General features: G+C 74.1%; 41 protein-coding genes. 15 read left to right on the forward strand and 26 right to left on the reverse strand.

The window, feature by feature from the left end:
• Positions 1-100 precede the first annotated feature (100 nt).
• The 3 genes from ACFV6I_RS08595 (at position 101) to ACFV6I_RS08605 (ending at position 1957) form a co-directional block, all read left to right on the forward strand.
• Positions 101-820, forward strand: coding sequence for a response regulator transcription factor (locus ACFV6I_RS08595; RefSeq protein ID WP_063346183.1), 720 nt, complete (start codon positions 101-103; stop codon positions 818-820).
• A 79-nt stretch (positions 821-899) separates the two neighbouring features.
• The gene (locus ACFV6I_RS08600) at positions 900-1280 is read left to right on the forward strand and encodes a pyridoxamine 5'-phosphate oxidase family protein (protein WP_063346182.1); all 381 of its coding nucleotides are present in this window, start codon (positions 900-902) and stop codon (positions 1278-1280) included.
• A gap of 224 nt (positions 1281-1504) precedes the next feature.
• Complete coding sequence (locus tag ACFV6I_RS08605; protein ID WP_208869037.1) at positions 1505-1957, forward strand: GNAT family N-acetyltransferase; 453 nt, start codon at positions 1505-1507, stop codon at positions 1955-1957.
• 4 nt (positions 1958-1961) lie between these two features.
• Here ACFV6I_RS08605 and ACFV6I_RS08610 read toward each other — a convergent pair whose 3' ends face one another.
• Entirely contained in the window at positions 1962-3059 is a 1098-nt protein-coding gene (locus ACFV6I_RS08610) for an IS630 family transposase (RefSeq protein WP_380423988.1), read from the reverse strand.
• Positions 3060-3152: 93 nt separating this feature from the next.
• A complete protein-coding gene (locus ACFV6I_RS08615; protein WP_380423989.1) occupies positions 3153-4424 on the reverse strand; it encodes a hypothetical protein in 1272 nt (423 codons plus the stop codon).
• A 192-nt stretch (positions 4425-4616) separates the two neighbouring features.
• On the opposite strand from ACFV6I_RS08615, the gene paaI reads away from it, so the two are divergent.
• Positions 4617-5027: a hydroxyphenylacetyl-CoA thioesterase PaaI gene (paaI, locus tag ACFV6I_RS08620; protein ID WP_371515760.1), complete on the forward strand. Its 411-nt coding sequence runs from the start codon at positions 4617-4619 to the stop codon at positions 5025-5027.
• Between the two features lie 48 nt (positions 5028-5075).
• Here the strand turns inward: paaI and ACFV6I_RS08625 are convergent, their stop codons facing one another.
• The 11 genes from ACFV6I_RS08625 to ACFV6I_RS08675 all read right to left on the reverse strand — a co-directional run bounded on the left by ACFV6I_RS08625 (position 5076) and on the right by ACFV6I_RS08675 (position 19531).
• The gene (locus ACFV6I_RS08625) at positions 5076-6335 is read right to left on the reverse strand and encodes a phenylacetate--CoA ligase family protein (protein WP_380423990.1); all 1260 of its coding nucleotides are present in this window, start codon (positions 6333-6335) and stop codon (positions 5076-5078) included.
• A gap of 18 nt (positions 6336-6353) precedes the next feature.
• The gene (locus ACFV6I_RS08630) at positions 6354-7337 is read right to left on the reverse strand and encodes an SDR family NAD(P)-dependent oxidoreductase (protein WP_380423991.1); all 984 of its coding nucleotides are present in this window, start codon (positions 7335-7337) and stop codon (positions 6354-6356) included.
• Positions 7334-8668, reverse strand: coding sequence for an MFS transporter (locus ACFV6I_RS08635; RefSeq protein WP_380423992.1), 1335 nt, complete (start codon positions 8666-8668; stop codon positions 7334-7336). Before ACFV6I_RS08635 ends, ACFV6I_RS08630 begins: the two co-directional genes overlap by 4 nt.
• Entirely contained in the window at positions 8665-9894 is a 1230-nt protein-coding gene (locus ACFV6I_RS08640) for a phenylacetate--CoA ligase family protein (protein WP_380344812.1), read from the reverse strand. Before ACFV6I_RS08640 ends, ACFV6I_RS08635 begins: the two co-directional genes overlap by 4 nt.
• Positions 9891-11072, reverse strand: a complete 1182-nt coding sequence (locus ACFV6I_RS08645; protein WP_380423993.1) for a RimK family alpha-L-glutamate ligase — start codon at positions 11070-11072, stop codon at positions 9891-9893. Before ACFV6I_RS08645 ends, ACFV6I_RS08640 begins: the two co-directional genes overlap by 4 nt.
• On the reverse strand, positions 11069-12457 hold the full coding sequence (locus ACFV6I_RS08650) for a KamA family radical SAM protein (protein WP_380423994.1): 1389 nt from the start codon (positions 12455-12457) through the stop codon (positions 11069-11071). The genes ACFV6I_RS08645 and ACFV6I_RS08650 overlap by 4 nt, the downstream gene beginning before the upstream one ends.
• Positions 12458-12463: 6 nt before the next feature.
• Positions 12464-14278, reverse strand: coding sequence for a class I adenylate-forming enzyme family protein (locus ACFV6I_RS08655; protein ID WP_380423995.1), 1815 nt, complete (start codon positions 14276-14278; stop codon positions 12464-12466).
• Between the two features lie 104 nt (positions 14279-14382).
• Positions 14383-15825: a flavin monoamine oxidase family protein gene (locus ACFV6I_RS08660; RefSeq protein ID WP_380423996.1), complete on the reverse strand. Its 1443-nt coding sequence runs from the start codon at positions 15823-15825 to the stop codon at positions 14383-14385.
• A complete protein-coding gene (locus ACFV6I_RS08665) occupies positions 15822-16064 on the reverse strand; it encodes a phosphopantetheine-binding protein (RefSeq protein ID WP_063346173.1) in 243 nt (80 codons plus the stop codon). The genes ACFV6I_RS08660 and ACFV6I_RS08665 overlap by 4 nt, the downstream gene beginning before the upstream one ends.
• Entirely contained in the window at positions 16054-17610 is a 1557-nt protein-coding gene (locus ACFV6I_RS08670; protein WP_380423997.1) for an amino acid adenylation domain-containing protein, read from the reverse strand. The genes ACFV6I_RS08665 and ACFV6I_RS08670 overlap by 11 nt, the downstream gene beginning before the upstream one ends.
• A gap of 223 nt (positions 17611-17833) precedes the next feature.
• A complete protein-coding gene (locus ACFV6I_RS08675) occupies positions 17834-19531 on the reverse strand; it encodes a GAF domain-containing sensor histidine kinase (protein ID WP_063350871.1) in 1698 nt (565 codons plus the stop codon).
• Positions 19532-19870: 339 nt separating this feature from the next.
• Between ACFV6I_RS08675 and ACFV6I_RS08680 the strand changes: the two genes are divergently transcribed.
• The gene (locus ACFV6I_RS08680; protein ID WP_380423998.1) at positions 19871-20737 is read left to right on the forward strand and encodes a universal stress protein; all 867 of its coding nucleotides are present in this window, start codon (positions 19871-19873) and stop codon (positions 20735-20737) included.
• 153 nt (positions 20738-20890) lie between these two features.
• Here ACFV6I_RS08680 and ACFV6I_RS08685 read toward each other — a convergent pair whose 3' ends face one another.
• Together ACFV6I_RS08685 and ACFV6I_RS08690 are read right to left on the reverse strand one after the other, a co-directional pair.
• Complete coding sequence (locus ACFV6I_RS08685; protein ID WP_380371577.1) at positions 20891-21397, reverse strand: copper chaperone PCu(A)C; 507 nt, start codon at positions 21395-21397, stop codon at positions 20891-20893.
• 8 nt (positions 21398-21405) lie between these two features.
• Positions 21406-23733, reverse strand: coding sequence for a heavy metal translocating P-type ATPase (locus ACFV6I_RS08690; protein WP_380423999.1), 2328 nt, complete (start codon positions 23731-23733; stop codon positions 21406-21408).
• A 609-nt stretch (positions 23734-24342) separates the two neighbouring features.
• Between ACFV6I_RS08690 and ACFV6I_RS08695 the strand changes: the two genes are divergently transcribed.
• Complete coding sequence (locus ACFV6I_RS08695; RefSeq protein WP_380424000.1) at positions 24343-24780, forward strand: hypothetical protein; 438 nt, start codon at positions 24343-24345, stop codon at positions 24778-24780.
• A 100-nt stretch (positions 24781-24880) separates the two neighbouring features.
• On the opposite strand, the gene ACFV6I_RS08700 is transcribed toward ACFV6I_RS08695, so the two are convergent.
• The 3 genes from ACFV6I_RS08700 to ACFV6I_RS08710 all read right to left on the reverse strand — a co-directional run bounded on the left by ACFV6I_RS08700 (position 24881) and on the right by ACFV6I_RS08710 (position 27139).
• The gene (locus ACFV6I_RS08700) at positions 24881-25294 is read right to left on the reverse strand and encodes a hypothetical protein (protein ID WP_063346166.1); all 414 of its coding nucleotides are present in this window, start codon (positions 25292-25294) and stop codon (positions 24881-24883) included.
• A 113-nt stretch (positions 25295-25407) separates the two neighbouring features.
• Positions 25408-25818: a PPOX class F420-dependent oxidoreductase gene (locus tag ACFV6I_RS08705; RefSeq protein ID WP_380424001.1), complete on the reverse strand. Its 411-nt coding sequence runs from the start codon at positions 25816-25818 to the stop codon at positions 25408-25410.
• A gap of 25 nt (positions 25819-25843) precedes the next feature.
• Entirely contained in the window at positions 25844-27139 is a 1296-nt protein-coding gene (locus ACFV6I_RS08710) for a D-alanyl-D-alanine carboxypeptidase family protein (protein ID WP_380424011.1), read from the reverse strand.
• 220 nt (positions 27140-27359) lie between these two features.
• Here ACFV6I_RS08710 and ACFV6I_RS08715 point away from each other — a divergent pair, with 220 nt between their 5' ends.
• Complete coding sequence (locus tag ACFV6I_RS08715; RefSeq protein ID WP_363373336.1) at positions 27360-27557, forward strand: hypothetical protein; 198 nt, start codon at positions 27360-27362, stop codon at positions 27555-27557.
• Between the two features lie 8 nt (positions 27558-27565).
• Here the strand turns inward: ACFV6I_RS08715 and ACFV6I_RS08720 are convergent, their stop codons facing one another.
• Entirely contained in the window at positions 27566-28381 is an 816-nt protein-coding gene (locus ACFV6I_RS08720; protein WP_380424002.1) for a TetR/AcrR family transcriptional regulator, read from the reverse strand.
• A gap of 82 nt (positions 28382-28463) precedes the next feature.
• Here ACFV6I_RS08720 and ACFV6I_RS08725 point away from each other — a divergent pair, with 82 nt between their 5' ends.
• The 3 genes from ACFV6I_RS08725 to ACFV6I_RS08735 all read left to right on the forward strand — a co-directional run bounded on the left by ACFV6I_RS08725 (position 28464) and on the right by ACFV6I_RS08735 (position 34383).
• Positions 28464-29315, forward strand: coding sequence for a siderophore-interacting protein (locus tag ACFV6I_RS08725; protein WP_380424003.1), 852 nt, complete (start codon positions 28464-28466; stop codon positions 29313-29315).
• Between the two features lie 590 nt (positions 29316-29905).
• On the forward strand, positions 29906-33256 hold the full coding sequence (locus ACFV6I_RS08730; RefSeq protein ID WP_380424004.1) for a S8 family serine peptidase: 3351 nt from the start codon (positions 29906-29908) through the stop codon (positions 33254-33256).
• A 158-nt stretch (positions 33257-33414) separates the two neighbouring features.
• Entirely contained in the window at positions 33415-34383 is a 969-nt protein-coding gene (locus ACFV6I_RS08735; RefSeq protein ID WP_380424005.1) for an alpha/beta fold hydrolase, read from the forward strand.
• 63 nt (positions 34384-34446) lie between these two features.
• Here ACFV6I_RS08735 and ACFV6I_RS08740 read toward each other — a convergent pair whose 3' ends face one another.
• From ACFV6I_RS08740 to ACFV6I_RS08755, 4 genes are all read right to left on the reverse strand, one after another.
• A complete protein-coding gene (locus tag ACFV6I_RS08740; protein ID WP_063346158.1) occupies positions 34447-34647 on the reverse strand; it encodes a hypothetical protein in 201 nt (66 codons plus the stop codon).
• A 137-nt stretch (positions 34648-34784) separates the two neighbouring features.
• Entirely contained in the window at positions 34785-35366 is a 582-nt protein-coding gene (locus tag ACFV6I_RS08745) for a TetR/AcrR family transcriptional regulator (RefSeq protein ID WP_380344857.1), read from the reverse strand.
• A gap of 139 nt (positions 35367-35505) precedes the next feature.
• The gene (locus ACFV6I_RS08750; RefSeq protein WP_380424006.1) at positions 35506-36897 is read right to left on the reverse strand and encodes an amidase; all 1392 of its coding nucleotides are present in this window, start codon (positions 36895-36897) and stop codon (positions 35506-35508) included.
• Complete coding sequence (locus ACFV6I_RS08755) at positions 36884-37162, reverse strand: hypothetical protein (RefSeq protein WP_380424007.1); 279 nt, start codon at positions 37160-37162, stop codon at positions 36884-36886. Before ACFV6I_RS08755 ends, ACFV6I_RS08750 begins: the two co-directional genes overlap by 14 nt.
• A gap of 129 nt (positions 37163-37291) precedes the next feature.
• On the opposite strand from ACFV6I_RS08755, the gene ACFV6I_RS08760 reads away from it, so the two are divergent.
• Positions 37292-38194 (forward strand): MBL fold metallo-hydrolase, encoded by a 903-nt coding sequence (locus ACFV6I_RS08760; protein ID WP_380424008.1) that lies wholly within the window; start codon positions 37292-37294, stop codon positions 38192-38194.
• A 425-nt stretch (positions 38195-38619) separates the two neighbouring features.
• Positions 38620-39345 carry a DUF4328 domain-containing protein gene (locus ACFV6I_RS08765; protein WP_380424009.1) on the forward strand — a complete coding sequence of 242 codons (726 nt, stop codon included), beginning with the start codon at positions 38620-38622 and terminating at the stop codon, positions 39343-39345.
• 41 nt (positions 39346-39386) lie between these two features.
• On the opposite strand, the gene ACFV6I_RS08770 is transcribed toward ACFV6I_RS08765, so the two are convergent.
• From ACFV6I_RS08770 to ACFV6I_RS08780, 3 genes are all read right to left on the reverse strand, one after another.
• Positions 39387-40817, reverse strand: a complete 1431-nt coding sequence (locus ACFV6I_RS08770; protein ID WP_380424010.1) for a VWA domain-containing protein — start codon at positions 40815-40817, stop codon at positions 39387-39389.
• Positions 40814-41686 (reverse strand): AAA family ATPase, encoded by an 873-nt coding sequence (locus ACFV6I_RS08775; protein WP_380371543.1) that lies wholly within the window; start codon positions 41684-41686, stop codon positions 40814-40816. Before ACFV6I_RS08775 ends, ACFV6I_RS08770 begins: the two co-directional genes overlap by 4 nt.
• A gap of 263 nt (positions 41687-41949) precedes the next feature.
• Positions 41950-42621, reverse strand: coding sequence for a hypothetical protein (locus tag ACFV6I_RS08780; protein ID WP_063346150.1), 672 nt, complete (start codon positions 42619-42621; stop codon positions 41950-41952).
• Positions 42622-43008: 387 nt separating this feature from the next.
• On the opposite strand from ACFV6I_RS08780, the gene ACFV6I_RS08785 reads away from it, so the two are divergent.
• From ACFV6I_RS08785 to ACFV6I_RS08795, 3 genes are all read left to right on the forward strand, one after another.
• A complete protein-coding gene (locus ACFV6I_RS08785) occupies positions 43009-43761 on the forward strand; it encodes a TetR/AcrR family transcriptional regulator (RefSeq protein WP_063346149.1) in 753 nt (250 codons plus the stop codon).
• 142 nt (positions 43762-43903) lie between these two features.
• Positions 43904-44560, forward strand: coding sequence for a DUF6230 family protein (locus ACFV6I_RS08790; RefSeq protein ID WP_063346148.1), 657 nt, complete (start codon positions 43904-43906; stop codon positions 44558-44560).
• 2 nt (positions 44561-44562) lie between these two features.
• Positions 44563-45093 carry a DUF6114 domain-containing protein gene (locus ACFV6I_RS08795; RefSeq protein ID WP_244293257.1) on the forward strand — a complete coding sequence of 177 codons (531 nt, stop codon included), beginning with the start codon at positions 44563-44565 and terminating at the stop codon, positions 45091-45093.
• The last annotated feature ends 66 nt before the right edge of the window (positions 45094-45159 follow it).

Here is a 45159-nt window from a genome sequence, read left to right on the forward strand (position 1 = left end):
GAATGGGGTCGTTGGGCCCTGGGCCCTGCGGCGGCCGGTGGGCGATGATGCCCTGGGCCCTGCCGGGAGTGTGCGGGGGTGACGAAGGTGGAGCCGCGTGATGGCGACCAAGACGGCGGGCGCCGGGGCACCGGCGCCGGTGCGGGTGTTCCTGCTGGACGACCACGAGGTGGTGCGCCGCGGGGTGCACGACCTGCTGGACGGCGAGCCCGATCTGGAGGTGGTCGGCGAGGCCGCCACCGCCGAGCAGGCGCTCGTCCGGGTGCCCGCGCTGCGGCCCGACGTCGCGGTGCTGGACGTCCGGTTGGGCGACGGCGACGGGGTGTCGGTCTGCCGCGAACTGCGCTCCCGGATGCCCGGCCTGGCCTGCCTGATGCTGACCTCCTTCGACGACGAGGAGGCGCTGCTGGACGCCGTCATGGCGGGCGCCGCCGGGTACGTGCTCAAGCAGATCAGCGGCACCGACCTGGTGGCCGCCGTGCGGACCGTCGCCTCCGGCCGCTCGATGCTGGACCCGGGCGCCGCCACCCGGCTGCTCAACCGCCTGCGCAGCGACGCCGAGCCCGCGCAGCCCGTCACCACCGGGCCCGCGCTGACCGTGCGCGAGCAGGAGGTGCTGGCGCTGATCGGGGAGGGCCTGACCAACCGGCAGATCGGCGAACGGCTCTACCTCGCCGAGAAGACGGTGAAGAACCACGTCTCGCGGCTGCTCGCCAAGCTGGGCGTGGAGCGGCGGGTGCAGGCCGCGCTGATCTCCACCGAGCTGCGCCAGGCGGCCGCCGCCGCGCAGCCGGGGCACCTGCGCTCCCTCCGGGGCTGACGCGACGTCCGGGCCCGGGACCCCCGGCGGGACCATCGGCCCTCGCGGCGCCGCCACCGCCGGGGCGAGCATCGAGGGCATGAACGGTGATCACGACCTGCTCGAACTGGACCGGGAGCGGGCGCTGGAACTGCTGGCCAGGGCCGCGGTCGGCCGGGTGGTCTACACCATCCGCGCTCTCCCGGCGGTGCTGCCGGTGTCCTTCCGGCTCGACCTGTCGGACGGCGGCGGAGTGCTGCTCTCGGCCCCGGCCGGCTCCGAACTCGCGCGGGCCGTGGACGACGCCGTGATCGCCTTCGAGGCCGACGAGGTGGACGGCGTGGACGGCTCCGGCTGGTACGTCACCGTCCTCGGCCGCGCCCAGGTCGGCCCCGCCGTCGGCCGCGCCCCCGGCGCCGTCCGGATCCGCATCCGCCCCGAACTCGTCGTCGGCCGGCGGCTGCCCCCGCGCACAAACTAGTGGCGCGTCTCGATTGGTCGACCGGGTAATTGATCTCTGCGGGGCGCCAACCTGGAGACCGGCATGCGTTGTGCATCCGGCAAGATCAATAGAGGATGCATGCTGGACGGCAGATGGAGGGAACCGCCTTGCTTGCCGCCCGGGTGGGGAAGTCGCAGGCAGCGCAGTCCTGAGTCCCTGGCCGTGCCGGCGCGAGGCGGCTGACTGGAGTTGGAGAGTCCGGCGTGGTGATTGCGGAGGAAACAGAGTTCGACCCGGAGGAGATGTTCGGGCTCTACGTCTCGGTCGGGTGGGAGGGGTACACCTGCGACGTCGACAAGCTCTGTCGCGGTCTGGCCAACTCGCACCTGGTCATCACTGCCCGCGATGAGTCAGGCGTGCTCCTTGGCCTAGCCAGGACGGTCTCCGACGATGAAAGCATCTGCTACGTCCAGGACCTGCTGGTCAACCCGAGGTTCCACCGGCAGGGGATCGGCCGGGCGTTGCTTGAACACCTGATGGAGCGGTACGCGCACTGTCGCTTCTTCCTGTTGTCCACCGACCATGAGTCGACACCGGAGGGGAAGAGGAACCACGCTTTCTATCGGCAGATGGGCTTCCTCTCCTACGAGGAGAAGCAGATGACGGGCTTCGGCCTGCCGAGGATCCGGGCGCCCCGAGGCCAAACCGAGACGTGACGCGCTACGCGGCCCTGGCTGGATACTCGGTCCAACTGCGGATCGGCGAGCCCAGGGCGAAGCTGGACTTGGGCTCGGCGCATGCGTTGTGCCAGCGGATGTAGACGTTGATGGCGGCGTTCTGCTCGGCGTGGCTGCGGTGGTCGGTGCCGTTGAGCGCGAAGTAACGAAGTGCCGCGAACTCGGACTCGATCCAGTTCAGCCACGAGCCGTAGGTGGGCAGGAAGACCAGCTCGACCTCGTTGTCCGCTGCCCAGGCCCGCACGTTCGGGTGCTTGTGCGGGGAGAAGTTGTCCAGCACGACGTAAGGCTTCTCCCCGGGCCAGCGGGAGCGCAGGGCCTTGAGCAGGCCGAGGAACTCACGCCATCGCTTTCGCTTACGGATCCGGTAGTAGATCTTGCCGGTGGTCAGGTCGAGGGCGGCGAGCATGTGCATCACGCCGTCGTAGCGGTTGTAGGTGGCCTGCAGCCGGCGCGGCGAACGCGTGGGGCGCCAGGCCTTGCCCTTGCGCGGCTGAAGGTTGAGCGGGCCGAACTCGTCCACGCAGACCACCCGCCCGTCGGCGGGCGGCGCGTCGTAGAGCTCCAGGACCCGGTGCATCTTGGCGATGAAGGCCGGGTCCGTGGATGCCCTCCATGTGGTCGTCGTCTGCCAGGAGACTTTGCCCTCGCGCAGGATCCGGCGCAGGGTCTCGCGGCTGAGGACGGTGACGACCCTGCGCGCGATCAGGTGCTCGGCGAGCTTGGTCAGGCTCCAGGTGGAGAACGCGGCGATACCCCAGTCCGCGGGGGACGTCCGGGCGATCAGGCAGATGCGCTCGCGCACCTGTTCACCGATCGTCTTCGGGCGTCCCCCGCTCCATTTTGGGTCCAGTGCGTCGAACCCCCGCTCGTCAAAGGCGTGGATGACATCGCGCACGTAGTCCTCACCGACCCGCAGCAGCGAGGTGATGTCCCGCACGGACTGCCCCTGCGTGGACATCAGCACCACGATCGCCCGCCGCAGCCTCACCGGATCCTTCGACGTCCGGCCGATCCGCTGCAGCCGCCGGCCCTCCTCCATGCTCACCGGCCGGACGAACACTCCCGGACGACGCCCCACGACCACCTCCAAGATCAGAACTCGGAGACAGCCTGACGGACTACCAGCAGCCGATCAATTTCCCGGTCGACCAATCGAGCCGAGCCACTGGTGCTAGTGCGGATCGCCCTCGATGCGGCCCGCCAAGGCGCGGACGGTCGGCGGGAGTTGGCGCAGGCGCACGGCGAGGAGCGGGACGGCCAGGGCGAGGTAGACCCAGCTCAGCGCGACCCGGGCGGACTCGCCGGGGAGGGCGAACTGGACGGCGAACAAGGCGAACAGCAGCCCGGCCTTCCAGGGCAGGAACCGCAGGTCGAGCAGGAGCACCACGGCCAGGACGGTCTGCGCGGCGGTCAGCAGCACCTCGTCCACCTGGCGCTCGACCAGCGGGAGGGAGGCTGCGCCGCCGCCGGCCAGGTAGGCGAACGGAAGGCAGCCGATCAGCAGGGTCCACTGGTTGACTTTGCTGGAGAGCAGCGCGCCGAGGCCGTCGTCCCCGCGCAGCCGCCAGGCGAAGACGACCGCGACGATCAACTCGGGCGCCTCGGAGGCGAGCGGGGCCAGCCACTGCACCAGCAGGAAGCGGTCGATGCCGAGCGAGGCGCCGGCGTCGACCAGCGAGGTGGCGAAGGGCTCGGCGCAGGCGAAGATCACCCCGGCCGCGACCGCGAAGACCAGGACGGTGGTCGCCCGGCGGCGCTGCCGCGGAAGGGCGGCCAACCGGGCCGGGACGCCGATGAGTTCCTCCTCGTCGTCCTCGCCGCAGCGGCTGACCCGGAAGAGGTAGTAGCCGTACCAGGCGATCAGGACGACCGCGAGCACCCAGGAGATCTGCCGGGTCAGCGGCATCACGAAGGCCACCAGGGCGGCGGTGCCGAGGAAGCCGGTGTCGATCCGCCGGTGCTCCCGCAGGGTGATCCCGGGGGTGGCGCCGCGGCGCCGGGCGGCGAAGTAGGAGGCGAGGGCGACCAGCGGCCAGCCGACGCCGACCAGCAGCCGGTTGGCGCCGGTCATGTTGGCGGCCGCGTAGGCGGCGTACTCGGGCCGGGTGCCGGCCGCGTACGCGAAGTAGAGGTCGACGGCGTACTCGGGCAGGACGGCGATGAACGCCAGCAGGGCCAGGGCGAGCGGGCCGGAGATGTCGGCCCGGGCGGTCTCCGCGGCCCACATCAGCAGGAGCGCCGCCGCCAGCACGCCGAGGCCGAAGACCACCATGCCCGGTACGGGCGCCAGGTGCACCCCGGCCAGCCGCAGCACCACGGAGGGCAGCGCGCCGGCCACGGCGGCCCCGATCCGCAGGGCCGTCACGGATCCGCTGGGCGGCTGCGCCGACGGGATCCCGCCGGGGCCCGGTGGGGTGGCGGTCGCGGGTGACTTCTGGGCCATCAGCCGTCCTTGCGCTCGGGGAACCTGAGCAGGCCAGGGCCTGTCCGGCGGATCTTGCCGGACAGACCTTAGGGTCGGCGGGCGGCGGGGCGGGCCGAACGGCGGGGCGGCGCGGCCGAGTTCCCCCGGACGGCGGCCGGGCGCCGTGCTCTACGCTGACCCGGACGCCGTCGACGGAGGGAACAGGACGCCATGCTCGACCCCGGGACCGCCGCCCTCTACGCGCGGGACGAGACCTGTCGGCTGCTGGGCATCGCGCTGGACGAGGTGTCCGCCGGCCGCGCGGTGACGCGGATGACGGTGGCCGCGACGATGGTGAACGGCCACGGGACGGCGCACGGCGGCTTCCTGTTCCTGCTCGCCGACGCCGCGTTCGCGTTCGCGTGCAACAGCCACGGCCCGGTGACGGTCGCGCAGGCGGCGCAGGTCGTCTTCCTGGCCCCGGCGGCGGTCGGGGACGAACTGGTGGCGGAGGCGGTGGAGCGGTCGCGGGCCGGGCGCAGCGGGGTCTACGACGTGACGGTCCGGCGGGCGGACGGGAAGGTCATCGCCGAGTTCCGCGGGCAGAGCGTGGTGATCGGGGGCCGGCCGCAGACCGACTGACCGCCCGGCCCTCACCCCCGCTGCCCGGCCCCTGCCATCACCGTCCGGTCAGGACTGCGGACGCTCGTCCAGTACCTGCTGGAGCTTGCCGGTGCGCGGGTTGGTGACCAGTTCGGAGCGCGGCACCCACTCGACCGCGAGGTCGTGGATGCTGCCCAGCGCGACCTCGTCGGGGTAGAGCGGCCGGGCCGTGTACACGGCCTCGACGAGCCGGTCGGCGAGCTCGGGGGCCGGCCGCTGCCCGGTGTAGCCGAGGCGCAGGATCAGGCCGTCGCGCCCGGCCCAGCGGCGCTGCACGAGCTGCATGCCGGTGATGTGCCGCTCCGGGTCGGCGGCGAGCAGGACGGCCCGGATCTCCTCGGTGGGCATGGCGACGGTGCCGACCCGGGCGCCCTCGGTGGAGCGGCCGAGCAGGCGGAAGCGGCGGCAGCGGGCGTCGGTCCACTCGGCGCGGTCGCCGGTCGGGTAGCGCAGGATCGGCATCAGGGTGCGGAACAGGTTGGTGACGACGACCCGGCCGGGAGTGCCGGGTGTGGTGATCGTCTTGCCGGTGACGTCGTCGACGAGCTCCACCACCGTGCGGTGCGCGAAGGCCTCGTGCACCCGGACGTCGTCGCCGGGGACGGGCGAGCCGACCAGCCCGGCGTCGTTGGAGGCGTAGCCGACGGAGGCGACGGCGGCGTGGGGGAAGGCCCGGGCGAGGATCGGCCGCAGGTCGGCGAAGAGCAGATCGCCGCCGAACAGCAGCAGTTCGACCCCGTCGGCCGTCTCCCCGCGCTGGACCAGGCACTCGGCGACGGCGCTGAGCTTCATCGGCTCGCCGGCCAGCACGTGGACGCCGAAACCGGTGATGAGGTCGGCGATGTACGGGTCGGGGGCGGCGCCGCCGACGCCCAGGCGGACGTTGTCCACGGGTGCGTGGTGCAGGGCGCCCTCGATGTAGAGGAAGCCGCCGTAGAGTTCGCCGGCCGTGAACAGGTTGGCGACCCGGTGTCCGGGCCGCAGGCCGGCCCGGACGAGTCCGGCGCCGAAGGCGGTGACCGAGTCGGCGTGCTCGGTGCGGGTCCAGGGCGAGAACTTGGGGACGCCGGTGGTGCCGCCGGTCTTGTAGATGCCGGCGTCGCTGAGCGGGCCGGTCAGGACGCGGTTGTCGGGCCAGGTGTTGGCGGCCCAGAAGGCGGCCTGGTCGATGACGGGGAGCTGGTCGAGGCGCTCGGCGGCGGGGGGAAGGTCGCGGTACAGCTCGGCGTAGAACGGCGAGTTGGCGCGGGCGAAGGCGATCAGCTCGGCCAGGGGCTTGGCGGGCATGGTGGTCGGGTCCCTTGTTCAGGAGGAGGGTGCTGCGGGGGGTGCTTCGGCGGGTGTTTCGACTCGTGCTTCGGCTCGTGTTTCGGCTCGTGTTTCGAGGCGTGCGTCGGGCTGCCCGAGCCAGGTCCGGGCGAGGGACTGGACGGTGGAGCCGTCCGGGTCGGCGAGTTTGGCGGCCAGGTAGTCGGCGGCCCACTGGTTGGCGGGCACCCGGAAGGGCGGCCGGTCGGCGAGCAGGGTCCGTACGACGACCTCGGCGACCTCCCGGGCGGGCTGGCCGGCCGACTCCCAGCCCTGGCCGCCGACCCAGTCCAGGTAGCCGGCGAAGGTGGGCGCGTACGGGCCGGAGGCGGCCTGGATGGTGCCGCGGTCGATGTCCGGGAAGACCCCGAACCGGGTGTCCGGGACGTAGCCGGGCACGACCACCGAGACCTGGACGCCGTGCGCCGCCGCGACCGGGGCGAGCGCCTCCAGGAACCCCTCGACGGCGAACTTGGCGGCGCAGTACGCCTCGTTGAACGGCTGGCCGACCACGCCGTGCACGCTGCCGACGGCGACCAGGCGGCCTGCGGAGGCCCGCAGCAGCGGCAGCGCGGCCCGGCTGACGGCGGCCACCCCGAAGAAGTTGACCTCCAGGTTGGCCCGCAGCGCCGCGTCGGTGGACATCTCCAGGGTCGGGTCGGAGTTGGAGACGCCCGCGTTGTTGACCACGGCGTCCAGCCGCCCGTACGTCCGGGCCACGCCGTCCAGGCAGGCGGCGACCGAGCCGGGGTCGGTGACGTCGAGGCGGCGGACGTCCACGGTGACGCCGGCGGCCTCGGCGGCCCGCCGGAGCTCCCCGGCGCGGGCGGGTTCGCGCAGGGTGGCCACCGTGCGGTACCCGGCCCGGGCCGCTGCGACGGCGGTGGCCAGGCCGATGCCGGAGGACGTCCCGGTGATCAGCAGGACCTTGCCGTCGGCGTTCACATTGCTCACGGCGTTCCCGGCGTTCGCGTCGCTCACGACGCGCTCTCCGCGAGTTCCCCGGGGGCGGCGGCCTCGCGCCTGGCGGCGTCCAGCAGCGGCTGGAGGCCGAGGGCGGGGAGGAAGGAGCAGGCGGCCAGCAGGGTGCCGCCCGCCATCACCGCCCGGGCCGCGTCCAGGATGCCCAGCGGGCCGGTGAGCAGGGTGACGGCCAGGCCGCCGACCAGCGCGGCGAGCGGGATCACGCCCCAGGTGACGGTCCGGAAGGCGGCGTGCATGACGCCCTGGTTGCGGGCGGTCATCCGGGCCTGCCGGGTGGGCGCGCTGCACACGTTGATGCAGGACATGAAGAACCCGTAGCAGCCCATGGTCACCGCGATCACCGGCCCGGGTGGCAGCGCGGGCGCGGCGAGCAGGCCGAGGCCGGCCAGGCAGTGCAGCAGCAGCGACCAGGCCATCGTCCGCCCCAGGCCGAACCGCCGGCTGAGCCGTGGGGCGACGAGGGCGCCGATCAGCGCGCCGAGCGCGGCCACCGACATGGCCGCGCCGAAGGCACCGACCGTCACGCCCAGGCCCCGGTAGGCGAGGACGGGCAGGACGGTGACGAAGACCGGCCCGCCGCAGTTGAGCGTGACGGCCGCCAGCACCACCCGGCGCAGCACCGGGTCCGCCCAGTTGAGCCGGAAGCCGAGGGTCAGCCGCTCCCGGATCGAGCCGTCCTCGACCGTCCGCTCGCCCCACGGGCTCATGTACCGGAAGCAGACGGCCGAGACCAGGTAGCTGGCCGCGTCGACCAGCAGGGCGGCCACCCCGAGCGCGCTGTACAGGGCGGCGGCGATGGAGGGGCCGGCGACCTCGGCGACCGAGCCGCTGCCCTCCAGCCGGGAGTACGCGCGGACCATGCCGTCCTCGGGCACCACGGCGGGGACGGCGACCAGGTAGCCGACGTTGAAGAAGATCGTCGCGCCGCTGATCACCGCCACGCAGCCGAACAGCAGCGGGGTGGACAGCACGTCGAGCCAGTATGCGAGCGGGATCGCCGCCACCGCCGCCAGCCGGACGAGGTCGCAGCCGAGCATGGTGCGGCGCTTGTCCCAGCGGTCGACCAGCACTCCGGCGACCGGCCCGAGCAGCGGGATGCCGAGGTACTGGGCCATCGCCACCACGCCGACCTGGAGGGCGGAGGCGTGCAGGACGAAGATCATCAGGGTCGGGACGACGAACACGGTGACCTTGTCGCCGACCAGGCTGACGGTCTGCCCGGCCCAGAACAGGTCGAAGCCCCGGCCCAGCGGTGCCGGCCGCTCGGGCGCCGTCCCGCCTCCCGCCGGGTCGGACGTCACCCCGCCTCCCGCCGGGTCGGACTTCACGCGCCCTCCCGCAGGACCAGCCCGGCGGTCTTGCCGGTGCGGCCGTTGCTGATCAGCTCCTCGACCGGCCGCACTCGGAAGGACTCCGGGTCGTGCTGGAAAGCGGTGCTGAGCGTGAAGGTGGCGGTGAACAGCTCCTTGCGCAGCCGCTCGGTGTCGGGCGCGGCGCCCGTCCCGCCGGTGAGCAGCAGCACCTCCACCCCGGTGGCCCGGCCGCGCTGTTCGGTCAGCACCACCTGGGCCCGGGCCACGCCCGGTTCGCGCTCGGCCCGGGCGATCAGCTCGGCCACGTCCAGCCCGAGGCCGCGGACCTGGACGACGCTGTCGCGCCGGCCCAGCACCCGCATCGCCGGGCCCGGCCTCCCGCACGGGCAGTCGGTCAACTCGCCCGCGTCGCCGGTGCGGTAGCGCAGCACGGGGTTGAGCATCTCGGGGTTGAGGGTGGTGAAGTCGAGCAGGCCGTCGGCGTCGGCGTGGACCAGCTGGTCGGGCAGCGGGTGGAAGGTGTCGGCCGGGCAGTCGGGGGTGTTGGTGGCCACCACCCAGGTCTCGGTGCTGCCGAACATGCCCCAGCGCCGCGCCTCGGGCGCCACCACGGCGAGGTCCTCGGCGAGTTGGGGCTGCCAGGCCTCGCCGAGCCACAACACCTTGCGCAGGGAGGGGAGTCGGATGCCGGCGGCGCGGGCGTGCGCGAACCAGAGCCGCAGCACGCTGGGCGTCCCGCCGATGGCCGTCACCCGGCGCGCGGCCAGGAAGGCCAGCCAGTCGCCGTACTCCTCGGCGGCGACCGAGCCGAGCGCGATGATCCGGCAGCCGGAGAGGTCGGCGAGCGCGGCGGCGAGGAAGTGCGCGCCCCACATCCGGCCGGCGCCCCAGGCGTTGACGAAGACGTCCGTCCGGTCGAGCGGCTGCCAGTGGGCGTGCACGCCGGCCATGTAGAAGCCGGTGGGGGCGTAGCCGACCTGGGGGGCGCCGGTGCTGCCGCCGCTCTGGAACAGCCAGGTGGCGGCCTGGTCGGCGGCGGGCTCCAGGTGGGCGAGGGCGGTGTTGAGGTCGTCCTTGGCCAGGGGCGGGAGCGTGGCGAGCCGGTCGAGGGTGTGGATGTTGACGTGGCTGGCGTAGCGCGGGGCCAGGGCGGGGACGCTGCGCAGCCGCTCCAGGGTGCGCCGGGCCACGTGCAGGCGGGGCTCGGCGGTTTCGGGGGGCAGGGAGAAGGAGGCGGTCATCGGGAGTCCGTCCGGGGGTCGAGGGCTTGGGTGTGGGCGGGGCTTCGGGTGGGGCTGGGGGCGGGGCTTCGGGCGGGGTCGAGCGTGAGCGGGCGGGCGCCGTCCGCGAGCCACTTGGCGTGGCCGTCGCGGTAGGCGGCGAAGCGGGCACGGGTGACGTCCCGTTGGAGGGTGCGGTCCGGGTCGGTGAGGTCGGGGGCGATCACGCCGTCCGGTTCCAGTTCGGAGAACCAGTACCGCTCGCCGTCGTACAGGAAGTCGACGCAGAAGAACGGGATCGGCAGCCGCTCGGCGAACCAGGCGGTGGCGGCGGCGAGTTCGGGCGGCACCGGGGGGAACTCCATGGCGCCGCCCCGGCTGGCGTTGGCGACCGGGGAGCCGGGCTCCGGGGTCCGCTTCATCACCGCGTACGGCTCGCCGTCGACGACGTACACCCGGTAGTCGATCGTGCCGTCGCCCAGGTAGGGCTGGACCACCAGCGTGGTGTCGCCGCCCTGGGCGAGGCTGGCCAGGCCCCGGACGTCCTCGGGGCCGCGGGCCAGGTTGATCCCGCCGCCGCCGCACCAGCCGGAGGGTTTGACGATCGCGGGGTAGGTCATGTTCCGCAGGCCCACCTCGTAGCCGTGCTTGCTGATGTCCCGGCCGGTGCCGATCCGCACCGTCGGGATGGTCGGTACCGGGGAGCCGCCCAGGAACAGCAGGGTGGCCAGCTTGTCGTTGCCGATCAGCGAGACCTGCGGGGGGAACGGCAGGTAGAACCCGGCCTGTTCGAGCACCGCGTACAGCGCGTACTGGTTGAAGACGTCCATCGACTGGTACGGCAGCGAGTAGAGCGCGGTGATGAACAGGGTGTCCTCGGGGGTGACCGGCTCGTCGTCCACGTAGACCCGGGGGCGGCCGGGCCCGGTGGCGTCCACCGTGACGCCCTCCGGGGCGTGCCTGGTCCAGCGCAGGCCGAGGTCGGCGGCGCTCTCGGCGTAGAGGTCCCAGAAGAAGCCGTGCCACATCGCGGCCATCCGGGAGGACTCCCGGTCGGGGAAGATCCAGCACAGGCGGCGCAGTTCGCCGTCCCGGGGAGGGCCGGGGCTCGGGCCGGGGCTCGGGTCGGGGCTCGGGTCGGGGCTCGGGTCGGGGCTCGGGGCAGGGCTCGGGTCGGGGCTCGGGTCGGGGGTGCTCATCGCGCTCCTCGTGCGGTGGACGGCCCGGACCACCAGCGGCGGCCGGTCTCCGGGAGGGTGTCCACCGGGTCGTAGTAGGGGTGGCGCCGGTCGAGCGGGGCGTCCTGGCCGCCGTCGCCGCTCTCCAGGCCGGTGCGGTAGTTCTTGGTCCAGTACGAGATGCCGAGCTCGCGGTCGTAGGCCACCGCCTGGTGCACCCAGCGCTTGCCGACGTGCGGGACGTCGCAGACCAGGCGCGGGGTCGCGTAGCCGGGCAGGTAGCCCATGATCGCCTCCTGGAGGCGCTGCGCCTGGTGCAGCGGCGTCCGCCAGTGCTCGGCGCCCGGGATCACGTCGCAGAGGTAGAAGTAGTACGGCAGGATGTTCGCCTCGCCCTGGAGGGCGAAGCAGAGGTCGAGCAGGTCCTCGGGGGTGTCGTTGACGCCCCGCATCAGCACGCCCTGGTTGCGGACGTCCCGCACACCCGCGTCCAGCAGGGCCCGGGCCGCCTCGGCGACCAGCGGGGTGACCGAGCGCACGTGGTTGGCGTGGGTGTGCACGGCCAGGTTGACCGCGCGGCGGGCGGCCAGTTCGGCGACCCGGGCCAGGCCGTCCAGCAGCTGCGGCTGCAGCCAGTGCTGGGGCAGGCCGACCACGGCCTTGCTGGCCAGCCGGATGTCCCGGACGGTGCCGAGGTCCAGCAGCCGCAGCAGGAAGGACTCCAACCGGGGCCAGGGGACGTTGGCGAGGTCGCCGCCGGACAGCACCACGTCGCGCACGGCGGGGGTGCGCTTGAGGTAGTCGAGCATCTGCTCCTGCCGGTCGGCCGGGCGCAGCAGCAGCCGGGTCTTGGCCACCTGGGGTGTCGAGGTGCCGACCAGGTCCATCCGGGTGCACTGGCCGCAGTACTGCGGGCAGGTGGCGGTCAACTCGGCCAGCACCTTGGTGGGGTAACGGTGCGTCAGACCCTCGACGGCCCACATGTCCGCCTCGTGCAGCGAGTCCCGTTCGGCCCGGGGGTGGCTGGGCCAGTGCGGGTGCCGGTCGGTGCGCACCGGCAGCATGTAGCGGCGCACCGGGTCGGCCAGGAACGCCTCGGTGAAGGCCCGCGGGTCGGCCGGGGCGTCCGGGGCCATGGTGTTCAGCAGCTGCGGCGGCAGCAGCATCGGCATGGTGGCGAACCCGGCCTGGTCGGCGGCGAGTTCGCTATAGAAGTGGTCGGAGAGCCGGTCGCCGACGACGGCCCGCAGCTGCCGGGCGGTCTTCACCGAGTGGGCCCGCTGCCACTGGGCGTCGCGCCACTGCGCCTCGGTGACGTGGCGCCAGCCCGGCAGCCGCCGCCAGTCCGGCTCGACCAGCGCCGTCCGCGCGTACGTGTACGGCTGGCGGATCACGGGGTGGTCCATGGCCGGCTACTGGCCGGCGGAGGGGGCGGTGGAGGGGCCGGCTTGGGGGTCGGTTTGGGGCTCGGTTCGCGGGTCGGCTTGGGGGTCGGTTTGGGGCTTGGTTCGCGGGTCGGCTTGGGGGTCGGTGAAGAGGCCGGCGAAGCGGGTGCGCAGCTCGCGCTTGAGCACCTTGCCGGTCGGCCCGAGCGGGAAGTCCTGCGGCGTGCGGGCGATCCGGACGGCGGCGAGCGCGGCCAGCCCGGCCGTGGCCAGCGCCTTGTTCGCCGCGTCCTGCACCTCCTCGGCGGCGGCCCCTCCGGCCCCGGCCTGCAACCGGACGACGGCGACCGGGCGTTGGCCCTCACCGGGCGCCCCGGGCACGCCGACCACCGAGCAGTCCTGCACCAGGTCGGCGCAGTCGGCGAGCAGCACCTCCTCGATCGGCAGGCTGTAGACCGGGCCGTCGGCGGTGTCGATGACGTCCACCGTGCGGTCGAGGTGGTAGAACCGGCCGTCGGGCGAGCGGCGGGCGACGTCGCCGGTGAGCCAGTAGCCGGCCAGCTCGAAGCTCTCGGTCAGCCGCCGGTCGTGCCAGTAGCCCGGGGTCCGGGAGGGGCTGACCACGCCGAGCAACCCGACCGTGCCGTCCGGGAGTTCGGTGCCGTCCTGGTCGAGCACGGCGGCCTTCAGGACCACCTCCAGCGGCCTGCCGACGCAGCGGTCGTCGCGGGCGCTCTCCGGGGTGGTCACCTGGCCGAAGAGCGCCATGCCCATCTCGGAGGAGCCCAGGCCGTCGACGAACTGCGAACCGGGCAGCGCGGGTTGGTCGGACCGGTCCTGCGGCAGCAGCCAGGGGCGGATCAGCCCGGCCGGCCGCTCGCCGAGCGTCACCAGGCGGCGGATGTGCCCGTGGTGCGCGCTGTCGCCGGTGTTGAACCAGGAGTGCACCCGGGCCGCGCCGCGGACCGGGAGGTCACCGGTGGCCAGCTCGACGAAGGTCCGGGGGAAGGAGGCGACCATGGTCGGCTGGAAGGCCTCCATCACCGGCTCGACGACGGCGCGCCGCCAGTCGGACATCACCACGGTGGGCAGGCCGAGCAGGGTCGCGGTGAGGAAGTAGCTGAGCCCGCCGGCGTGGGTGTGCGGCATCAGCGACATCAGCCGGTCGTACGGCTCGGCGGGGAAGCGCTCCATCCGCGGCTGCTTGCCGTCCCAGAACTGGCGGTGCGCCAGCATCGTGGACTTGGGGGTGCCGGTGGTGCCGGAGGAGTGGATCAGCGCCACCACGTCGTCCGGGGCGTGCCGGTACGGGTGGCCGGCGGGCAGCTCGACGGCGTCGGCGTCGAAGGCCTGCACCTCGGCGGCCAGGGCGAGGAAGCGCGGGCGGCGGCCCGGGTCCTCGCGGTAGGCGGCGGCCAGCCGGGTGGGGTCGTCGGCGACCACGCCGACCACGCCGACGTGGTCCAGGTAGCGGACCAGCACGTCGTGCCGCATCGCGTCGTTGACCAGCGCGGGGACGGCGCCCAGCGAGGTCAGCGCGAGGAAGTGCAGCAGCGGCTCCAGGCCCTCGCCGACCACGACGCCCACCGGCTCGCCGGGGCGCACCCCGTTGGCGTGGTACCAGGCGGCGTAACGGTCGCGCAGCGCGGCCAGGTCGAGCAGGCTGTGGCCGCGCAGCACGACCTCGCCGCGGTGGTCGGTGCGGTGGGTGAAGACGGACGGGACGGCGCGGTGCGGGTTGGCCGCGAGGGCGTGGTCGAGGAAGTTGCCAGCGCCCAGGGCGGGTTCGGTCATCAGCCGCTGTCTGACGGCGAGGGGCGCGATGGAACTGCGGTCGCTCATGGGGGTCTCCCGAGGAGGGTGCCGGGCGCGGGTTCTCGTGGAACCGGCTCCGGGGAGGGGGAAAGGCGGGGGGAAGGCGGGTGTGCGGGCGTCGGGCGCTGGTTTCAGGCGCGGGCGAGGACGTCGGCGACGACCCGGTGGCCGGAGCGGATCGCGCCCTCCATCAGCCCGAAGTACGCGGTGCTGGTCTCGGTGCCGGCCCAGTGCACCCGGTGGTGCGGCGCGGTCAGCGCCGGGCCGAGCCGCGGCCAGTCGCCGGGCCCCAGCAGGGCGGCGTAACAGCCCTGGCTGAACGGGTCGTTGAGCCAGTCGGTGACGTGGCAGGCGGTCGGCTCGGGGAGCATCGGGAAGAGCTGCGCGGCCTGCCCGACGGCCGCCGCGCGTTGCTGCCGCGGGGTGAGGGCGGCGAAGCGGTGCGCCTCGGCGCCGGTGACGAAGCCGGTCAGGACTCCGATGCCGGCCTCGGCGGGGGAGTCGTCCACGGTGGAGAGCAGCGGCCCCCGGGCGTTGACCGACCAGCCGGACAGGCCGTGGTCGCGCCACAGCGGCGCCGGGTAGACCAGGTGGACCTTGACCGCGCAGCCGCGTGCGGTGCGCTCGCCGGCCCGGCGCACCGGCAGGCCGGGCCGGTAGTCGATCGCGTCGGCGAGCAGCGGCGGCAGTGCCATGACGGCGACGTCCGCGCGGTGTTCGCCGCGGTCGGTGTGCACGGTGACGGCGTCGGCGTCCTGGTGGACGGCCCGGACCGGCTCGCCCAGCCGTACCCGGCGGCCCAGGCGCTCGGCCAGCCGCTCGCACACCTGGTGGGCGCCGCCGGCGATCCGGTCCTGCTGGGCGCCGCCGGCGAAGGCGTTGAGGTAGCGCAGGCCGCCGCCGGAGCGCAGGTAGAAGGCGAGGTGGAGGACGGAGATGTCGGCCGGGTCGGCGGCCGTCATCTCGCCCAGGAACAGCGGGAAGAACAGCCGGGCGTCGGGGTGGGTGAGGTGCTGCTCGGCCCACTCGGCGGCGGTCAGGGCGTCCAGGCGTTCGGCGTCCGGGGTGAGCCAGGGCGCCTCCGGCCGTACGGCGGCGGTGAGTTCGGACAGCCGGTCGAACAGGTCGCCGAGCGCGACGCCGTCGAGCGGCGGGAACCGGCCGTCGCGGGTCGCGGCGTCGGGGCCGGGGCCGGGTTCGGCGTCGCTGCCGGTGCCGGTGCCGCCGCCGAGCGCGAACCGGCTGGCGCCGGACATCGCGGTGGGGGTGGTCTTGAGCCCCAACTCGTCCATCATGGCGAGGAGTTCGGTGTGCCGGTCACCCAGGTAGGCGGCGCCGGCGTCGACCAGGACGCCGGGGGCGGCCTCGATGCCGTGGGTGCGCCCGCCGACCCGGTCCCGGGCCTCCAGGACGGTCACGTCGAAGCCGTGCGCCGCCAGCCCGGTGGCGGCGGTGACCCCGGCCAGTCCGGCGCCGACCACGACGACGGTGCCTGCGGGCTGCTGGTCGTTGAACTGCCGGCCGTTGAACGGGTGGTCGTTGAACGGGTCGTCGTCGGACGGGTGGTCGTTCATCTCGCGGCCGTGATTCTGCGCGCGAGCGCGGTGGGGGTGGGCGCGAGCAGGAACTCGTCGAAGGTGAGCTCGACGGCGTAGCCGCGCGCGACGGCGCTCAGCACCCGGGTGGCGATCAGCGAGTCGCCGCCGAGGTCGAAGAAGTCGGAGTCGGGCGCCACGTCGTCGCGTTCCAGCACGCGCCGGAAGACGGCCACCAGGTCCTGCGGGGTGGCGGGGGTGGTGAGGTCAGTGCTCAACGGAGGTCTCCTTCGACCTGTCGTGGGCGCCGTAGCGCAGGTGGCAGCCGGCCCGGTCGACCTTGCCGCTGGGGGTGTGCACGAGCCGGGGGACGACGGTGATCCGCCCGGGCACGAGGTGGCCGGGCACCCGGGCCCGCAGGTAGGACAGCAACTCGCCGGCCAGGTCCGGCGGGGAGGTGTGCCGGCGTGCCACGACGTATGCGAGCAGCGTGGTGCGGCCGGCCAGGGTGGCACCGGTGACGGCGGCCGCGGTCACCTCGGGGTGGCCGGTGAGGTGCGCCTCGACCTCCGCCGGGTCCACCCGGACGCCGCGCACCTTCAATTCGCCGTCCAGGCGGCCCTGGTGGGTGAGCAGGCCGTCCGGGCCGCGGCTCACCCGGTCGCCGGTGCGGAAGTACCGCTCGCCGTCGACGGTGGTGAACCGGGCCGCCGTCGCCTCGGGCAGGCCGGGGTAGCCGAGCGCGAGGCCCGGCCCGCCGATCAGCAACTCGCCCTGCTCGCCGAGGCGTTCGATGACGTGCGGCAGGGCGTGGCCGATCGGTGCGGGGCGGATCGGTGCGGGGCCGATCGGTGCGCGGGCGAGCGGTCCGGACAGGTCGACGGCGTGGGTGATCTGGGTGGTCTCGGTGCAGCCGTAGGTGTTCAGCAGCCGGATCCGCCCGGTGTCCAGCCGGGCCCAGTCGTCCAGCCGGGCCGGCTGGACGGCCTCCCCGCCGATCACCAGGAGCCGGACGCAGGGCGGCAGTTCGGCCCGGTCGTCGACGAGGTGGTGGACGAGTTCGTGCCAGAAGGCGGTCGGCAGGTCCAGGACGGTGATCCGCTCGCGCTCGACCATCCGCAGGAAGCGCGGGAACGATCCGCAGTGCGCGTCGGGGTCGAGGACGAGGGTGGCGCCCGCGGTGAGTGCCGGGAGGATCTCCTCGAAGCAGGTGTCCCAGTTGAGCGAGGCGAACTGGAGCACCCGGTCCTGGGGGGTGAGGTGGAAGAGGTCGCGCAGTGCGTGGGCCGTGGCCGCGACGGCCCGGCGGGGAGTGGCGACGGGTTTCGGCTGCCCGGTCGAACCCGACGTGAAGAGAATGTAGGCCGGATGTTCCGGGCCGCTTGCGGCGCGGTCCGCCGGAAGGGTTCCGGGCGGTTCTCCGGGGAATTCCGAGAGGGCGGGTAACTCCACTAATCGAGTGCCGAGTTGGTGGTCCGCGACGGCTTCGCCGAGTATTGCCGTGCGGCAGTTCGCGGCCGTCGCCATGGCGTGTCGACGGGCCTCCGGGAATGCCGGATCGATCGGGCAGTACGTACCTCCGGCGGTCAGCACGCCGAGAAGTGCGACCACCGTTTCGGCCGTGTGGACGGCCGGCACGCAGACCGTGCCGGGGTCCGGTCCCAGGCGCCTGGCCAGGGTGTTCGCCAGCTCTGCGAGCCGACCGTAGTCGAGGGTGCGCCCCCGCTGGACGATCGCGGGGTGCCGGGGATTGCGGCGTGCCATTTTTGTGAACGCGTGGATCAGGTCGGGAGCGACCTGGAGGGTGTCCTGATTAATTGACATGGCCGCCCCAAATGATGCTGTCGAATGCTCATCCGTGCTCGGCGAACGGCGACTCTACCGTCGAACATGCGTGGCGACAATGGATGTTGAGAGCGTTCTTCGAGGGGGGCGTGCTCGACGTGTGAACCCGCCGGAGGGCGTTCGGTCGTTCGAGTAGGGACGGCGCACGCAAGGGCGCGGAGCGGCGTGGGCGAAGGCCCGGCGACATCCCGGTGACGGCACGTCAGGAGCCGAGCGGGGCCTCCCAGGAGAGCCGGGTGCCGCCGCCCTCGGCGGGCTCGACCGTGAAGGTGCCGCCCACCCGCTCGGCCCGCTCGGCGAGGTTGCGCAGCCCGCTGCGCCGGCCGCCCTCGGGCACGCCCACCCCGTCGTCGGCCACCACCAGGGCCACCCGCCCGGCGAGCGCCCGCAGCGTCACCTCCACCCGGCCCGCCCGCGCGTGCCGGGCGGCGTTGCTGAGCGCCTCGCCGAGGACGGCCACCGCGTGGTCGGCCAGTTCCTGCGGCACGTCGGTGTCCAGCAGGCCCTCCATGCTCAGCCGGGGCGCGAAGCCGAGCGTCCCCTGCGCCTCGGCGACGACGCGGGTGGCGCGGGCGCGCAGGCCCCGGTCGGGCTCGCTGTGGGCGCGCAGCCCGAAGATCGTCGACCGGATGATCTTGATGGTCTCGTCCAGGTCCGCCACCGCGCGGGCGACCCGGTCGGCGGCGGCCGGGCTGTCGATCAGCCGGCCCGCGCTCTGCAACGTCATCCCGGTCGCGAACAGCCGCTGGATCGCCAGGTCGTGCAGGTCCCGGGCGATCCGGTCACGGTCCTCCAGCAGCGTCAGGTGCTCGGCGTCGCGCCGCCGCTCGGCCAGCTCCAAGGCCAGCGCCGCCTGGTCCGCGAAGCCCAGCAGCGGCCCGGTCTCGTCCGGCCCGAAGGCCGGCTGCCCGGCCGCGCGGGCCAGCAGCAGCACGCCCCGCCCGTACCCCGCCCCGGTGCCCAGCGGCACCGCGACCGCCGGACCCAGTCCGTCGAAGCGCCCCGCCGGGCCCGCCGGGTAGCGGGCGTCGCAGGCCAGGTCGTCGCTGGTCACCGGCGAACCGGAGGCGTACGCGGCGCCCGACAGCGTGCCGTCCACCGGCACCGTCACCCCCAGCCGCGCGGCCGGCGCCCCACCCAGCGCGACCTCCACCGTCAGCTCCTCCGCCCGCTCCCGCGGACCGTCCAGCGCCACCGAGACGTCGGCCAGCTCGGCGCCGGCGATCTCCCCGGCCCGGCGGGCGATCAGCTCCACCACCTCCAGCCGGGGCGCGCCCGACAGCAGGCTGCGGCTGATCTCCGCGCTGGCCCGCAGCCAGCGCTGGCGCAGCTGCGCCTCCTCGTACAACCGGGCGTTGTCGATCGCCACCCCGGCCGCGACCGCCAGGGTGGAGATCACCGCCTCGTCGTCGGTGTCGAAGTCCAGCCCGCCGCGCTTGTCGGTGAGGTACAGGTTCCCGAACACCTCGCCGTGCACCCGCACCGGCACCCCGAGGAAGGTGTGCATCGGCGGATGGTTCGGCGGGAAGCCCGCCGAGGCCGGGTGCTCGGACAGCACCGGGCAGCGCAGCGGCTGCGGGTCGCGGATCAACTCGCCGAGGATGCCCCGGCCGGACGGCGGCGGGCCGATCTCGGCGATCTCCTCCTCGGACATCCCCACCGTCAGGAACTGCGACAGCGAGTGCCCGTCCGGGCCGATCACCCCGAGCGCGGCGTAACGGGCGTCCACCAGGTCGGCGGCGGCCTCGACGATCCGGTGCAGCGCCTGGGCGAGGTCCAGCTCCCGGCCGACCGCGAGCACCGCCTCCAACAGGCTGTGCACCCGGTTCTGGGTGCCGCGCGCCGCGTCGATCCGCCACTGGAGCTCCTCCAGCAGCTCGTCCAGGCGCAGCCGGGGCATCCGCGCGCCGCCACCCGCCGCGCTGCCGTCCGCTCCGCCCACCGCTGTCCTCCTCGTACTCGCCCTGGCCCGTCCTCCACCCGCCGCCGGAGGGCGCCAGGTGCCGCCCGATCAGGGCGATTGCCGGATTCACGGTAGTGCCCGGGTGTCGGCACCCCGCACGCCGGGGTGCGCCGTACGCTCCCACGGGCGGGCCTTTCGTCCCGTCGCAGAGGGGCCTGCGGCCTCTGTCGCGAGGCCCTGGCGGACCGCCAGGGTGGGGGAGGAGCGGACGGGCCGTCAGTGCGCACACCGTCCCCGCGCCGCCCCGCCAAGCGCCGACACAGTGGAGGAACCCTCATGACGCCATCCGTCCTCGCCGGGGTCGACGGCTCGCCGGAGAGCACCACCGCCGCCCTCTGGGCCGCCGACGAGGCAGTGCTCCGGGGCACCCCGCTGCGCCTGGTGCACGCCTGGCCGTGGCTGACCGACGGCGTGGCCACCTTCGCCGAGCCCGACGACCTGCCGGCCGCCGCGCAGCGGGTCCTGGCCTCGGCCGCCGACGCGATCCGCGAACGCCACCCCGACCTGGCGGTGCACACCGACGCCGTCCTGGACGCGCCGGTGGACGGCCTGGTCGCCGCGGCCGCGGACGCCGCCCTCCTGGTGCTCGGCTCACGCGGCCTCGGCGGCTTCACCGGGCTGCTGCTCGGCTCGGTCGGCATGGCCGCGGCCGCCCGCAGCACGGTGCCGGTGGTCGTGGTGCGCGAGCCGGGCGCGCCCGACGGCGCCGGCGACGGCGTGCCCGAGGTACTGGTCGGCGTCGACGCGCACGCCCCGGAGGAGGAGGTGCTCGCCTTCGCCTTCCAGGAGGCCGCCCTGCGCGGCGCCCGGGTGCGGGCCGTGCACGGCTGGGACCTCCCGCCGGTCTTCGGCTACGCCGGCGGAGCCGTGCCGCCCACCGAGATCGCCCAACTGGAGGCGCTGGAGGCCAAACTGCTCTCCCTCGCCCTGGCCGGCCCGCGCGAGCGACACCCGGACACCGCGGTGATCGAGGACGTCCGGCTCGGCGCCGCCCGCGGCCTGGTCGAAGCCTCCGCCGGCGCCGCCCTCCTGGTCGTCGGCCGCCGCCACCGCTCCCTCGACTTCGGCCCCCGCCTCGGCCGCGTCGCCCACGCCGCCCTCCACCACGCCCAGTCCCCAGTCGCCGTCATCCCCCACCCCTGACCAACGCCCCGGCAGCGCCCGCCCGGAAAGCGGGCCAAGGTAACCCCCCACGAGTCCGAACCTCGCACCCTCCGCCGACCGATGGCCCGGACCGCACAGCGGTCCGGGCCATCCGTTGGGACCGGATCACGTCCCGACGGGGGCCGGGGAGTGTCAGGGTGTCGGCGGTTCGGTTGGGCGGGGGCGGGTGCCCGGGGGGAGGACTTGGGCCTTGAGGTGGAGGTCCGGGCTGTGGCGGAAGCCGAGGGTGAAGTCCACCCACTGGCCGGCTCGTAGGGGCGGGGGGTCGGCGATCATCAGGTCGGCGTCCTCCGGGGCCATTGCCAGCTCGCCGCGGCCCGGGATCGGGAGGGCGGTCACCGGCTCCCAGCGGCCTGCGGCGCCCTGGTGGAGGTGTCGCTTGATTGTGATCCTGCCGCCGAACTCCCAGCTGGCGGACGTCAGTTCGTCCGGTACGTCGCCCGGGTTGCGGATCGTGAAGAACGCCGCCGTGGCCGGGGCCGCGCCTGCCGTCGGCAGCAGCAGCCAGCCCGGGCCGGCCTCCACCGGCCGGGGCCGCCCGGCCCCGCCGACCGCCGTCCACCCGGTCAGCAGCACCAGCGTCAGTGCCGCCGCGCCCACCGGCGGGCCGACCACCCGCAGCCGTCCGAGCGCGCTCATCGCCCCGCTCATCGCCGGGCCCCCTTCCGGGCCGCCGAGGCGCCCCGTCCGGGCTGCCAGGTGCGCAGCCGCAGGCTGTTGCCGACCACCAACAGTGAGCTGAGCGACATCGCCACCGCCGCCAGCATCGGGTTGAGCAGGCCGACGGCCGCCAGCGGGATCAGCACCACGTTGTAGCCGAAGGCCCACAGCAGGTTGGCCCGGATCGTGCCGAGGGTCCGTCGGGCCAGCCGGACGGCGTCCACCACCGCCTCGATGTCGCCGCGCACCAGGGTCAGTCCGGCCGCGCCGATCGCGGCGTCGCTGCCCGAGGCCAGCGCCACCCCGAGGTCCGCCGAGGCCAGTGCCACCGCGTCGTTGACGCCGTCGCCGACCACCGCGACCGTCCGCCCGGCGCCCCGCAGCTCGGCCACCACCGCGGCCTTGCCCTCCGGTGAGGCCGCGGCGTGCACCCGTTCGATGCCCAGCTCGCGCGCCACCGCCCGGGCCGCGCCCGGGCCGTCGCCGGTCAGCAGGACGGTCTCCAGCCCCATTCCGCGCAGCCGGTGGAGCGCCCGCCAGCTGCCCGAGCGCAGCGTGTCGCCGACGGTGAGCACGGCTGCGGCCCGCCCGTCCAGCTCGACCACCACGGCCGTGCGGCCAGTGTCCGAGGCGGCGGTGACCGCGTCCGCGAGGTCGGCGGGCAGCGGCTGCGCCGTGCCGTCCGGGCGGACCACCCGTATGCCCCGGCCCTCGACCACCCCGGACACCCCGACCCCGGTGGCGGCCGCGAAGCCGTCCACCGCAGGCAGCGGACCGCAGCGCTCCCGCGCGGCCGCCGCCACGGCCCGCCCGATCGGGTGCTCCGAGCGGTGTTCCACCGCGCCGGCCAGCCGCAGCACCGCACTCTCGTCGAGTCCCGAGTCGAGCCCCGAGTCGGGCCCTTCGTCGAGCTCCGAGTCGAGCCCCGCGTCGAAGCCCTGGGCGACCGTCACCGTCGCCAGTTCCATCCGCCCGGTGGTCAGCGTCCCGGTCTTGTCCAGCACCACGGTGTCGACCCGGCGCAGGCTCTCCAGCACCTCCGGGCCGCGCACCAGCACGCCCAGCTCCGCGCCCCGCCCGGTCGCCGCCAGCAGTGCCGTCGGGGTGGCCAGGCCCAGGGCGCACGGGCAGGCGACCACCAGGACCGCGACCGCCGCCGTCACCGCCGCCTGGGGGGCTGCGCCCGCGCCGAGCCAGAAGCCCAGCACGCACACCGCGCCCGCCAGCACGCACGGCACGAACACCCCGGCCACCGCGTCGGCGAGGCGCTGCGCCCGGGCCTTGCCGGCCTGGGCGTCCGCCACCAGTGCGGTGATCCGGGCGAGTTGGGTGTCGGCGCCGACGGCCGTCGCCCGTACCACCAGCGCGCCGCCGACGTTGACGGTCGCGCCGGCCACCGCGTCCCCGGGGCCGACCTCCACCGGCACGCTCTCCCCGGTCAGCAGGCTCAGGTCGAGCGCCGAACCGCCCTCGACCACCACCCCGTCGGTGGCCACCCGTTCGCCCGGCCGCACCACGAACTCCTGCCCGGGCAGCAGCAGTTCGATCGGTACCAGGCGCTCCTCGCCGGTCCCGCCGTCCCGGACGCACACCTGCTTCGCGCCGAGTTCGGCCAGCGCCCGCAGCGCGGAACCGCTGCGCCGCCGCACCCGGCCCTCCAGCAGCCGCCCGGCCAGCACGAACAGCGGCACCCCGACCGCCGCCTCCAGGTAGACGTGCGCCGCGCCGCCGCCGTCCGCGGTCAGCGAGAACGGCATCCGCATGCCGACCTCCCCGGCGCCGCCGAACACCAGCGCGTACGCGGACCAGCCGAAGGACGCCACCACCCCCAGGCTGACCAGGGTGTCCATGGTGGCCGCCGCGTGCCGCAGCCCCTGCCAGGCCCGGCGGTGGAACCCGGCCGACCCCCAGGTGACCACCGGGACGGCCAGCGCGAAGCAGACCCACTGCCAGGCGGGGAACTGCAGTGACGGCACCATCGACAGCACCACCACCGGGACGGCCAGCAGGGTCGTCACCAGCAGTCGCCGGCGCTCCGCCGGCTCCTCGTCCGGCAGTCCGACGCCCGCCCCTGCGGGCGCCAACTCGGCGGTGTAGCCCGCCCGTTCGACGGCCGCCACCAGCTCTGCGACCGGCACCCCGGCCGGGTGCAGCACCCGGGCCCGACCGGTCGCCAGGTTCACCCCGGCCGTCACTCCGTCGATCCGGGCCAGCCGCTTCTCCACCCGGCCCACGCAGGCCGCGCAGGTCATCCCGCCGACCGCCAGATCGGTGCTCACCAGGGCCCCGGCGTCGGCCCCCGCAACGGGGCTCATCGCATCCCGCCCATGTCGTGCCCGCCCATCCCGGGCGCCCCGGGCGACGCGCCGCCCCCGGGCGTCAGCCCGGGAGACACCGGGCCCGCCTGCCGTCCCACCGCATACGCCACCACGAACACCACCACCAGCAGCAGGGCGAACCCCGCCAGCACACTCAAGGGCCGGACACCCGGCGACTTCGCACTCACCCCCCAGCAGTCGGACGGCGGGCGCGGTTGGTTCCCGTACGGTCCGAACCGGTGGGGCGCGCCCCGGCACCGCGGGCCCGGCGGGACCCATACGGCAGGCTCCGGGCCCGGATTAATTCGGATGACGCACCCGATGTGACCAGGTAGCGTCCGGGACGGCGCCTCCCGATGCGCTGGGTCCCGGCTACTACCCGTCAACTAGGTGCCGGTGCCCGTGGTCGGTTCCGGGAGGCGCCTACGCGTTCGGCCCCGGGGCCGTTCCGGCCCGTGATCCGGGTCATGGCCCGGGGTCCGGGCGAATCCGCCCCTGTTGAAATCTGATCGTCATAAGATCCCTTCGTGTGCCGAAGACCGGCACCCGGCCCGGCCGCGAGAGCTCGTGCGGCCGGACGGATGGTCAACGCAGCGGGGAGTAGCGATGACACGTACGGGGAAGCGGATGCTGGCCGCAAGCGCGGCCGCGCTGGCGGCGGTACTGGCGGTCGCCGGGACGGCCTCGGCGCAGCCGGGCCCGGCTGCGGTCCAGAGCGGCATGGGGACGGGGGAGATCCTGCCGTACCCGGGGGAGACGGGCCTGATCTGGATCCCGGACTGGATCGGCGACGGCGGCGCGGTGACGGCCTCCGTCAACCCCTCGCAGCCCTTCACCGTGACGGTGGGCTGCCAGGGCGGCGGCTCGGTCCAGGTCCACGTCGCCGGCCTGGCGCCGGCCGACTTCACGGTCCAGTGCCCGGTCGGCGCGACCGGCACCGGCTCGGTGGAGATCCCCGCCCGGCCCGGCCGGGACCTCCTGTTCACGGTGACCGCCTCCGACCAGACGATCCACTGGGGCATGTACGCCACCCAGGCGGACTGACCCCGCCGCGCCCCGGAGCGGGTCCCGTTCGGTCCTGCCGCGCGCGCGACGGGACTGAACGGGACCGAACGGAGCTGAACGGGACTGAACGGGACCGGTCCTAACGCCGCACGCTGCGCGGCCCGGTGACCGCCGCGCCCAGCGCGCCGACCCGGGCCCGCAGTTCGCGGTCGGCGGTGACGACCAGGCAGTCCCGGTCCGGCTGTTCGGCCCTGGCCGCCCGGACCAGCTCGACGATCCGGTCGTCACCGCTGCCGGCCGCCGCGACCACCCGCACCTCGGGCAGTCCGTCCACGCCCCGGGCCGCGCCCTCCACGACCAGCACCACCTCCAGCGGCCCGGGCCGCTCCGGCAGGCCCTGCCCGGCGACGGCGACCAGCGCGTCCCGCAGCCGCTCGGCGGCGCCCCGCCGATCCCGCCACCACCCGTCGGGCACCGACCCGACCACGTTGGCCCCGTCCACCACCAGCAGCGGCAGCCCGCCCCGGGTCCCGTTCGCGTCCCTGTCCTCCATGGCCTCTCCCACGCCCTTCCTCGTCACGCCTTTCCCAGGGCCGGCCCGGCGAGTGACCGGGCCGGCGGGGCCGCCGGGCGAACCCACCGGGGCCCCGTCAGCCGGGTGGTGCGTCAGGTGAGGGTGATCCGGATGCCGACGGTGCCGCGCTCGCCGCGGCGCAGGCGGCTGCCGAGCAGGGTGAGCACACCGAGCAGGCCGTACTTCTGGCGCAGCAGGGTGCGGTAGGCGGCGGTGCGTTCGGGGCCGAGGATCTCGGCGGTGGCGGGGTACTGCTCGCCGGTCGGCCGGCCTTTGACGTCGCAGGGGCCCACCAGGACGTCCGCGCGGTTGCGGATCCGCTTGACCTTCCAGGTGTCGGCGACGGTCCAGCCGCCGAGCGCCTCGCCGTCGCGCACCACCCACACGGGGGTCGGCACGGTGGTGCCGTCCTTCTTGTAGGTGGTGACGAGCAGGTAGCTCCCGGAGGAGAGGCTGACGATCCGGGCGAGCCGGTCGGAGGGAACGGGGTCGGGCGTGGTCATGGCCGGAAGTCTAGGGCGTGCCTGATCATTCCCGCCGGGCGCGCGGCAAGGCGTGCCTGACCAGGGCCCGGGCCCGGCGGGCCAGCCCGTGGTGGCGGTGCCCGCCGAGGGCGGTGGCGCCCGGGTCGGGGAGCGCGGCCGGGTCGGCGGCGAGTGCGGCGCGGCGGCGGGCGGCGGTGCGCGCGGCGGCCCACAGGGCGAGGACGGCGCCGAGTGCGATGGCCGTCCAGGCGGCCGGGGCGAGGCCGGGGTCGTTGCCCCGGACGGCCTGCGGGTGCGCCTGGCCGGCGGTGGCGGCGGGGGCGGCGGACGAGGCGGCGCCGGCCCGGCCGGTGATGGTGGCCGGGTGGGCGGCGGCGGTGTCCTCCACCAGTTGCCCGACCGGCTGGACCTTGTCGGCCGCTGCGAAGCCCCAGTCGAGCAGCTCGGCCGCCTCGTCGTAGACCCGGGTCTGGGTGTCGGGGTGCATCACCGTCACCAGCAGGGTGCGGCCGCCGCGCTGGGCGGCGCCGGTGAAGGTGGCGCCCGCGTTGGTGGTGTAGCCGTTCTTGACGCCGATCAGGCCCTGGTACTTGCCGAGCAGCCGGTCGGTGTTGGCGATGTCGAAGCTGGTGCGCTGCCCGGTGAGCTTGTCGAGTCCGCCGGGGAAGTGCGCGGTGCGGGTGGAGCAGTAGGAGCGGAAGTCGGCGTTGCGCAGCCCGGCGCGGGCGAACAGGGTGAGGTCGTAGGCGGAGGAGACCTGGCCGTCCATGTCGTAGCCGTCGGGGGAGACCACCTTGGTGTCGCGGGCTTGCAGGGCCTGGGCGCGGGCCTGCATCTCGGCGACGGTCTGCTGGAGGCCGCCGTTCATGTGCGCGAGGACGTGGACGGCGTCGTTGCCGGAGCTGAGGAAGACGCCCCGCCAGAGGTCTTCGACGCGGTACGGCAGGTCCTCCTTGACGCCGACGAGGCTGCTGCCGGCGCCGACGTTGGCCAGTTCGGCCGTGGTGACCTTGTGCTCCGTCGTGCGGTCGAACTTGGGCAGCACGGTGTCCGCGAAGAGCATCTTCAGGGTGCTGGCCGGGGGGAGCTGGAGGTGGGCGTTGTGGGCCGCGAGGACCTCGCCGGTGCCGGCGTCGGCGATGAGCCAGGACCGCCCGGTCAACGTGGGCGGCAGCGCGGGCGCCCCGGCCAGCGGAGCGACCTGGACGGTGGACTGGCCGAGCCGTTCGCCGCCGATCGCACCGGCGGCGTCCTGCCCGGGGGCGGTCGGGGCGCCGGCGGCGAGCATCAGGGTGGACACCGCGGCGGCCGCCGCCACTCTGCTGACATGCTGTGGCATCTGCTGCACACGGCGAACGTACCCGGGGCGCCGCCGGGCCGCCGCGCCTGCTGCTCCGTCCGGATCCCGGGTGGCACGGATCCCGGGCGGTACGGCGGTCCGGACCCCGGGCGGCACGGCGCCGGGACGGCCGGGGGAAGGCGACGGGACGACTTTGGTCATCCCCGGGTCGCGCCGAAAGTCGGATTCCCGGGCGCCGGGAGCTGCCTAGGCTCGGGGTATGAAGACGCTGCTCGGCTATCTCGGTTTCGTGCTGATCCTCGGCGGCGGGTCCGGCCTGGCGGCGGACTGGCTGGGGGGCTTCCGGCTGTTCGGCTTCGTCCGTTTCCTGGTTCCGGACGGCCATGAGACCGCCGGGTACGCCACTCTGCTGGTGCTCGGCATCCTGCTGGCGATCCCGGCGGCCCGCCGAGGCTGATCAGCGGTTCAGCCCAAGGCCTGATCCGCGTCCCGATCGGAGCCCTGTTCGGAGCCCTGATCAGCCCCCGCCCCCGAGGCCGCCACACCGTCGAGCAGGACGGCGAGCCCGGTGCGGAAGGCCGCCAGGTCGCGGTCCTGCGGCGTGCCGTCGCCGGCGCCCTGGAGGGCGGTGAGCAGGGGGAAGCGGTCGGTGAAGTCCGGTGCCAGTTCGGCGAGTCGGGCGGATCGGGTGGTCCACCAGTCCTCGTCGGCGATGCCGGTCGCGGCGGCGGCGCCGCGCGATTCGGCGGCCACGGCGGCCGTGCCGCGGACGAACTGCCAGAGCGCCGCGACGACGCCGTGCAGCCGCGCGGGTGCGAGGGCGGCCGGTTGCAGGGCGCGCAACAGGCCTTCCATGGCGGCGAGTTCGGCCGGTCCGAGCACCGGGCGGGCCTGCGAGACCTGGAGGATCCAGGGGTGGCGCAGGTAGCAGGCGTACAGTTCCTCGGCCCAGGCGGTGACGGCGGGTCGCCAGCCGTCCAAGTCTGCGACGTCCAGCCCTAGTTCGCCGAGTGCCCGGTCGTGCATCAGGTCGAGGACTTCGGCCTTGCCCGGGACGTAGGTGTAGAGGGCCATGGCGGTGCGGCCGAGTCGTTCGCCGACGGCGCGCATCGATAGCGCCGCCATGCCGTCCGCGTCGGCGACCGCGATGCCGGCGGAGACGATCGCGTCGACGCTGAGGCCCGGTTTGGGGCCGCTGCGCCCGGCGTGCGGTTGCGGTGGTGTGCCCCAGAGCAGGGACAGGGACCGGTGGGCGTCGCCCTGTCCGGCGTAGACGACCATGCAGCAACTCCTTATGGCGTAAAGTATCCTCGGCCGCGACAACTCTTTATGCCGTAAGGTTATCAACCGAAGGGGTTTTTCGATGACACTGCCCGTCACCTTCGTCGAGGTCGTCGAGGTCCGCCGGATCACGCCGCGCACCGCCCGGGTCACCTTCGAGGCCGAGGCCCTGGCGGACTCCGTGGGCACGGCGCCCGACCAGCAGGTGAAGCTATGCTTCCCCCGCCCCGGCCAAACGGTGCCCGAACTGCCCGCGCAGAGCGACGACCCGATGAGCTGGTACCAGGCGTACCTGGCGATCCCCGAGGCCCGGCGCCCGCTGCTGCGCAGCTTCACCCTCCGGCGCCGCCGGCCCGGCACCCGGCTGGTCGAGATCGACTTCGTGCTGCACGGTGACACCGGCCCGGCCGCCGCCTGGGCGGAGCGCGCGGAGCCCGGGCAGCGGCTCGGGATGGTCGGCCCCTCGGCGCTGTACGCCCCGCCGGTCCCGCTCGCCGAGGCCGCCGCCGCTGCCGACTGGGTGCTGCTGGCCGGGGACGAGTCGGCACTGCCGGCGATCGCGACGCTGGTCGAGGCGCTGCCCGCCGGGGTCCGGGCCCTCGCGTTCGTCGAGGTCGCGGACGAGGCCGAGCGGCAGCCACTGGAGGGCCGCGCCGAGCTGGCCGTGCACTGGCTGGTCCGGGGCGGGGCGGCCCCCGGGGTCGTGCTGGCCGGGGCCGTGCGGTCCGCCGAGCTGCCGGCCGGCACGCCGTTCGCCTGGCTCGCGGGGGAGGCGGGCGCGGTGCGGGCACTGCGCCGCCACCTGGTGGCGGAGCGCGGCGTGCCGAAGCGGTCGATCGACTTCACCGGGTACTGGCGCCACCGGCTGACCCAGGACGACGCGCCCACCGCCGAGGATCTGGCGGACGCCCAGGAGCGGTTGGCCGCCGGCTGATCGGGTGCTGATCGCTCCGGTGGCCGGGGGATTCCGGCCACCGGAGCGCCGGTGCGGACGCGTCCCCGTTCTGTCATGTCCGGTTTCAGAGTGGGTCCTGGGGGAAGGGTGTGTGGCGGTGCTGACGGTGTGTCCCAGGTGGCGGTGGTCCGCCACTGTCCAGAGTTCGCCACCGATTTTTTCCGACCGGGATCGGACAGTTCCGACCGGGTCTGGTCAGCGAAAAGGGGCGGACATGGCCCGATTTCTGCCGTGAATTTTACTTTCTGATGGTCTTTTTTACTTTCTAATGGGGATTTCCCCCCTTGTCGTGGTCGTGTCGGATGCGCTGGAATGCGACCGCTGTCGGGACGCGCGGTCCGGAGCAACCACGCGTCCGACCTGGATCCGCGTACGCTGGGCCGCGCAACCTGACGTCTCATCAGACGAAAGGATGTCCATTGATCGGCTGGCGGAAATCCCAGCTAGCGGCTGCCGTCACGGTCACCGCCGCGTCCATGGTCCTGACCTTCGGGTCCAGTGCCAACGCAGCTCCGCTCCCGGACCCGCAGAACGCCCCCGTGGCGTCCGCGGACGGGACCCCGGTGCCGGTGATCGTGATTCTCAAGGACCAGATAGCGGACGCCCCGGCCGACAGCGGCCACCTCGGCGCCCGTCAGCAGAAGGCCGCGAACGCCCAGGCGCCGCTGCTGGACAAGGTCAAGGCCAACGGCGGCACCAACATCAAGAGCTTCGTGGTCGGGAACGCGTTCTCGGCCACGGTGAGCCCCGCGCTGCGTGCCGCGCTGCTGGCCGACCCGGCCGTCGCCTCGGTCGTCGCGGACGAGCAGGTCACCGTCACGCCGCCGGCCGCCGGCAAGGCCGCGGCAGCGAAGGACGCCGCGGACACCAAGGCCGGCGCCAAGTCGGCCAAGGCCGCCGCCCCGCAGGCCGTTTCGGGCAGCAACGGCCAGGGCGCCGAGCAGAACGCGACCAACACGATCTGCCCGTCCGACCCGTCCCAGCCGCTGCTGGAGCCGGAGGGCCTCTACTCGACGCACGCCGTCGGCGCCGACGGCAAGCCCGGCGCGGCCGACCTGGCCACCGGCAAGGGCGTCAAGGTCGCCTACATCGCGGACGGCCTCGACCCGAACAACCCGGACTTCATCCGGGCCGACGGCTCGCACGCGGTCGTCGACTACCAGGACTTCGCGGGCGACGGCGTGAACGCGCCGACCGGTGGCGCGGAGGCCTTCGGCGACGCCTCGGCGGTCATCGCCCAGGGCCGCCAGGTCTACGACGTCTCGAAGTTCGTGAACGCCTCGCGCGGTCTGCCGGCCGGCTGCAACATCCGCATCCGCGGCCTCGCCCCGGACGCCTCGCTGGTCGCCCTGCGGGCCGGCGGCGAGATCATGTCGAACTCGTCGATCCTGCAGTCCATCGACTACGCGGTCTCGGTCGCCAAGGTCGACGTGCTGAACGAGTCCTTCGGCGGCAACGTCACCCCGGACAGCGGCGCGCACGACACCATCTCGCTCTTCAACGACCAGGCCGTCAAGGCCGGTGTCACCGTCTCCGTCTCCACCGGCGACGCGGGCATCAGCGGCACCATCGGCACCCCGGCCACCGACCCGAACGTGATCGCGGTCGGCGCCTCCACGGACAACCAGAACTACCAGCAGACCGGCTACGCGGCCGCCCAGTTCTCCAACAAGACCTGGAGCAACAACCGCATCTCCGCGCTCTCCTCGGGCGGCTTCACCCAGGCCGGCCGCACGGTCGACCTGGTCGCGCCGGGCGAGTCGGACTGGGCGCTCTGCTCGCCCGACACCAGCAAGTACACCGACTGCACCGGCTTCAGCGGCCAGGGTTCGCCGATCCAGTCGTTCGGCGGCACCAGCCAGGCCGCGCCGTTCGTCACCGGCGCCGCGGCCCTGGTCATCCAGGCCTACCGCGACACCCACAACGGCCAGTCGCCCGCCCCGGCGCTGGTGAAGAAGTTCATCACCGGCACCGCCCAGGACCTCGGCGTCCCGGCCGAGGAGCAGGGCGCCGGCCTGCTGAACGTCCGCGCCGCCGTCGAGGCCGCCCGCGGCTACCACGCCGGCTCCGGCGCGTCGGACAGCAAGACCGTCGTCGTCACCACCGGTCAGGTCGACATCGCCGGCAACCCCGGCTCGACCCACACCGCCGACGTGACCGTCACCAACACCAGCTCCGCCCCGCAGACGGTCAGCGGCGCGACCCGCACCTTCGTGCCGCAGTCGAGCAACCAGCAGACCGTCCAGCTGGACACGGCCTCCACCGACACCTTCAAGTACGCCACCAACGGCGCCACCTGGGTGCAGAAGCAGGTCAAGTTCACCGTCCCGGCCGGCGCCGACCGCCTCGCGGCGTCGATCGCCTGGCAGGGTGCGGCCAGCCCGGTCACCAACGGCTCCGTGGTCCGCATGACGCTGCTCGACCCGTCGGGCCGCTTCGAGACCAACACCCGTCCGCAGGGCGGCGCCACCCCGGCCGACTTCGGCCTGGTGGACGTCCCGCACCCGGTGGCCGGCGAGTGGACCGCCGTCCTGTACACCCCGGCGGGCAAGGCCGGCTACAACGGCGCGGTCCAGCTGGGCACCGCCACCCAGCGCGCGGTGCCGGCCGGCGCCGTCAGCCCGAGCGTCGCGGACCTGAAGCCGGGTGAGACCAAGACCCTCAAGGTCCAGCTCACCACCCCGGGCACCAGTGGCGACTCCAGCCAGGCGATCACCGTCGCCAGCTCCAACGGCACCGCCACCAGCGTTCCGGTCGTGCTGCGCAGCCTCGTCCCGGTCAACCAGGGCAAGGGCGCCTTCACCGGCACCATCACCGGTGGCAACGGCCGCAACGCCTCGCCGACGCAGAGCTTCGCGTACGCCTTCGACGTCCCGAAGGGCCAGAAGGACCTGCGGGTCGGCGTCACCGTCGCCAAGGACCCGAAGCTGCTCATGCAGGGCGCGCTGATCAGCCCGAACGGCACCCCGATCGACATCGAGGGCAACGGCCTGCTCGACGCGCAGGGCAACCTGACCGGCACCACCGCCGGCGTCTCGGCCACCACCGTCAACCCGGCCGCCGGCCGCTGGCGGTTCGTCCTGAACGTGCTCGGCCCGGTCAGCGGCCAGGAGCTCGCCCAGGACTTCACCGGCACCGTCGCGTTCAACCAGAACGTCGCCACCGCCGCCGGCCTGCCGAACGACCCGCACGCCAAGCTGGCGGCCGGCAAGCCGGTGACCGTCCAGGTGAACTACACCAACAACACCGTCGCCACCCAGAAGATCTCGGCCGACGGCCGCCTGGACCGCCGCACCGACCTCCCGCTGGTGCCGCAGGGCGCCTCCGCGACGGTCACCCTGCCGCTGAGCCTCACCTCCGCGGTGCCGTCCTTCCTCGTCCCGCCGGGCACCGACCAGCTGAAGGCGGTGGCGGCCTCCTCGACGCCGGCCCACCTGGAGCTGTCCGGCACCACCGGCTCGCCGGACCTCTTCGGCGACCTGAAGAAGGCCCAGGACGGTTCGACCATCTCGGTCGTGACCGACAACGGCAGCGCTTCGCAGCCGGTCCTCCCCGGCGTGTGGGGCACCTTCCTGCAGCAGGTCGGCCCGTTCGGCACCGCCGGCGCCCCGACCGGCACCGCCACCATCACCGCGACCGCGCACACCCAGGCGTTCGACCCGGCGCTGACCTCCAGCACCGGTGACCCGTACGCCCTGGCGGTCAACGCCTCGGCCCCGGCCGCCAACCCGGTGACCGTCCCGTCGGGCGGCAAGGGCTCGCTCCAGGTGACCGTCACTCCGACCGGTCCGAAGGGCAGCACCGTCCACGGCGTGCTGTACCTGGTGTCCGCCCCCAGCTCGGTGGCGACCGCCAACAACACCCTGGGCACCACCGGTTCGGTGCTCGCGGCGATCCCGTACAGCTACACGGTGAACTGACCTTCCATCACCGTGCCGAGGCCGTCCCGGAGTTCCGGGGCGGCCTCGGTCGTTTCCCCGGGGTCGGTGGGAATACCCCGCGCTCCCGGCGGTGTTGTGCCGGGCGGGACCGGGGCGAAACGGATGCGCCGGCCCTTCCACCGGACCGGGAGCGGGACTTGAACGACGCGATCAAGCACAGCCACGTCGAGGTGAACGGCGTCCGTCTGCACGTCGCGGAACAGGGCGAGGGCCCGCTGGTCCTGCTGCTGCACGGCTTCCCCGAGAGCTGGCACTCCTGGCGCCACCAGTTCGCCCCGCTCGCCGCGGCCGGCTACCGGGTCGTCGCCCCCGACCAGCGCGGCTACGCCCGCAGCGAGCAGCCCGAGCGGGTGGACGCGTACTCCCTGCTGCACCTGGTCGGCGACGTCACGGCGCTGATCGGCGCACTCGGCGAGGAGCGGGCCGTCGTGGTCGGGCACGACTGGGGCGCGCCGGTCGCCTGGGCCACCGCCGCCCTGCGGCCGGACCTGGTGCGCGGGGTCGCCGGGCTGAGCGTGCCGCCGCTGGCCGGCGGGCCGCGGCCGCTGCGGGAGTCCCGGGAGAACTTCGGCGAGGGCTTCTACCAGATCTACTTCCAGGAGCCGGGCCGCGCCGACGCCGAACTGGCGGCCGACGTGAAGTCCAGCTTCCGCCGCATCCTGGGCGGTGGTCTGCTCCGCGAGGGGAAGCCGCAGCCGTGGGTCGTCCCCGAGGGCAAGGCCCTGCTGGACACCATCCCGGAGCCGGCGCAGCTGCCGGCCTGGCTCACCGAGGCGGACATCGACGCCCTCGCGGCCGACTACGCCCTGCACGGCGAGCACGCCTTCACCGGCGGCCTCAACTGGTACCGGAACATCGACCGCAACGCCGAACTGATGGCCGCCTTCGACGGCGTGACGATCGACGTGCCGGCGCTGTACGTGGCCGGCGAACAGGACATGGTGAACGCGCTCGTCCCGCCGGCGGTGCTGGCCCACCTGCTGAGCCGGGTGTCCAAGCTGCACCGCCACGTCCGGCTGCCGGACACCGGGCACTGGACGCAGCAGGAGCGCCCGGCGGAGGTCAACGAGGCGCTGCTCGACTTCCTCAAGCACCTGGACGCCTGACGCCCGCCCGGCTCCGGCCCGGGTGCCGGGTCGGAGCCGGGCGGCGGAGGTCCGGCGGCGCGATCAGTGGTGGTGGTGGCTGCCCATGGGGTGGTCGCAGGCGCGGCACCTCCGGATGAAGAGGAGGCTCAGGCCGACGGTGACCACCGCACCGAGCGCCACCCCGGTACCCCGCACCGTCTTGCGGGCCGCGTTGCCGCCGATCGAGCCGGTGCACCGTGAACAGTTCTGGCATCCGGTCCGGACCGGGATCTTCTTCCCCACGACGCTTCCTCCCAGGCGAGGTCCCGACCAGCGGCCGGGCTCGTGAACGTCCCGCAGCAGCTTATAACTTGAGCTGCCCGTTCATGACTTGAGCTGCCCGTCCTCGCCCGGCGAACGATCATCCGCCCGGCGAACGATCATCCGCTCGACGGACCGGCCCCGTACGGGTCGAGGAGTTCGGCCACGAGCCGGCGTGCGTACGCGGGGTCGAGGCCGGCCGGGCGGAAGAGGATGCGGTACATCAGGGGGGCGACGACGCCGTCCATGACCGTCTCGACGGCGGGGGTGTCCTCCCCGCGGCCGCCCGCCCGGCTCAGCACGGCGTCGACCTGTTCGGCCGCGTAGTCCGAGCACTGGCCGGCGTTGCCGCCGTCCGGGTCGCCGAGCAGGGCGTCGCGGATGTAGGCGCGGCCCGAGGGGGAGGCCATCTCGTCGAGGAACTGCTCGGCCCAGGCCGTCAGGTCGGACCGCAGGTCGCCGAGGTCCTCCGGTGCCGCGTCGGGCCGCAGGCGCTCCACGGCGACGTCGGACAGCAGCTCCTGGAGGTCGCCCCAGCGGCGGTAGACCGTCGACGGGGTGACGCCCGCGCGCTGCGCGACCAGCGGCACCGTCAGCGCGTCGCGGCCCACCTCGGCGAGGAGTTCACGCACAGCGGTGTGCACCGATGCCTGGACCCGGGCGCTGCGCCCGCCGGGGCGCACCATCTGTTTGCGACTCATGATAAACACCTTAAAGCACAATCCTTGCGTTTACGGGTGCCGGGGTGCCGGGGTGCCGGGGTGCCGGGGTGCCGGGGCGCTCGCCTCGGAGCCGGGCCGGGCCGGGCCGGCGCCGTCCGGCCCGGCCCGCCTGCTGTTCTCAGACCGCCGGCGCGAGCGCCCGCGCGGGCTGCGTCCGCTCGTAGGCGTGGCCGACCCGCAGCAGCGTGCGCTCCCCGAGCGGCCGGCCGAGCAGCTGCATGCCGATCGGCAGGCCCGCCGCGTCCCGGCCGACCGGGACGGACAGGGCGGGCACCCCGGTGATGTTGGCGGGGGCGGACAGGCGCACATAGGCGTCGGGGACGCCCTCGACCGTGCCGTCGGGCCAGGTGACGGTCTCCTGGTCGGCCCGTACCGCGGTGACCGGGACGGTCGGGGCGGCGATCACGTCGACCTCCTCCAGCATCCGGGCCCACTCCCGCCGCATGAGCGTCCGGGAGCGCTGGGCGCGCAGGTAGTCCCCGGCGGTCATCAGCTCGCCGGCCTCCAGCAGGACGCGGACGTCCGCCTGGTACAGCTCGGGCACCGCCCGCAGGGAGTGCTCGTGGTAGGCGGCGGCCTCCGGTGCCACCAGCCCCCACAGGGTCGCCTGGAGGTAGCGGGTCATCGGGATGTCGACGTCGACGAGTCGTGCGCCGAGTGCCTCCAGGTGCCCGATGGCGCGCCGGACGGCGGCCTCCACCTCCGCGTCGACGTGGTCGAAGTAGTAGCTGCGCGGCACGCCGACGCGCAGCCCCGCCAGGTCCGTGCCCGCGCCCGGCCGGTGGTCCACGGCGGGGGCGGCCAGCGAGGCGGGGTCGCGCGGGTCGTGTCCGGCGAGGGCGTCCAGGACGAGGGCCGTGTCCTCGACGGTCCGGGCGATCGGGCCGACGTGGTCCAGCGACCAGGACAGGGACGTGACGCCGTGGCGGGGGACGAGGCCGTAGGTCGGTTTGAGGCCGACGACCCCGTTGAGCGCGGCGGGCACCCGGATCGAGCCGCCGGTGTCGGTGCCCAGCGCGAAGGTCGCGGCGCCCGCGGCGACGGCGACGGCGGATCCGCCGCTGGAGCCGCCGGCGACCCGCTCGCGGTCCCAGGCGTTGCCGGTCTGCGGGGTGGTCAGGCCGTAGGCGAACTCGTGGGTGTGCGTCTTGCCGACCAGGATCGCGCCGGCCGCGGCCAGGCGGGCGGCGACCGTGCTGTCGGTCTGCGCGCGGTGGTCGGCGCGGACCCGGGAACTGGCCGTGGTGGCGAGCCCGGCGACGTCGATCAGGTCCTTGAGCCCCATCGGGACTCCGTGCAGCGGCCCCCGGTGCAGGCCGCGCGCCGCTTCGTGCTCGGCCTCGCGGGCCGCCCGGCGCGCCCGCTCCGCGGTGACCGCGACGTAGGCGCCGAGGTGCGGTTCCACCTGCTCGATGCGGTCGAGGACCGAGTCCACCAGTTCGACGGGGGACAGTCGCCGGGCCCGGATCTCCTCCGCGGCGGCGGCGAGGGAGAGTTCATGCGGCTGCATCGTGCTCCTCCTCTTCCGTGGAGTGGGGGCTTTCCGCGCGGTAGGCGCTGGCGGGCGGGGTGTCCCCGAAGTCCAGCTCCCGCAGGACGGCGACGACGGAGAGCAGTTGGTTGGCGGTGGCCGCGACCGCGTCGTGGCGGTCGGCGGGCAGGGGGAGCCCGGCCCGGGCGGCCCAGCGGGCGGCCTCGGGCGGCGTGAGGTCGGTGGCGGGTGGCGTGAGGTCGGTGGTGGGTGGTTCGCCTGAGGGGCGTTCGGCGGAGGACATGGGCGTTCTCTCCTGATCGGGGCTGGCGCGAGATGGCACCCGCAGCAAAAGCTAACCGTTTGCGTTAGCCAGACTGTAGGTCCTACGATGGCTTAACGCAAACGGATTGCGTTTACGGGAGGAGTCCCCATGTCCAGCGCCACGTCCGACGCCCCCGCCCCCGTCTGGACGGTGGGCGGCGTCACCGTCCACCGCATCGACGAGACCCTCCTGCCACCCGCGACCGGGCCCTGGCTGCTGCCCGAGGCCACCCCCGAGGTGGTGACCGGCCACGACTGGTTGCACCCCCACTTCGCCGACCGCGAGGGCGTCCTGCACCTCGACAGCCACAGCTTCGCGTTCACCGTGGGCGGGCTGCGCGTCCTCGTCGACACCGGCATAGGCAACGGCAAGGAGCGGGCCAACCCGGCCTGGCGCCACCTGCGGACCGACTACCTGGAGCGCCTCACCGCCGCCGGCTTCCCCCCGGACTCCGTCGACCTGGTGATCCTCACCCACCTGCACGCCGACCACGTCGGCTGGAACACCCGGGAGGTGAACGGCGATTGGGTCCCCACCTTCCCCCACGCCCGCTACCTCACCTCCCGCGCCGAGCGGGAGTTCTGGGCCGGGTACGACCTGGAGGAGGCGCGCAGGCAGATGTTCCTCGACTCCGTGATCCCGGTCGAGCGGGCCGGGTTGCTGGACCTCGTCGACGTCCCGGCCGAGGGTGTCGAGATCGCCCCGGGCCTGCGCCTGATCCCCACCCCCGGTCACACCCCCGGCCACGTCGCCGTCGAACTGACCAGCCGGGGCGAGGCGGCGCTGATCACCGGTGACTGCATCCACCACCCGGTCCAGCTCGCCCACCCCGCCATCGGCGCCTGCGTCGACATCGACCCGCGGCAGTCCGAGGCCTCGCGCCGCAAGCTCCTCGGCTCCCTCGCCGACACGGACACCCTGCTGCTCGGCACCCACTTCGCGCCGCCCACCGCCGGCCGCGTGCTCACGGACGGGGACGCCTACCGGCTGCTGCCCGTCCCCTCGGCCTGACGCCGCGTTCGACCTCCCCGGGACGCTCGCACCCCTTCACCAGTCCTGCGCCCGGGGCCCGTCGACCGCACACCCGTCTCGATCGGGACGGGCGCGCGGGGTGGGGGTGGTGAGCCGGAGTCGGTTCCCCGGGGCTCGATTCCCGCGCGATCTGTCGTTTATCTGGCGATACCGCCTCTGAGCTGCGAAATCCTGCTGGCAGCAGACGTCGGTGATCCCCTAGAGTCGGCGCGCCCGCCCCGGTCGGGGCGCTGGCGGCACCGGCGTGCGAGTCCGAGCACGCGGCGATTCCAGGAGTTGACGATCTGATGGTGTGTGTGGCGTGTGGGGCGCGTCCCGCGGGGACCGAGAGCCGACGCTGCTTCGGCTGCGCGGAGGCGGCCCCGGGCTGGGCGGCGGCGCTCCGACCGGCGAACGGCCTTGCCGTGGCGGTCTACGTCCTGCTGGGGTTGAACGCGGTGTTGGCGGCGGCGGCGGTCGTGGCCGACGTCTGGGGCGATGTCCTGTTGGGCCGGTTGGTGGACGGCTCGGGCGACATCGGCCTTGACGAATTCGATGCCCTGGACTCCCTGGCGAACGGGCTGGACAAAGCCGTCATTCCGCTGATGATGGTCACCGCCGTGGTGTTCATCATCTGGTTCTACCGCATCCGCCAGAATGCCGACCTGCTGCTGCCGAACGGGCACCGCCTCGGACGCGGCTGGACCATCGGGGCCTGGGTCACCCCGGTCGTCCTGCTCTGGTTCCCCTGGCAGCTGATGGTGGACTGCTGGCGGGCGAGCGCTCCGCTGGACGCGGAGGGACGGCGTCGCGCGGTGTCGGAGAAGGTCCTGGTCCTGTGGTGGTCCACCTGGATCGGCGCGCTGGTGGTCAACCGGATCGCCAACTCGAAGATGAAGCACGTGGACGTGACGGTGCTCGCCAGCCTGGGGGACTTGCGCGAGACCATTCGGGTGGAGGCCGCCGGCTCGGTGCTGCGCCTGGTCGCGGCCGTCGCGGCGATCGTGGTGGTCCAGCGGCTGACGGCCATGCAGTCGGCGCGCCGGGCCGACATCAACCCGCTGGCCGCCAGGGCCGCGCAGGTGGCGGCCGAGGAGGCCCGGGCGCAGGCGCAGGCGCAGGCGCAGGCCCAGGCTCAGGCCGAGGCGTAGGCCCAGGCTTCGGCCGCCACGGCAACGGACTCGGAAGCTCCCTAGACCGGCAGCAGGCGGGCGATCAGTTCGCCGAGGCGGCGGGCGTTGCGGCAGGAGTGCATCTCCACGACGCCCGCGTAGGCGGCTGCGGCGGAGTCGCCGGTCGGCCAGAGGGCGGGCTGCTCGGGGTTGAGCCAGTGGACCCGCCGGGCCCGGCCGGCGATCCGGCGCAGCGCGTCCAGGTTCGGGTCGCGGTGGTTGTTGCGGGCGTCGCCGAGGATCAGCACGCTGGTGCGCGGGCCGACCGCGTCCAGGTGCCGTTCGGCGAACTCGCCCAGGGCGGAGCCGTAGTCGCTGTTGCCGTGGTGGCCCATCACCTTGGCCTCGGTGAGGATCCGGGCGGCGAGCCGGGCCGGGTCGGCGTCGCCGCGCGCCAGCAGGGCGGTGACCTCGGCGGTGCGGTTCACGAAGGCGAACACCCGTACCTTGCTGAACTGTTCGCTCATCGCCTGCACCAGCAGCATGGTGAAGTCGGCGAATCCGGCCACCGAGCCGGAGACGTCGCACAGCAGTACCAGTTCCGGCCGGGCCGGGCGGCGCAGCCGGTAGGCCGGGCGCAGCGGCACCCCGCCGGTGGACAGCGAGCGGCGCAGGGTGCGGCGCAGGTCGATCTGTCCGCGTGCGGCGCGGCGGCGCCGGGCGGCCAGCCGGGTGGCCAGCTTGCGGGCCAACGGGTGGACGGTGCGGCGCAGTTCGGCGAGCTGGTCGCGGCCGGCGGCGAGGAAGTCGATCCGGTCGGCGGTGGGTGCGACGGCGCGTTCGGCGATCCGCTCGGCGCCGCGCAGTTCGGCGACCCGGCGGCGGGCCTCGGTGGCGACCAGGGCGCGGAAGTCCTGGATGCGGCGGCGGATCTCGTCGGCGAGGACGCGGTCGGACAGGTCCGGGGCGGTGGCCTGCTCGCGCAGGGCGGCGAGGATCCGGGCGAGCAGCGTCTCGGGGGCGAGCCGGCCGAGCGCCTGGTGGGCCGACCAGCCGTCCGAGGCCGGCGTGGCTCCGGCGCCGTACCGGCCCAGGGCCTCCACCACCTCGCCGGCCAGCCGGGCCTGGGCGGCCCGGTCGTCGGCGGCCAGGGCGGCGGCGAGGCGCTCGCGCAGGTCGTCGCGCAGCGGGTCGGGCCGGCCGGGGCGCGGCGGCCGGGGGTCGTCCGGGAGTGCGGGCGGGTCGGCGCGGACGGCCTCGGGGGTGCCGACGCCGAGCGGGAAGAACAGGTCGAACGTGGCGTCGAAGGCGGCCCGTTGGGTGTCCGAGCGCAGCAGCGCGGCGGCCAGGCCGGCCCGCATCTGCTCGCGGTCGGCGAGCCCGAGGACGTCGAGGACGGCGGCCGCGTCGACCGTCTCGGCGGGGCCGATCCGCAGGCCGTGCCCGCGCAGCGCGCGGACCAGGCCGGTGAGCCGGGCGGCGGTGTCGGCCGGCGGTGGGGCGGTGGTCATGCGACGGTGAGCTTCCGCGCGGCCTTCCGGATGTCGTCCTGGTGCTTGAGGATCACCCCGAGGGTCTCTTGGACGACCGCCTCGTCGAGGGTGTCGGCGCCGAGCGCCAGCAGGGTGCGGGCCCAGTCGATGGTCTCGGCGACGGACGGCGCCTTGCGCAGGTCCATCGCGCGCAGCGCGCCGACCACCCGGACCAGCGAGGCGGCCAACGTGTCGTCCAGGCCGGGCACCTTGAGCCGGACGATCTGCCGCTCCAACTCGGCGTCCGGGTAGTCGAGGTGGAGGAAGAGACAGCGTCGGCGCAGCGCCTCGGACAGTTCGCGGGTGGCGTTGGAGGTGAGCAGCACGAAGGGGCGGCGGCTCGCGGCGATGGTGCCGAGTTCGGGCACCGTGACCTGGAAGTCGCTGAGCACCTCCAGCAGCAGGGCCTCCACCTCGACGTCGGCCTTGTCCATCTCGTCGATCAGCAGCACGGTGGGCTCGTCGCCGCGGATGGCGGTGAGCAGCGGGCGGGTGAGCAGGAACTCCTCGCCGAAGATGTCGGTGCGGGCCTCGTCCCAGCCCTCGTCGCGGCCGGCGGTGATCCGCAGCAGCTGCTTGGCGTGGTTCCACTCGTAGAGGGCGCGGGCCTCGTCGATGCCCTCGTAGCACTGGAGCCGGACCAGCCGGGCCCGGCCGACCGCGGCCACCGCCTTGGCGAGTTCGGTCTTGCCGACCCCGGCGGGGCCCTCGACCAGCAGCGGCTTGCCGAGCCGGTCGGCGAGGAAGACGGTGGTGGCCACGGCGGTGGAGGCCAGGTAGCCGGTGGCGGCCAGCTGGTCGGCGGTGTCCGCCACCGATGCGAAGAACCCCGTGCCGTCGCCGCTCATCTGCCCGCCCCGTTCCTGTCCGCCCTGTCCGTGCGGCAGCACCCTACCGGCCGGTCACTTCGCTGTCTCGGGGCTTCGGCGGGGTGGCGCGGCGCGGGGCCGGGGTCGTGGCGTGCTGCCGGATCACCTGGCGGGCGCGCGGGCGCGCCGGAGCGGTGTACGGCAACCACGGCCGCCGTACACCGCCCGTCTGTTCCCGCCGGTCTCGGCCGTCAGTCGACGGGGCCTGATCGGACGTCAGTTGGTGCGTGCCCCTCGGGTCGTCAGTTGACGAAGATGAGCGGGCTGCCCGCCACCGAGGTGTCGGTGACCGGGCCGTAGGTGGCGCTGAACCAGCCGGTCGAGAAGCACAGGCCCGAGCCGGAGACCAGGTTGAACGGCTGGGAGGAGAAGCCGATGGTGTTGCCGGTGTTCGAGGTGGTGCCGTTGATCCCGGTGGTGGTCTGGTAGACGCAGTTGATGCTGCCGAGGATGGTGTTGAGCACCACCGTGGTCTTCATCGCGCCGGCCGCGCCGGGGGTGAGGGCGACCGGGTTGCCGGGGCCGTCGCCGACGGTGTTGGTGAACGGCAGGTTGTTGACGGTGATGCTTTTGACGCCGGTGACGCCGAGGACGTTGGAGGAGCAGGAACCGAAGGTCTGGGTGTTGAGCTGCTCGACCGCGCTGCCGGGGGCGGCCGGGTTGGCCGTCACGGTCGCGGAGAAGGCCGAGTTGGCGCAGCTGATGCCGCTCGTGCCGCTGGCACTGCTGTAGAAGGTGGCGGCGGTGCCCGAGACCAGGCTGGCGGTGAGGACGTCGCCGACGGCGACGTCCGGGCCGCTGCTGCTGCCGGTGGTCAGCACCGCGGAGCCGTCGGCCTGGGCGGGTGCGACGGCGGCGCAGGTGAAGGCGAGGGCGGCGAGGGCGGCGGTACCGAGCGTACGGCGAAAGCGCATGAGGGTGACCTCTCTCCGTGCGGAGACGGGTGGGGGTGGCCCGCGGTGCGGGTGTGGTGGCGTGCACGGCGGGGGAGGTGCGTGGGCATGGCGTACCGGGGGCTTCGCGGGGCCGTGGTGCGGCGGGCCCGGCGCCACGGGCCCGCTCGTACGGCACAGCGGTGTGAAGGTGCGGACGTGCGCTGCGAGTGCAGGAGTGCACGTCGGCGGCTGCCACCGCCGCGGGCCTGCGTCCGCTCGTGGTCCCGTGGCCCGGGCTGTTCGCCCGGGGCCGCCGGAGCCCCTGGAGGTCGTCCGGTGGTGACAGGGTCGCCCACCGGTTGGAAACCTGTCAGTGTTGTAAACCCGATGTTGCGTCAATGTCAATACAGGTAACAGGAGTTGGTGATGGAACGGAAACACCTCCGAAGTGCCGACGTGATCCTGCTGCCGGGCGCGCGGGCCGGTCGTGACCCGGCCCGGTCCATCAAGCGCGGCCCGAGCCGGCTGCCCCCGGGCGTGGTGGCCGCGACCCAGCGCGAGCGGCTGCTCGACGGGCTGGTCCAGACGGTGGCCGCGCGCGGCTACCAGCACGCCACGGTCAGCGACATCTGCCGCGCGGCGGGTGTGACCAGGCCGGTTTTCTACGAGCTGTTCAGCGGCAAGGAGGACGCCTTCCTGGCCGCGCACCGGCACGGCACCGGAGTGGTGCTCCGGCGGATGGCGGCGGCCTTCGCGGCGGAGTCCGACTGGTGCGCCGGGATCCGGCAGGCGCTCGGCGCGATGCTCCATCTGCTGGCGGGGACACCGGCTTTCGCGACCATGGCGGTGATCGAGATCGAGGCGGTCGGACCGGCCGGACGCCGCGAGCGGGACCAACTCCTCACCCGGTTCCGGGCGTTCTTCGCCGAGGTGCCCCAACCGCCGGTCGGTGTGCGGGTGGTGGAGCTGGTGGACGCCGTGGTGGGCGGGGTCTACAGCGCGCTCTACCGGCGGATCGACTCCGGCCGGACGGTTCAACTTCCGGAACTCCTTCCGGTGTTGAGCATGTTCTGTCTCGCGCCCTTCCTCGGCCCGGCGCAGGCGGCCGTCCGGCTCGGGTTTCCGATCGGTGAAGATCCTTCGTGCACCCGTATTGACCCGGCCACTACCGGGCAGTAGCTTCCCAGTTACTCAAAGCGCGGCTTGACCGTGCCCGCCCCGCTGCCGAGGGGCGGGCGGCCCGGTCGGGCCGTGGAACGCTGTCCGCGCCAGGGCACCGTGCCAGTGCCTGCACATCCCACCCACCCAACAGGGAGCACACATGGCCATGTCCGAGGACGCCGCCGCCGCGGCCGAGACCCCGGAGACGCCGACCGGCAGCAGGAGAGGGCGGGTACGGCTCAAGCGCAGCGCCTGGATGGCCGTTCCGGCCGTCGCCGCGGGCGCCGTCCTGATGGCCCTCACCGCCCAGGGCGTACTCGCCGCCCAGTTCTCCATCAGCGGCATGCCGTTCACGATCACCGCGGACAAGCTCGACGGCAAGGGCTTCGCCCAGTTCGGCAGCCTGGACTCGATGATCCCCGACAGCCCCAACCAGGGCTCCACCGGCGGTCAGGTGCTGGTCGCGGTCTCGGCGATCAAGAAGGCCGAGATCACCAACCTGTGCCAGAGCGTGGACCTCGGTGGCGTCAACCTGGTGATCCACGCCGGCGACGCCGGCACCCCCGTCGCCGCCACCGACCTCACCACCGACTCCGACATGCTGTCCGGTGACGCGGAGTTCACCAACATCGAGATCGGCGGCGACGCCAGCACGTACACCAAGGCCGGCAACGCGGGCAAGGGCAACCCGGGCGTCTTCGGGCAGCAGGCCGACACCGTCGTGCTGACGCACCTCAAGCAGCACAACTACGCGAGCACCGCCGTCGGGTTCAAACTGCCCAACCTGCGGCTGAGCTTCAGCTCCCAGGGCTGCTGACCATGACGGAGTCCGTACCGGAGCCGGCCGGTTCCGGCGAGGGCGTCGCGGAGGGGGCCGTGGGGACGGCTCCCGCCCCCGCTCCCGCCACCACCCGACCGGTCAAACGCGACTGGCGGGGCCAACGGCCGTTCTGGGGCGGGCTGCTGGTGCTGTTCGGCGGCGCCGAGATCCTGTTCACCCTGCGTGCCCCGCTGCCCGTCGTCCTGCACATCGGGATGCAGGGGCTGGCGGGCTACCTGGTGCCGGCGGTGATGGTGCTGTGCGGCCTGCTGATCCTGTTCAACCCGGCTCAGCGGCTGTTCTACTCCGTCCTCGCCGTGCTCGCCGCGCTGGCGAGCTGGCTCACCTCCAACCTGGGCGGCTTCGTGATCGGGATGCTGCTCGGACTGGTGGGCGCCTGCCTCACCTTCGGCTGGCTGCCCGATCAGCCGCTGCGCCGGGGGCGGCAACGGCGGGAGGACCGGCGCCAGGAACGCCGGTCGTCCCGAGCGGGCACGGCCGGGGCCGGGGCCGACCCGGCCGGGGTCTAGCCGGCCGGGGTCTGGCCCGAGGCGCCCCGACGGCGCCCGCCCCCTGGTGATGGGAGAGCACCAGGG

The organism is Kitasatospora sp. NPDC059803, assembly GCF_042732255.1.
Classification (GTDB): domain Bacteria; phylum Actinomycetota; class Actinomycetes; order Streptomycetales; family Streptomycetaceae; genus Kitasatospora.

Coding starts and splice junctions, on each gene's coding strand:
- ACFV6I_RS08795 (WP_244293257.1), top strand. CDS start 44,563: ATGACGGAGTCCGTACCGGAGCCGGCCGGTTCCGGCGAGGGCGTCGCG.
- ACFV6I_RS08745 (WP_380344857.1), bottom strand. CDS start 35,366: ATGAGTCGCAAACAGATGGTGCGCCCCGGCGGGCGCAGCGCCCGGGTC.
- ACFV6I_RS08720 (WP_380424002.1), bottom strand. CDS start 28,381: ATGGTCGTCTACGCCGGACAGGGCGACGCCCACCGGTCCCTGTCCCTG.
- ACFV6I_RS08640 (WP_380344812.1), bottom strand. CDS start 9,894: ATGACCGCCTCCTTCTCCCTGCCCCCCGAAACCGCCGAGCCCCGCCTG.
- ACFV6I_RS08695 (WP_380424000.1), top strand. CDS start 24,343: ATGACACGTACGGGGAAGCGGATGCTGGCCGCAAGCGCGGCCGCGCTG.
- ACFV6I_RS08760 (WP_380424008.1), top strand. CDS start 37,292: ATGTCCAGCGCCACGTCCGACGCCCCCGCCCCCGTCTGGACGGTGGGC.
- ACFV6I_RS08615 (WP_380423989.1), bottom strand. CDS start 4,424: ATGGCCCAGAAGTCACCCGCGACCGCCACCCCACCGGGCCCCGGCGGG.
- ACFV6I_RS08595 (WP_063346183.1), top strand. CDS start 101: ATGGCGACCAAGACGGCGGGCGCCGGGGCACCGGCGCCGGTGCGGGTG.
- ACFV6I_RS08685 (WP_380371577.1), bottom strand. CDS start 21,397: ATGAGCGCGCTCGGACGGCTGCGGGTGGTCGGCCCGCCGGTGGGCGCG.
- ACFV6I_RS08750 (WP_380424006.1), bottom strand. CDS start 36,897: ATGCAGCCGCATGAACTCTCCCTCGCCGCCGCCGCGGAGGAGATCCGG.
- ACFV6I_RS08645 (WP_380423993.1), bottom strand. CDS start 11,072: ATGAGCACCCCCGACCCGAGCCCCGACCCGAGCCCTGCCCCGAGCCCC.
- ACFV6I_RS08655 (WP_380423995.1), bottom strand. CDS start 14,278: ATGAGCGACCGCAGTTCCATCGCGCCCCTCGCCGTCAGACAGCGGCTG.
- ACFV6I_RS08715 (WP_363373336.1), top strand. CDS start 27,360: ATGAAGACGCTGCTCGGCTATCTCGGTTTCGTGCTGATCCTCGGCGGC.
- ACFV6I_RS08755 (WP_380424007.1), bottom strand. CDS start 37,162: ATGTCCTCCGCCGAACGCCCCTCAGGCGAACCACCCACCACCGACCTC.
- paaI (WP_371515760.1), top strand. CDS start 4,617: ATGCTCGACCCCGGGACCGCCGCCCTCTACGCGCGGGACGAGACCTGT.
- ACFV6I_RS08775 (WP_380371543.1), bottom strand. CDS start 41,686: ATGAGCGGCGACGGCACGGGGTTCTTCGCATCGGTGGCGGACACCGCC.
- ACFV6I_RS08790 (WP_063346148.1), top strand. CDS start 43,904: ATGGCCATGTCCGAGGACGCCGCCGCCGCGGCCGAGACCCCGGAGACG.
- ACFV6I_RS08670 (WP_380423997.1), bottom strand. CDS start 17,610: ATGTCAATTAATCAGGACACCCTCCAGGTCGCTCCCGACCTGATCCAC.
- ACFV6I_RS08705 (WP_380424001.1), bottom strand. CDS start 25,818: ATGACCACGCCCGACCCCGTTCCCTCCGACCGGCTCGCCCGGATCGTC.
- ACFV6I_RS08690 (WP_380423999.1), bottom strand. CDS start 23,733: ATGAGCCCCGTTGCGGGGGCCGACGCCGGGGCCCTGGTGAGCACCGAT.
- ACFV6I_RS08710 (WP_380424011.1), bottom strand. CDS start 27,139: ATGCCACAGCATGTCAGCAGAGTGGCGGCGGCCGCCGCGGTGTCCACC.
- ACFV6I_RS08650 (WP_380423994.1), bottom strand. CDS start 12,457: ATGGACCACCCCGTGATCCGCCAGCCGTACACGTACGCGCGGACGGCG.
- ACFV6I_RS08780 (WP_063346150.1), bottom strand. CDS start 42,621: ATGCGCTTTCGCCGTACGCTCGGTACCGCCGCCCTCGCCGCCCTCGCC.
- ACFV6I_RS08625 (WP_380423990.1), bottom strand. CDS start 6,335: ATGCCCGCCAAGCCCCTGGCCGAGCTGATCGCCTTCGCCCGCGCCAAC.
- ACFV6I_RS08770 (WP_380424010.1), bottom strand. CDS start 40,817: ATGACCACCGCCCCACCGCCGGCCGACACCGCCGCCCGGCTCACCGGC.
- ACFV6I_RS08725 (WP_380424003.1), top strand. CDS start 28,464: ATGACACTGCCCGTCACCTTCGTCGAGGTCGTCGAGGTCCGCCGGATC.
- ACFV6I_RS08785 (WP_063346149.1), top strand. CDS start 43,009: ATGGAACGGAAACACCTCCGAAGTGCCGACGTGATCCTGCTGCCGGGC.
- ACFV6I_RS08700 (WP_063346166.1), bottom strand. CDS start 25,294: ATGGAGGACAGGGACGCGAACGGGACCCGGGGCGGGCTGCCGCTGCTG.
- ACFV6I_RS08660 (WP_380423996.1), bottom strand. CDS start 15,825: ATGAACGACCACCCGTCCGACGACGACCCGTTCAACGACCACCCGTTC.
- ACFV6I_RS08680 (WP_380423998.1), top strand. CDS start 19,871: ATGACGCCATCCGTCCTCGCCGGGGTCGACGGCTCGCCGGAGAGCACC.
- ACFV6I_RS08675 (WP_063350871.1), bottom strand. CDS start 19,531: ATGCCCCGGCTGCGCCTGGACGAGCTGCTGGAGGAGCTCCAGTGGCGG.
- ACFV6I_RS08600 (WP_063346182.1), top strand. CDS start 900: ATGAACGGTGATCACGACCTGCTCGAACTGGACCGGGAGCGGGCGCTG.